General features: G+C 47.6%; 47 protein-coding genes (1 of these 47 running past the window's edge). 4 read left to right on the forward strand and 43 right to left on the reverse strand.

Annotation, left to right across the window (positions count from 1 at the left end):
• Positions 1 to 126: 126 nt before the first annotated feature.
• Both uvrA and uvrB read right to left on the reverse strand, forming a co-directional pair.
• Positions 127 to 2,997 (reverse strand): excinuclease ABC subunit UvrA, encoded by a 2,871-nt coding sequence (gene uvrA / locus ACEN86_RS18030; protein WP_495631867.1) that lies wholly within the window; start codon positions 2,995 to 2,997, stop codon positions 127 to 129.
• 59 nt (positions 2,998 to 3,056) lie between these two features.
• A complete protein-coding gene (uvrB, locus tag ACEN86_RS18035; protein ID WP_495631868.1) occupies positions 3,057 to 5,048 on the reverse strand; it encodes an excinuclease ABC subunit UvrB in 1,992 nt (663 codons plus the stop codon).
• 319 nt (positions 5,049 to 5,367) lie between these two features.
• On the opposite strand from uvrB, the gene ACEN86_RS18040 reads away from it, so the two are divergent.
• Both ACEN86_RS18040 and ACEN86_RS18045 read left to right on the forward strand, forming a co-directional pair.
• Complete coding sequence (locus ACEN86_RS18040; RefSeq protein WP_495631869.1) at positions 5,368 to 6,153, forward strand: flagellar motor protein; 786 nt, start codon at positions 5,368 to 5,370, stop codon at positions 6,151 to 6,153.
• The gene (locus ACEN86_RS18045; RefSeq protein WP_495631870.1) at positions 6,150 to 6,971 is read left to right on the forward strand and encodes a flagellar motor protein MotB; all 822 of its coding nucleotides are present in this window, start codon (positions 6,150 to 6,152) and stop codon (positions 6,969 to 6,971) included. The genes ACEN86_RS18040 and ACEN86_RS18045 overlap by 4 nt, the downstream gene beginning before the upstream one ends.
• 653 nt (positions 6,972 to 7,624) lie before the next feature.
• Here ACEN86_RS18045 and ACEN86_RS18050 read toward each other — a convergent pair.
• The 5 genes from ACEN86_RS18050 to ftsE form a co-directional block, all read right to left on the reverse strand.
• Complete coding sequence (locus tag ACEN86_RS18050; RefSeq protein ID WP_495631871.1) at positions 7,625 to 8,929, reverse strand: PDZ domain-containing protein; 1,305 nt, start codon at positions 8,927 to 8,929, stop codon at positions 7,625 to 7,627.
• A gap of 74 nt (positions 8,930 to 9,003) precedes the next feature.
• Entirely contained in the window at positions 9,004 to 10,476 is a 1,473-nt protein-coding gene (locus ACEN86_RS18055; protein WP_495631872.1) for a S41 family peptidase, read from the reverse strand.
• A 259-nt stretch (positions 10,477 to 10,735) separates the two neighbouring features.
• Positions 10,736 to 12,019 carry a murein hydrolase activator EnvC family protein gene (locus ACEN86_RS18060; protein ID WP_495631873.1) on the reverse strand — a complete coding sequence of 428 codons (1,284 nt, stop codon included), beginning with the start codon at positions 12,017 to 12,019 and terminating at the stop codon, positions 10,736 to 10,738.
• A 58-nt stretch (positions 12,020 to 12,077) separates the two neighbouring features.
• Complete coding sequence (gene ftsX, locus ACEN86_RS18065) at positions 12,078 to 12,992, reverse strand: permease-like cell division protein FtsX (RefSeq protein ID WP_495631874.1); 915 nt, start codon at positions 12,990 to 12,992, stop codon at positions 12,078 to 12,080.
• Positions 12,982 to 13,668 carry a cell division ATP-binding protein FtsE gene (ftsE, locus tag ACEN86_RS18070; protein ID WP_495631875.1) on the reverse strand — a complete coding sequence of 229 codons (687 nt, stop codon included), beginning with the start codon at positions 13,666 to 13,668 and terminating at the stop codon, positions 12,982 to 12,984. The genes ftsX and ftsE overlap by 11 nt, the downstream gene beginning before the upstream one ends.
• Before the next feature lie 542 nt (positions 13,669 to 14,210).
• On the opposite strand from ftsE, the gene ACEN86_RS18075 reads away from it, so the two are divergent.
• Positions 14,211 to 15,662: a VanW family protein gene (locus ACEN86_RS18075; protein ID WP_495631876.1), complete on the forward strand. Its 1,452-nt coding sequence runs from the start codon at positions 14,211 to 14,213 to the stop codon at positions 15,660 to 15,662.
• Positions 15,663 to 15,729: 67 nt separating this feature from the next.
• Here the strand turns inward: ACEN86_RS18075 and ACEN86_RS18080 are convergent, their stop codons facing one another.
• From ACEN86_RS18080 to ACEN86_RS18095, 4 genes are read right to left on the reverse strand one after another with little or no spacing between them, the layout of a single operon-like run.
• On the reverse strand, positions 15,730 to 17,271 hold the full coding sequence (locus ACEN86_RS18080; RefSeq protein ID WP_495631877.1) for an MFS transporter: 1,542 nt from the start codon (positions 17,269 to 17,271) through the stop codon (positions 15,730 to 15,732).
• A 23-nt stretch (positions 17,272 to 17,294) separates the two neighbouring features.
• Positions 17,295 to 18,035, reverse strand: coding sequence for a cytoplasmic protein (locus ACEN86_RS18085; protein ID WP_495631878.1), 741 nt, complete (start codon positions 18,033 to 18,035; stop codon positions 17,295 to 17,297).
• A gap of 34 nt (positions 18,036 to 18,069) precedes the next feature.
• Positions 18,070 to 18,792, reverse strand: coding sequence for a polymer-forming cytoskeletal protein (locus tag ACEN86_RS18090; protein WP_495631879.1), 723 nt, complete (start codon positions 18,790 to 18,792; stop codon positions 18,070 to 18,072).
• A gap of 2 nt (positions 18,793 to 18,794) precedes the next feature.
• Complete coding sequence (locus tag ACEN86_RS18095) at positions 18,795 to 19,430, reverse strand: YhbD family protein (RefSeq protein ID WP_495631880.1); 636 nt, start codon at positions 19,428 to 19,430, stop codon at positions 18,795 to 18,797.
• 379 nt (positions 19,431 to 19,809) lie between these two features.
• Here ACEN86_RS18095 and ACEN86_RS18100 point away from each other — a divergent pair, with 379 nt between their 5' ends.
• Positions 19,810 to 20,706, forward strand: a complete 897-nt coding sequence (locus ACEN86_RS18100) for a stalk domain-containing protein (RefSeq protein ID WP_495631881.1) — start codon at positions 19,810 to 19,812, stop codon at positions 20,704 to 20,706.
• A gap of 175 nt (positions 20,707 to 20,881) precedes the next feature.
• On the opposite strand, the gene ACEN86_RS18105 is transcribed toward ACEN86_RS18100, so the two are convergent.
• The 32 genes from ACEN86_RS18105 to ACEN86_RS18260 form a co-directional block, all read right to left on the reverse strand.
• Entirely contained in the window at positions 20,882 to 22,327 is a 1,446-nt protein-coding gene (locus ACEN86_RS18105) for a methyl-accepting chemotaxis protein (protein ID WP_495631882.1), read from the reverse strand.
• A 148-nt stretch (positions 22,328 to 22,475) separates the two neighbouring features.
• Complete coding sequence (gene argH, locus ACEN86_RS18110; RefSeq protein ID WP_495631883.1) at positions 22,476 to 23,891, reverse strand: argininosuccinate lyase; 1,416 nt, start codon at positions 23,889 to 23,891, stop codon at positions 22,476 to 22,478.
• A gap of 295 nt (positions 23,892 to 24,186) precedes the next feature.
• Complete coding sequence (locus tag ACEN86_RS18115) at positions 24,187 to 25,419, reverse strand: argininosuccinate synthase (protein WP_495631884.1); 1,233 nt, start codon at positions 25,417 to 25,419, stop codon at positions 24,187 to 24,189.
• 66 nt (positions 25,420 to 25,485) lie between these two features.
• Positions 25,486 to 26,442, reverse strand: coding sequence for an ornithine carbamoyltransferase (gene argF, locus ACEN86_RS18120; RefSeq protein ID WP_495631885.1), 957 nt, complete (start codon positions 26,440 to 26,442; stop codon positions 25,486 to 25,488).
• Positions 26,443 to 26,448: 6 nt separating this feature from the next.
• Positions 26,449 to 27,705, reverse strand: coding sequence for an aspartate aminotransferase family protein (locus tag ACEN86_RS18125; protein WP_495631886.1), 1,257 nt, complete (start codon positions 27,703 to 27,705; stop codon positions 26,449 to 26,451).
• Between the two features lie 78 nt (positions 27,706 to 27,783).
• Positions 27,784 to 28,635: an acetylglutamate kinase gene (argB, locus tag ACEN86_RS18130; protein WP_495631887.1), complete on the reverse strand. Its 852-nt coding sequence runs from the start codon at positions 28,633 to 28,635 to the stop codon at positions 27,784 to 27,786.
• A 352-nt stretch (positions 28,636 to 28,987) separates the two neighbouring features.
• On the reverse strand, positions 28,988 to 30,220 hold the full coding sequence (argJ, locus tag ACEN86_RS18135) for a bifunctional glutamate N-acetyltransferase/amino-acid acetyltransferase ArgJ (protein WP_495634345.1): 1,233 nt from the start codon (positions 30,218 to 30,220) through the stop codon (positions 28,988 to 28,990).
• A 13-nt stretch (positions 30,221 to 30,233) separates the two neighbouring features.
• Positions 30,234 to 31,292 carry an N-acetyl-gamma-glutamyl-phosphate reductase gene (gene argC / locus ACEN86_RS18140; protein WP_495634346.1) on the reverse strand — a complete coding sequence of 353 codons (1,059 nt, stop codon included), beginning with the start codon at positions 31,290 to 31,292 and terminating at the stop codon, positions 30,234 to 30,236.
• A gap of 172 nt (positions 31,293 to 31,464) precedes the next feature.
• On the reverse strand, positions 31,465 to 32,583 hold the full coding sequence (locus tag ACEN86_RS18145) for a hypothetical protein (protein WP_495631888.1): 1,119 nt from the start codon (positions 32,581 to 32,583) through the stop codon (positions 31,465 to 31,467).
• A gap of 184 nt (positions 32,584 to 32,767) precedes the next feature.
• Complete coding sequence (locus ACEN86_RS18150; protein WP_495634347.1) at positions 32,768 to 34,462, reverse strand: M3 family oligoendopeptidase; 1,695 nt, start codon at positions 34,460 to 34,462, stop codon at positions 32,768 to 32,770.
• A gap of 185 nt (positions 34,463 to 34,647) precedes the next feature.
• Positions 34,648 to 35,901, reverse strand: a complete 1,254-nt coding sequence (locus tag ACEN86_RS18155; protein ID WP_495631889.1) for an SHOCT domain-containing protein — start codon at positions 35,899 to 35,901, stop codon at positions 34,648 to 34,650.
• Between the two features lie 143 nt (positions 35,902 to 36,044).
• Positions 36,045 to 36,932, reverse strand: a complete 888-nt coding sequence (locus ACEN86_RS18160) for a YitT family protein (protein WP_495631890.1) — start codon at positions 36,930 to 36,932, stop codon at positions 36,045 to 36,047.
• Positions 36,933 to 37,022: 90 nt separating this feature from the next.
• Positions 37,023 to 38,142, reverse strand: a protein-coding gene (gene prfB / locus ACEN86_RS18165; protein WP_495631891.1) for a peptide chain release factor 2 whose coding sequence is annotated in 2 segments (ribosomal slippage) — positions 37,023 to 38,069 and positions 38,071 to 38,142 — 1,119 coding nt in all. Because the reading frame shifts where the segments join, the coding sequence is not laid out codon by codon here.
• A 70-nt stretch (positions 38,143 to 38,212) separates the two neighbouring features.
• Positions 38,213 to 40,720, reverse strand: a complete 2,508-nt coding sequence (gene secA, locus ACEN86_RS18170) for a preprotein translocase subunit SecA (RefSeq protein WP_495631892.1) — start codon at positions 40,718 to 40,720, stop codon at positions 38,213 to 38,215.
• A gap of 210 nt (positions 40,721 to 40,930) precedes the next feature.
• Positions 40,931 to 41,497 carry a ribosome hibernation-promoting factor, HPF/YfiA family gene (hpf, locus tag ACEN86_RS18175; protein ID WP_127198376.1) on the reverse strand — a complete coding sequence of 189 codons (567 nt, stop codon included), beginning with the start codon at positions 41,495 to 41,497 and terminating at the stop codon, positions 40,931 to 40,933.
• Between the two features lie 217 nt (positions 41,498 to 41,714).
• Positions 41,715 to 41,912: a cold shock domain-containing protein gene (locus ACEN86_RS18180; protein ID WP_024631599.1), complete on the reverse strand. Its 198-nt coding sequence runs from the start codon at positions 41,910 to 41,912 to the stop codon at positions 41,715 to 41,717.
• Positions 41,913 to 42,138: 226 nt separating this feature from the next.
• Positions 42,139 to 42,474, reverse strand: a complete 336-nt coding sequence (gene fliT, locus ACEN86_RS18185) for a flagellar protein FliT (RefSeq protein WP_495631893.1) — start codon at positions 42,472 to 42,474, stop codon at positions 42,139 to 42,141.
• Entirely contained in the window at positions 42,467 to 42,859 is a 393-nt protein-coding gene (gene fliS / locus ACEN86_RS18190; RefSeq protein WP_495631894.1) for a flagellar export chaperone FliS, read from the reverse strand. Before fliS ends, fliT begins: the two co-directional genes overlap by 8 nt.
• Before the next feature lie 29 nt (positions 42,860 to 42,888).
• Positions 42,889 to 44,367 carry a flagellar filament capping protein FliD gene (fliD, locus tag ACEN86_RS18195; protein WP_495631895.1) on the reverse strand — a complete coding sequence of 493 codons (1,479 nt, stop codon included), beginning with the start codon at positions 44,365 to 44,367 and terminating at the stop codon, positions 42,889 to 42,891.
• Between the two features lie 16 nt (positions 44,368 to 44,383).
• Positions 44,384 to 44,773: a flagellar protein FlaG gene (locus ACEN86_RS18200; protein ID WP_495631896.1), complete on the reverse strand. Its 390-nt coding sequence runs from the start codon at positions 44,771 to 44,773 to the stop codon at positions 44,384 to 44,386.
• Between the two features lie 349 nt (positions 44,774 to 45,122).
• Positions 45,123 to 45,503 (reverse strand): glycerol-3-phosphate cytidylyltransferase, encoded by a 381-nt coding sequence (gene tagD / locus ACEN86_RS18205; protein ID WP_495631897.1) that lies wholly within the window; start codon positions 45,501 to 45,503, stop codon positions 45,123 to 45,125.
• A 53-nt stretch (positions 45,504 to 45,556) separates the two neighbouring features.
• Positions 45,557 to 49,450, reverse strand: a complete 3,894-nt coding sequence (locus ACEN86_RS18210; protein ID WP_495631898.1) for a CDP-glycerol glycerophosphotransferase family protein — start codon at positions 49,448 to 49,450, stop codon at positions 45,557 to 45,559.
• A gap of 71 nt (positions 49,451 to 49,521) precedes the next feature.
• Positions 49,522 to 51,405, reverse strand: a complete 1,884-nt coding sequence (locus ACEN86_RS18215; protein WP_495631899.1) for a glycosyltransferase — start codon at positions 51,403 to 51,405, stop codon at positions 49,522 to 49,524.
• 195 nt (positions 51,406 to 51,600) lie between these two features.
• Entirely contained in the window at positions 51,601 to 52,416 is an 816-nt protein-coding gene (gene hag, locus ACEN86_RS18220) for a flagellin Hag (protein WP_495631900.1), read from the reverse strand.
• A 173-nt stretch (positions 52,417 to 52,589) separates the two neighbouring features.
• On the reverse strand, positions 52,590 to 52,826 hold the full coding sequence (csrA, locus tag ACEN86_RS18225; RefSeq protein WP_495631901.1) for a carbon storage regulator CsrA: 237 nt from the start codon (positions 52,824 to 52,826) through the stop codon (positions 52,590 to 52,592).
• A gap of 1 nt (position 52,827) precedes the next feature.
• On the reverse strand, positions 52,828 to 53,283 hold the full coding sequence (fliW, locus tag ACEN86_RS18230; RefSeq protein ID WP_495631902.1) for a flagellar assembly protein FliW: 456 nt from the start codon (positions 53,281 to 53,283) through the stop codon (positions 52,828 to 52,830).
• A 98-nt stretch (positions 53,284 to 53,381) separates the two neighbouring features.
• Entirely contained in the window at positions 53,382 to 53,945 is a 564-nt protein-coding gene (locus ACEN86_RS18235; protein WP_495631903.1) for a DUF6470 family protein, read from the reverse strand.
• 18 nt (positions 53,946 to 53,963) lie between these two features.
• Complete coding sequence (flgL, locus tag ACEN86_RS18240; protein WP_495631904.1) at positions 53,964 to 54,887, reverse strand: flagellar hook-associated protein FlgL; 924 nt, start codon at positions 54,885 to 54,887, stop codon at positions 53,964 to 53,966.
• 23 nt (positions 54,888 to 54,910) lie between these two features.
• Complete coding sequence (flgK, locus tag ACEN86_RS18245) at positions 54,911 to 56,470, reverse strand: flagellar hook-associated protein FlgK (RefSeq protein ID WP_495631905.1); 1,560 nt, start codon at positions 56,468 to 56,470, stop codon at positions 54,911 to 54,913.
• A gap of 26 nt (positions 56,471 to 56,496) precedes the next feature.
• A complete protein-coding gene (locus ACEN86_RS18250) occupies positions 56,497 to 56,997 on the reverse strand; it encodes a flagellar protein FlgN (RefSeq protein WP_495631906.1) in 501 nt (166 codons plus the stop codon).
• Positions 56,998 to 57,108: 111 nt separating this feature from the next.
• Entirely contained in the window at positions 57,109 to 57,387 is a 279-nt protein-coding gene (flgM, locus tag ACEN86_RS18255; protein WP_495631907.1) for a flagellar biosynthesis anti-sigma factor FlgM, read from the reverse strand.
• A 173-nt stretch (positions 57,388 to 57,560) separates the two neighbouring features.
• Positions 57,561 to 57,671, reverse strand: the end of a protein-coding gene (locus ACEN86_RS18260) for a TIGR03826 family flagellar region protein (protein WP_495631908.1). 303 nt of this gene lie beyond the right edge of the window; 111 of the gene's 414 nt are visible here — the last part of the coding sequence; its start codon lies beyond the right edge, outside the window — the gene reads right to left on this strand; its stop codon occupies positions 57,561 to 57,563.

Raw genomic sequence — 57,671 nt, forward strand, 5'->3', positions numbered from 1 at the left:
CCTCGTGTGACCTTACTGTAACAAGTTCACATGTTGGATATGCAACTCCGTCAAGGGAGCCTATTCAATTATTCACTCCTACTTACGACGAGCAATGAAGTCACAAATTCCGACCTCGTAAGAGGCTTACACTGTAGAAGCAGCCTGCTCCCGCAGTTCCGCACTCCGCTTCGTATCTCTCTCGAGCACAGGCTTTAGATACTTGCCTGTATACGACTCTTTAACTTTAACAACCTCTTCAGGCGTACCGGTAGCAATAATCGTTCCGCCCCCGCTTCCGCCCTCTGGACCCAGGTCGATCAGATAATCCGCGGTCTTAATTACATCCAGATTGTGCTCGATAACCAGTACTGTCTCTCCCGAATCTACCAGACGGTGAAGCACTTTAAGCAGGCGATCTATATCATCCACATGCAGTCCGGTAGTAGGTTCATCAAGAATATACATCGTCTTGCCTGTACTGCGGCGGTACAGCTCAGAGGCCAGCTTCACCCGCTGTGCCTCGCCACCAGACAAGGTCGTGGCGGGCTGGCCCATAGTTACATAGCCGAGTCCTACATCCAGAATCGTCTGAAGCTTACGATGAATCTTCGGAATGTTCTGGAAGAACTCGGTCGCATCCTCCACGGTCATCTCCAGGACATCGGCGATGCTCTTGTCCTTATACTTCACTTCCAGGGTCTCCCGGTTATACCGCTTGCCTTTGCAAATCTCACAAGGAACGTAGACGTCGGGCAGGAAGTGCATCTCAATCTTGATAATTCCGTCCCCGCGGCAGGCTTCACAGCGGCCGCCCTTAATATTAAAGCTGAAGCGTCCCTTCTTGTAGCCGCGGATCTTGGCCTCATTCGTCTGGGAGAACAGATCACGAATGTCATCAAAGACGCCTGTATAAGTCGCCGGATTAGAACGGGGTGTACGTCCAATTGGAGATTGGTCAATATCAACGACTTTCTCCACATGTTCCAGGCCTTTCATCTCACGGTATTGCCCCGGGCGAACCTTCGCCCGATTCAAGTCACGTGCGAGTGTCTTATAGAGAATCTCGTTAACGAGTGTCGACTTGCCTGATCCGGAGACCCCCGTGACAGCAGAGAATACCCCAATCGGAATTTTCACATTCAGATTCTTGAGATTGTTCTCCTTCGCGCCCCGGATCTCGATCCATCTTCCGTCTGGCTTGCGACGCTCCGCACTCACAGGAATGAATCTGCGTCCACTCAAATACTGTCCCGTCAAGGAGTTCGGATCTTCCATGACCTCCTTCGGGGTACCTTGAGACACAACATTCCCCCCGTGAATCCCCGCGCCTGGGCCAATATCGATAATATAATCGGAAGCGAGCATCGTATCTTCATCATGCTCAACCACGATCAGCGTATTTCCAAGGTCGCGCATATGCTTCAAGGTCTCAATCAGACGGTCGTTATCCCGCTGATGCAGACCGATACTAGGCTCATCCAGAATATAGAGAACTCCCATAAGACTGGAACCAATCTGGGTTGCCAGACGAATACGCTGAGCTTCCCCACCGGATAACGTCCCTGCTGCACGGCTCATGGTCAGATAATCCAGACCTACGTTCACCAAGAAGCCGAGTCGGCTGTTAATTTCCTTCAAAATCATATTGGCAATCGTCTGTTCCTTCTCGCTCAGCTTCAGATCTTTGAAGAAATTCATGGCTTCCCCAATCGACAAGGAGGTGACATAAGCCATATTCTGGCCTTCTACGGTCACGGCTAGACTCTCTTTCTTCAAGCGCTGTCCTTTGCAGGAACCGCACGGCTTCGCACCCATGAATCCCTCGATGAATTCACGAATTCCGTCAGATGCCGTCTCCCGGTATCGGCGTTCCAGATTCGGCACAATGCCTTCAAAGGTAACGTAGGCCTCCTTGCTCTGGCCAAAGTCATTCTGATAGCGGAATTTGATCCGCTGTGAACCCGTACCATAGAGCAGCTTGTCCATCTGGTCCTTAGTAAGCTCTGACACCGGAACATCCTGCGGGATATGGTAATGCTCCGCAACAGATTTCAAATACTGGGGATAGTAGTTAGACGTGCTGCCAGCCCATGCTTCAAATGCTCCATCCTCGATACTTTTACGGGTATCTGGAACCAGCAGATCCGGGTCAATGACCATCTTGGCTCCCAGACCATCACACTCTGGGCAGGCTCCGAACGGGCTGTTGAATGAGAACATCCGCGGCGCGAGCTCCTCGATGCTGAATCCGCAGATCGGGCAGGCAAAATTGGAACTAAAGCGCAGCTCCTCCTGGCCGATAATATCCACCAGCAGCTGACCACCTGACATCTTCAGGGCGGTCTCAATGGAATCCGCGAGCCGTGACTTCACATCCTCCTTCACCACAATCCGGTCCACAACCACTTCAATCGTATGCTTCTTTTTCTTCTCAAGCTCAATGCTCTCAGACAAATCGCGAAGCTCGCCATTGACCCGTACGCGAACAAATCCCTGCTTGCTGATCTCCGCGAACAAGCTCTTGTGCTCTCCTTTTCGACCTGAGATCACGGGGGCCAGAATTTGCAGGCGGGTCTTCTCCGGATACTGCATAATTCGGTCTACCATCTGCTCAACAGTCTGGGAGGTAATCTCTACCCCATGTTCCGGGCAGTGCGGATGCCCAATCCGGGCGAATAGAAGCCGCAAGTAATCATAAATCTCGGTTACCGTACCTACGGTGGAACGAGGGTTGCGGCTTGTCGTCTTCTGGTCGATGGAGATGGCCGGTGACAAGCCCTCGATGGAGTCGACATCCGGCTTCTCCATTTGACCCAGGAATTGTCTCGCATAGGCTGACAAGGATTCCACATAACGGCGCTGGCCTTCAGCATAAATGGTATCGAAGGCAAGTGAGGATTTCCCCGATCCGCTAAGTCCAGTAAGAACAACGAAGCGGTCACGCGGAATCGTAATATCTATATTCTTCAAATTGTGCGCTCTTGCACCTTTAATGACAATGTTCTCTATAGCCATCGTATCATCTCCTTGGAGTTCTTCCCCTTTGGATAGAACCTGTTCCGCTTAATCTGTTATTACTCTGCTTTCAGTTCCAATATCGCATCACGGAGCTCCGCCGCTCTCTCGAACTGCAGATTCTTGGCTGCTTCCTTCATCTCAGCTTCCAGGCGGCCAATATAAGCTTGGCGATCTTTCTTCGACATCTTCTGAGCTCCATCTGCCAGATAGTCCGCTTTGCCTTCAGCCACCTTGGTTGCCTCAATAATTTCACGAATCTTCTTCTTGATCGTCTGCGGAGTAATGCCATGCTTCTCATTATACGCGATCTGAATAGCACGGCGTCGCTCCGTCTCCTTGATCGCTTTGTCCATGGAATCCGTAATCTTGTCTCCATACATCAGTACGCGACCTTCAGAGTTACGCGCAGCACGCCCAATAGTCTGGATCAGGGAACGCTCAGAGCGGAGGAACCCTTCCTTATCCGCATCCAGTATAGCTACGAGTGAGACCTCCGGCAGGTCAAGACCTTCCCGAAGCAGGTTAATCCCGATCAGAACGTGGAAGGTCCCCAGGCGCAGATCCCTCAGAATCTGCATCCGCTCCAGCGTCTTGATGTCGGAGTGGAGATATCTGACCTTAATGCCAATCTCCTTGAGGTAGTCTGTCAGATCCTCCGACATCTTCTTGGTCAGCGTGGTCACAAGGACGCGCTCGTCCTTGGCAATCCGGTCACGAATCTCTCCGATCAAGTCATCGATCTGGCCCTTCGTCGGGCGCACCTCTATAACAGGGTCAAGAAGACCTGTCGGACGGATAATCTGCTGCACCATCGTATCGGTATGCTCAATCTCATAAGGCCCCGGCGTTGCAGATACGTAGATGATTTCCTTGATCTTCTCTTCGAACTCCTCGAATTTGAGCGGGCGGTTATCCAGTGCAGACGGAAGGCGGAACCCGTGATCCACCAGCACGTTCTTACGCGCCTGGTCTCCGTTGTACATGGCCCGGATCTGCGGCAGCGTCACGTGGGACTCATCAATCACAACCAACATATCATCCGGAAAATAATCCAGCAGCGTATAAGGCGTTGCTCCGCGCTCCCGGAATGTCAGCGGTCCGGAGTAATTCTCAATTCCGGAGCAGAAGCCGACTTCCTTCATCATTTCGATATCGTAGCGAGTCCGCTGTTCCAGCCTCTGAGCTTCCAGCAGCTTGCCTTCCTCGCGGAACTTAGCAAGCTGCTCTTCCAGCTCGCGTTCAATATTAACCAGGGCCACACGCATGGTCTCTTCCTGGGTTACGAAGTGAGAAGCCGGGAAGATGGCAATATGATCGCGTTCCCCGATCAGCTCACCTGTCAGAACATCAATTTCGGTAATCCGTTCAATTTCATCTCCGAAAAACTCCACCCTGACCGCCTGCTCTCCCTTGGAAGCAGGGAAAATCTCAATGACATCTCCGCGAACCCGGAAAGTCCCCCGGACGAAGTTAATATCATTACGCTGATATTGGATGTCGACGAGTCTTGCCAGAATCTTATTCCTCGGCTTCTCCATTCCTACACGCAAGGAAAGCAGCAGGTTCCTGTACTCGACCGGCGACCCGAGACCGTAGATACACGATACACTGGCCACAATGATCACATCCCGGCGTTCAAACAGAGAACTCGTCGCCGAGTGACGAAGCTTATCTATTTCTTCATTAATGCTCGAATCTTTCTCAATGTAGGTGTCGGAAGAAGGGATGTAGGCTTCAGGCTGATAGTAGTCATAGTAACTCACAAAGTAATCTACGGAGTTGTTAGGGAAAAACTCCTTAAATTCACTTGCCAGCTGGGCGGCGAGTGTCTTGTTATGGGCAATGACCAGCGTTGGACGGCCTAGCTTAGCTATCGTATTGGCAATCGTGAACGTCTTCCCTGTTCCTGTAGCTCCCAGCAGAGTCTGGTGCTTCTTGCCTTCTCGGATGCCTTCCACCAGCTCGCCGATCGCAGCAGGCTGGTCTCCTTGAGGCGTATAATCGGAGATCAGCTCGAATTTTTGATTACTGACGACAATATCACTCATTGTCCAACATCACCCTTATCGTCTAAAATAGTATTCTGTACCCATTTATACTTACAAACGTTATGCTAAGTTCATATATAGCCTTCGATTCATGTCGATATCTATAGAAAAGAGGCGTACTCGCCTCCTAATTTATATAACCCTTATCAATATGGAATGAACTAAAGATTCATTTCTATAGTTCATTCCATCTAAGATGTCTAATAAAACCACGGAAATCCTTTGTATTCCATGAATAAGAATGCCTGTTCCCATAATATTATACCTTTTTCATGAAATGGTTGCAATGGAGAGTCCGAACAAGGAGTGAATGAACCACATGGATGTAACTACAGTTGTCGGGATCATAGTTGGATTGATTGCCATTGTCGGCGGGTTTATCTGGGAAGGTGGACAATTCACGGGTCTCATGCAGATCACCGCCGCTTTAATTGTGTTCGGAGGGACTCTTGCAGCCGTATTGATCAGCTTCCCTGCCTCCAAGCTGAAGACGATACCCTATGGACTAGCCCTGGCCTTCAGGTCCCGGAGACAGGACCACGAGCAGATCACTGAAGACATCGTATCCATGGCCGTCACCGCTCGCCGATCCGGCGTACTTGCCCTAGAGCGGCAAGCTGCCCAGCACGAGGATCCTTTTCTCAGAGAAGGTATACAGCTCGTGGTTGACGGAACGGACCAGCATCTGATCAAGCAGATTATGGAATTTGAGATTGACGCCACGGAGAACCGCTACAACGGTTACGCTAAAATATTCGAGACCGCGGGCGGCTATGCTCCGACCATGGGAATTATCGGTACCGTAATGGGCCTCATCCACGTGCTGGGAAGTCTGACGGAGCCGACGATGCTCGGCCCGTCTATTGCGCTCGCTTTTACCGCGACGCTGTATGGGGTGGCAAGTGCCAACCTTATTTTTCTTCCCATTGCTACCAAAATCAAAACCCGGGGCGAAGATGAAATCCTTCGTATGGAGATGCTGCTGCACGGTATTCTGGCAGTTCAGAACGGAGACCACCACCTGCTGGTCCGCAAAAAACTGGAATCCTTCGCCTACAAGAAGCCCGAACGTGCTGAAGTGCTGCCTGAGGAGGCCTCAGAATGAGACAGCGGCTGAACCGGCAAAAACGCCAGGAAGGCGGCGACTCCAAGGACCGCTGGATGATCACCTACGCCGATTTGATCACTCTGCTACTTATTTTCTTCATCATTATGTATGCCATGAGCCGGCTTGATGTCGAGAAATATGCCATTGTTACCGAATCGCTGCAGCTCACGTTCAAAAGCGGTGACTCTCTGCTTGAGAAGGGCTCCGGAATTACAGGCTCGGCTGACAAGTACCGTTCCAAGAACCCCGCCCCCACCGCTCCCGGAACGGATAAAAGCACGGCCAATAAAGACGCAAGCTCCGGTAGCACCAAGCCGCTTACCGACAGGGAGCAGGCCTTCCGTAAGCAGGAGGAGCAGCTGCAGAGTCTGATGAAGGTGATCCAGGAGTATATCAAGAGCAATAACCTGGAGGATCAGATCTTCGTCGCCGATTTGGCAAAAGGCATTACGATTACGCTCAGCGACCGCTTCCTGTTCGATGTAGGGAAGGCGGAGCTAAAGGCCGGTTCTTCCCAGACCCTGGACAAGCTGGCCAGCCTGTTCCGCAAGCTGGATACGGTGATTAGTATTGAAGGACACACGGATAATCAGCCGATTGGCCGGGGTTCACGCTACAAGGACAACTGGGAGCTGTCCGGTGCGCGGGCACTGTCGGTGCTCCGGTATTTCATTGATACGGCCAAGCTGAATGCAGCCGAATTCCAGTATGCCGGCTATGCCGATACGCGCCCCTCTGGGGACAATGCAACCGGAGCGGGCAGACAGAAGAACCGGCGCGTGGAGATTACGGTGCTTAGACAGCTGCAAAAGTAAGAGGGGAAAGGCCGCAGAGCATGATTGCTTCTGCGGTCTTTTTGGGCTGAGTGAGGAGTGTTGCAGAGCCGGCTGCGCTGCTGCTCAGGTGGGGGCAGGTGTATGTCATTCCAATGAGCTATTGGGCCTACGATCGCTGTTATCCCCGGATTTCCTCATTTTGCTTAACCCTGTTCAGGGTTGAAATCCGTGGATAAAGGCGAACGCTTCGCTTCTTCAGCTCCAATATCTCCTCTCCATGCCTTGACCTGCCCTCCCTGAGTAGGAGCTCTGCTTGGAGAAGTCTCTTCCTTCTCCGCTGGGCACCCCAAGGCCGTAGAAAGATTATGCTCTGCGGCCTTGGGGTGGGTAGAAAAAGAAAAAGAACATGCAGATTAGCATGTTCTTTCTCTTAAGATTTAGTTGACCTCAAGGTGAATTGAACTTTCCCCTTGAGGCTTAACTACTAGATATCAAAGGAGCTTGCTCCGCTCTTGAGGGTCGGCCACTTGCCATCAAAAGGGCCTTTCAGCGCCCTTTTAGGCTTAACTGCTTGCCCTTTAAGGAGCCCTTCAGCTCCCTCTTAAGGCTAAAACCTTTCCACTAAGGGCGTTCAACGCTGCTCCTTGAGGCTTAACCACTAACAAGCAAGCCCACTCTAAGCGGACGGCTTGCTACCTGTCCAAAGTGCCGCCTCCGGCTGCCTTAGAGCTTTCCTTGCGCTCTCCCGCGCCGCGGCGTGGTGACAGCAGCTCAAGCAGGGAAAGCGGCTTGAGCCTTAAGGCCACCGGCGCATCATCGTCCGGTGCAAGGATGACTCCCAGCTGGTGATGATCTCCCGCGTAGATGGCCCGCTGGAGGAACTTGCTCTCCCCTTGCTGGTTAAGCACCTCAAGCTTGCAGAAGGCCGGGTTCATCCGCAGCCCGGAGTGCAGCTGCTCCTTCGTATTCACCGGTGTGCCGTTCACTTTAAATATAACTTCTCCTGCCTGGATCCCAAGCTCTTCAGCGGGGCTTCCAGGAAGCACAGCAAGCACCTTCAGTCCTCGCTGTGGATGGACAAAGAACGGGCTGCGGTTCTGCTCCTCAAAGCGGCTGTACCACACGAGTAGCTCATGAAGCACGAATGCAGCAAGCGCAGCCACCACGGTCAGTGGACTCCACCAGCCTGCCAGCATCGCCAGCCCAAGCATCACGATGCTGTAGACGAGCAAGCGGCCCGAGGTCAGGCGGGCTTTATTCTTCGGCAGCGTACTGACCGTCATCTCGCTGAAGCCGATGACGACCGGCAGGGCAATCAGACTGAAGCCGCTCTGCCATGCATCTCCGCCGAAGAACGGCGTCCACGGCAGCAGGCTGCCTGTCGTCTGGGCCGGAATAAGCAGGAACAGCGGTACGGGCCAGAAGCTCTTCATCTGGTAACCACCCACCACTTTTCCCCGCTTGCCCTCATAGAACAGCGGCCCGGCAAAGGCAGCTCCCTGCCATCTAACCAGCATCGCCTCAGCGAGATGAAGCAGCGCAACAAGTGCAAGTAAAGACGGGATATTTAGTTCGCGGATCGCAGTAAGAACATTTTGTCCGAAGCCATCCAAATTGAAATCCGGGAACCAGCTCAAAATGAACTGAATTACACCAAGCAGGCCGACCGAATAGGCAAAGCATAGGTAACGTACGCGGAAGAGCAGCAGTACAATAGAAACGACCCATATAAGAAGCACGCCGTTAAAGGTAAGCGTCGTTCCCAGAAATGCGGATACCAGCGATACCATGATCCCGGCCAGCAGTCCGCCGAGCAGAGTGATCCACGTCTGACGCCCCCAACTGTGAAGACGAACATGGAACAGCTTACGTTCTAGATGAACCTGTCTCCTGTATTGAAGCATGATCAAAATAATCGAAATATAATAGAACGGCTGCGCCAGGAACTGCACCAGGGCATCCGACAGCCTCCATAACCATTCAAGCACGATTTCCAAGTAATCTTCACTCCTCTGCTTCATGCTAGATGTAGGGATTAATTCAGAAAAAAAGAAGGCTGAAATCAGCCTCCTTATTTATTCGACGAAGGAGAGGCAATCTCCTTCCGGATTTCGGTGAGTGCCTGCCCAAGCTGCACATCGTTCTTCGGATCACGGATGTGAGCGATCAGGCTTTTCTCCAAGGCATCCGCCGTCTTGGCATCAATCTCGCCGTTCACTGGAAGCTTGCTGCTCTTCTGGAAGCTCTTGACCGCTGTCTCCGTCTTGGCATCAAAGTAGCCGTCTTTGCGACCCGGAGCGTATCCAAGGCCGTCCAGCATCACTTGTGCGCTCTTAATGTCTTCATTGTTCATATCAAATTTGAGCGTCTTCTCCTTGTTGATCGGGGCTACGGAGAAGTAGGCCGGCTGGGACACGGCAATGTCAGGCTTGATGCCTTTCTTATGAATCCATTCCCCGTTTGGCGTAAGCCATTTGGCGATCGTGATCTTCAGAAGGCTGCCATCTCCAAGCTCCTTGTTGAAGCTGGTCTGTACCGTTCCTTTTCCGTAAGTGGTGTCCCCGACCAGCTTGGCGCCAGCCGATTCCTTCAGCGCACCTGCCAGAATCTCGGAAGCACTCGCGCTCCCCTTGTTCGTAAGCACAACTATCGGGTAACTCTTCGCCGTACCTTTGGACACAGTCTGATCCCGCTGCTTCTGCTTGTTCTCCACCTGAACAATCACCTTGTCCTTGCCAACCAGGCGCTGTGCCATATCGACAACGACATTCAATAACCCACCCGGATTATTACGAACGTCAATGACAAGTCCCTTCATCCCTTGGCTCTCCAGGGAACCTAGTTCTTTCTCGAAACGCTTGCCTGTATTCGCGGAGAACTCCGTGATCTCGATATAACCAACGTGGTCTTTCTCCATACGAGCATGAACGGTCTCCATAGCAATGTCGTCACGCTTAATCGCGAACTCCAGCTGGGCTGCTGATCCAGCACGCTTGACTTTCACTTTGGCTACGGATCCTTTCGGCCCGCGGATCTTGCTGACCGCTTCATTCAAGCTGAGTCCTTCAAATGATTCGCCATTGACCGACAACAGAATGTCCTTGGCATGGATCCCCGCTTTCTCGGCAGGCGAGCCTTTGATGGGAGATACCACCACGACATTCCCATTCTCCATGGATACCTCAGCTCCAATTCCCGAGAAGGAACCCTGGATCTGAGAAGTGAACTCCTCTGCGGTCTCTTTGCCCATATAAGAAGAGAACGGGTCATTAAGCGCACTCATCATCCCGTTAATGGCTCCGTCGACGAGCTTGCTCTGATCCACATCCTGCACGTAATTCTTCTTGACCAGATTGAGCGCAGTCTCAATTTTACTCAGATCATCCTTGCTCTCAGACTGACCACCAACCGAGGCAAATATCCCACTAACCGGTGAACCACTGCTGCTGACAAAGCCCCAATTCCCTGTTAATGTCATCGTGAGCACACTGCTTACAAGCACGGCTACCACAACAAACAGAGCAACTGTACGTCCTTTATACACGGTTCATTCACCGCCCTTTCCTTATCCGGCTGACTAGATGGAATGAACTAATAACTGCATGATCGATTTCTTAGCGCTCCAAGTAGTTGCCGGAATCCAAACGTTCATTTCTTTAGTTCGTTCCATCTAGGTGCAGGCCTTTGATATCCATCATAGTATATGTTTAGCTTGTACGGAATATTTATCTAGAAAAAAGCAGAAACGGACCTGCATCCCTGAGGAACTAAGGTACCGTTTCTTGAGTTAAACTCATTTCCGCTTATAGATATGGCATCGGATCTACCGGAGTACCATTGACACGGACTTCAAAATGAAGGTGAGGACCTGTCGATGCACCGGTATTCCCGGACTCCGCAATGACTTCGCCGCGCTTCACGTTGTCGCCCTTTTGCACATTGATCTTGCTAAGATGACCGTATAAGGTCCATATATTATTTCCGTGATCAATAATGACGCAGTTACCATAACCGTTCCACCACTCAGCCACGATTACGTTCCCGCTGTCTGCTGCATGTACATCTGTTCCCTCGGAGACAGCAAAGTCAGTTCCCGTATGAAGCTTCTTCACACCCGTGATCGGGTGAATCCGATAACCGTAAGGAGACGAGATGCGGGCACCCGTTACAGGAAGTCCCATGGAGCCGCCATTTCCTTTGAATCCTTCACTGCTTCCAGATGAACTTGAACTGCTGGAATTGGTGTGGGAACTGCTGCTGGAGCTTGCGACCTTCACGGTCTTGCTCTTCTTCTTCTGGTTGTATGCATAGATTTGAGCGGCTCTCAGCTTATTCTTCTCCTGTCCCAGCTGCGCTCTCTTGGAAGCAATCTGTACCAGCATTTGATCCTGCTTTGCACTGATATCATCGGACTCTTCAATATCGGATTGATAGTTCGCGATTAGCTTCTGCTTCTCTTTCTCTTTGACTGCCAGCAGCACTTTGCGCGATTCAGCTTGATTGTACAGGTCCTTCGCCTTGGCATAGGCTGTCTTCAAGTTCGCCTGCTCCTCTAGAATCAGTTCCTTATCTCTCTTGTGGTCATCGAGAATAGTCTGATCCTGCTGGGCGATCGCTTGGAGTGAATCCGCACGGTCCAGAAAGTCCGTGAAGCTTGTGGAAGAGAGCAGAACATCCAGATAGGAGACAGCTCCGTCCGTATACATGAGACGAACCCGGGAATCCAGCAGCTTCTCACGCTCATCGATCCGCTTCTGGGTCTGGTCAATCTTCTCCGCAGTTACACGAAGCTGATCTTCAGTCTGATCGATCTCACTAGTGATGCCGGCAAGCTCGTTACTTACCGTATCAATCTGCTCCATCACCTGCTGAAGGAAATTGGTAGCTTTATTCTTGTAATGCATTGCTTCCTGCTTATCTTCTTCTGCTTGCTGCTGCTGATTCTTCGCAGCCTTGGCCTGCTGCTGCAGCAATCTCAGCTCATGATCGATCTGATCGATCGTTCTTTTCTTGGCATACCCTTCAGTAGGCTGGAAGACAACAACGGCCAGAGCCATAACGACGACGACAGATAACCATTTTTTCAATTCTATTTTCCCCGTCCTTCTTTGAAAATCTATAGTATGGAATGCTCAATCCATATCGCTACACTTTTAAGAATTTGCGGATGGATACGGTACTTCCCCAAATGCCGATAACCAGTCCAAGTCCAACAATTAATCCGGCCAGCGGAAGTCCGATGGACTGAATGGAGATTAGATGAATCGGGATCGTAATATCCTGACTCACGGATTGTACCAGTTGATGATATCCGGCATACAGCACGGCTACAGTAACGAGTGATCCAATCAAGCCGATGAGTGCCCCCTCCACAAAGAAAGGCCACCGAATGAAATAATTCGTTGCTCCTACGAGCTTCATAATGCCAATCTCCCGGCGGCGGGCCAGGATTGTAACCCGAATCGTATTGGAGATCAGGAACATGGCCATAATGCCGAGTCCAATGACGAAGACAAATCCAATATTACGGATGGCGCGAGTTACCTTAAAGAGCTTCTCAATCGTCCCCTTACCGTAATTCACTTTATAAATGGGGGGCGCCTTGTACTTATTGTTTAAGGCACTGATCTTGCTAGCTACAAAAGGAACCGTCGACGGCTCGATCACTTCCACCTTCAGAGTATCAGGAATCGGATTGGTTGCTTCCGTATACCCTTCCAGAAGATCCTTGCCGTTCTCCCCCAGCTTCTGCTTGAAATCCTTCAAGCCTTGGGATCTGGATACGAAGGTCACCCTGCTGACTTCAGGCATGTTGCCGATCTCGGTCTGAACTTCCTGAATCGCCTTCTGATCCACCTTGGAATTCAGGAAAGCACTGATCTGAACCTGACTGTCAGCTTCATCAGCGAATTGATTGACATTCAGCACCAGCAGAATAAATACGCCGAGTATAAAAAGAGACACAATAATTGATGTAATTGACGCGACCGACATCCAACCGTTACGGAATACGTTCTTCGTACCTTCCCGTAAATGCCGCAAGAAGGTTCTAAAAGTCATATCCGTATTCTCCTCTCAGCTGGTCGCGGACGATGTTCCCCTGCTCGATGGCTATAACCCGCTTGCGCATCGTGTTCACGATGTCCTTGTTGTGCGTCGCCATGACAATCGTGGTTCCGCGGAAGTTGATCTCATCCAACAGCTGCATAATCCCCCATGAGGTCTCCGGGTCAAGGTTCCCGGTAGGCTCGTCCGCAATGATTACGGACGGATTGTTCACGATTGCCCGTGCAATTGCGACACGCTGCTGCTCCCCGCCCGATAGCTGGGACGGTTCCCGGTTCGCCTTGCTCTTCAGCCCGACCAGATCAAGCACCTCAAGCGTCCGCTTCTTGATGATCTTCTTAGGCGCTTCAATTACTTCAAGCGCAAAGGCAACATTCTCATATGCGGTCAGCTTGGGCAGCAATCTGAAATCTTGGAATATTACGCCGATATTCCGGCGGACATAAGGAATCTTGCGCGGCTTCAGCTTGCCGATGTTGAATCCATTCACTGAAATTTGGCCTTTAGTAGGCACTTCTTCTCTATAAATAAGCTTCATAAAAGTAGACTTCCCTGCACCTGAGGGACCGACGAGATACACAAACTCATTGCGGTCAATCTTTACCGAAACGCCTTGAAGGGCGTGTGTTCCGTTCGCATAAGTCTTCCATACATCCTGCATTTCTATCACAGCATCACTTCCTAAATAATTATGTCTCTACAAATAATCGATAGGCTATCTATATGAACGAGAAAAGGTAGGTTTCAAGATAATACAACTTCGACACGTTCCAGCCAAATCCTTTAAAAGATGAGTAATTTCATCAGTCCGTTAACCATTGTAACAAATTTGTTACCATTTGAGTACCCGCAAGTTTTCCATTCTTTTGACATATACATAGCTTGAGTCGTTTGTTCACAGGAATGTAACGGTGCCCAGCAAGCAGCCATTTCAGGCCTCAGGCCCACTATATGACGGTGTTAGAGTATGTTTTCATTACTTGGGGTGCGGCCCGTAACTACGGGGAATGCTTGGACTTTCGGTCGCTGGCCGCCTCCAGACTTCTTGATTTATACCACAGTCGGTTGAAACCCGGAGACAAGCATTTGCTTCCGATGTGGTTTTCTTTCAGACAATCGTCTTAGACAGCCTCTACTAATATATCGGATGTCATGCGGCTTAAGGTTAAGCTTAAGCGTCCTGTCCCACAACAATCATAAAGGGTGATACGAATGAAAAAGCTTCATGTTCTTTTGATTTTCCTGATTTCACTCCTGCTGATTGCAGCCGTGACCTATGGCCTTCTCCAGCTGTATGCGGCGAAGAATACCGTTCCAACCGGAGTGAGGGTGGGAGAGATAGAGATCGGAGGTTTAACCTTCCAAGCAGCTGAAAGGAAACTCAGTGAGGAAATATCCCGTCTGGAGCGTACACCCATTCTGTTCTCGGTTCCTGAGTCCGGGGACATTCCTAAGCTCGAAGTCGTGTCCGACTGGAAACGGGCAGGAGTTCACTATACAGCCGAGGACTGGTCAGATGCCGTGCAGCAGCTTACCGAGGGTTCCGTATGGAGCCGCGCATCAGCCAGATGGCATCTGGCCAAGCGGTGGAATCTAACGGTTCATTGGGATAAAAGCAGTCTCCGAAGGACGTTCAGTCCTTCCTGGGAGGCCAAGCAGTTCGGGGAAGCGATCAACGCGCAGCGGATCATCGGACCCGGTGACCGCATCAGCTATGTGCCGGGGCGTCCGGTTACACGAATTGACTGGGCAGTGTTCGAGAAGACATTTAAGCAGTCTATTCCCGTATCTGTGATGGATATAACGGGGAAGAGATCACCCGCCCTCATTCCGGTCGCTCTAACCGAACAAAGCCCTGCCGTAACTTTGGACACGCTGAGGAACCAGGGAATTCAGCGCAAAATATCCGAATTCGCTACTGGGCTTGCATCCAGTAAGGCAGGCAGGCTACACAACATAGATGCTGCTGCCCGGGTGATCGACGGCATGCTGCTTGCACCCGGTGAGGTCTTCGATTATGCCAAAGTGATTGATCAGGCCGAAGCAAAATATGGCTTTCAGCCTGCGCCGGTAATTGTACAAGGCCGGCTTGTCCCCGGGATTGGAGGCGGAATTTGCCAAGTCTCCAGCACGCTGTATAATGCCGCCATCCATGCTGGACTTGGCATCGTAGAGCGGCGCAATCACTCTGTTCCAGTCAGCTATCTGCCTAAGGGACAGGATGCGACTTTTGCCAAAGGATACATTAATTTTCGGTTCAAGAATACAACTTCCCACTATATTCTAATTAAGGCCGCCCTGAACATGGACAATCTGAGCATCAAGCTATTCGGAGATATTCCCGGCAATATTAGCTACAGGCTGGACTCCCGGACTGTGAAGGTCCTGCCCATCCCGCAGAAGTTCGTCAAGAACAATACGCTTGCGCTGGGCGAACAACAAGTAATAACGCAGGGCAGGATCGGCTATATTGTCGAGACTTACGTTAATAAATATGTTAATGGAGAGAGAGCCGAGACTCGCAAAATATCGCGGGATACCTACAGTCCTCAGCCGACTGTCATTGCGATCAATATGCCTGCGGAAAGCCGAGTTCCTTCAGAGCCCAAAGGGGCCAAAGCCCCTCTGATCGAAGATGGCGTAAAGGGACCGATATTCCCCTAGTCCATGACAAAAAGGACCCTGCGCAAGACCAAGGTCTGTGCGTAGAGTCCTTTCTCAACATTTCGTGTTAATGTCCCGCCTGGTATTCTCCTTCAAGCTCAGCATGCGGGTCCATCTTATCGCGTCCCATGAAGAATGCTGCCAGCAAAGCCAAAGCCGCCGGAATGACAGCCCATACGAAGGTCTGCACGATGGAAGACGACATGGCCGAGGAGATATTTTCCAGAATTTGCGGAGGAATCAATTTACGCGTTTCTGGAGACAACAGCGCATGCGGATCCTTCAGATCCAGCTCTTTTGGAATTTCGCCCGCTGCTCCACCCGCTGCGCCCATCGACTCGGCAAGCTTTTTCGTGAACATATGGCTCTGGATAATACCAAATACCGTGATGCCCAGCGTCATCCCAAGAGAACGCAGGAAGTTCAGCGTCGAGCTCGCGGAGCCGCGTTCCTGCGGTTTCACAGAGTGAATGGCTGCGTTACTGAGAACGGAGAACGAAGCCCCGATTCCAAGTCCCACAAGAATCATGAAGAAGCGCAGGGTCCACAGGGTAGTCGACTCATTCAAGGTCGTAAGAAGCCCTAGCCCAACAATTAGCAAAGCCAGAGTTGGAATCATGATCGTGCGGTATTTGAGCTTCGTCATCAGGAATCCGCCCATCGTAGCCGTCACTACGGACCCTAGCATCATGGGCAGGAGTACAAGACCGGAGTTCGTCGGTTTCCCGCCGAGTACCCCTTGTATGAAGATCGGGATATACACCGAGGCGGTGATAAAAGCTGCGCCGCTCAGAATACCGATGACGTTACTTGACCAGTAAATCTGGCTTTTGAACATTTTAAAGGAGATAATCGGCTCTTTCGCCTTGCTCTCTGCAATCAGAAACAGGATAGTAAGGACCGCGAAGCCTGCGAACAAGCCAAGAATCTGCCACGAATCCCAAGCATACTTCTTCCCGCCCAGTTCAAGAGCGAACATCAGACAGATGACAGCAGCGATCAGGGTAATCGCTCCGGCCCAGTCGATCGTCTGCTTGGCATGCTGGCGTGACTCGTGGTAGAAGAAAGCGATGAACACAAAGGCAATCAAGCCGAGCGGCAGGTTAATGTAGAAGATCCATTCCCACTGCGCATACTCGGTCAAGTAAGCTCCCAGCAGCGGCCCGAAGATACTGGAAAGGCCGAACACGGCTCCAAACAGCCCCCCAAGCTTACCTCTGGACTCTACCGGTACAGCATCGAACATAATGGTGAAGGCGATCGGAACCAAGGCTCCGCCCCCAATCCCTTGAATAGCGCGGTAAATACTCAGTTCAACGATAGACGTTGCCGTTCCGCACAGCACGGAGCCGAGCATGAACACGATAATTCCGAAGATAAAAAATCTTTTTCTTCCGTACATATCCGACAGCTTGCCAAAGATCGGCATTCCCGCCATCTCTGCAACCATGTAAGCCGACGTCACCCAGACGAATTTGTCTAGTCCGCCCAGCTTGCCAACGATGTCCCCCATAGCTGTAGCCACGATGGTGTTGTCCATCGACGCCATCAGAATACCGAGCAGCAGTCCGGCAATAACCAGGCCCATATTTTTCTTTTTCACTTCCATTAGGTTCTAACTTCTCCTTTTCCCTATCCTATTTGGTTGTACTGCTCTATCTTGGAGGTTGGGTCCTGATGAAATGAATCTATATATTCAACCAGGCCTATCCTGCAGCCCGGACCGATTGTAACCTTGCTTCCCCGTACAAAATCAGCTTCGGTATTCTCAAGCTCTATAACATCGCCCTCTATGGAATCAACAATAAGCCGTTTCAATCCGCCTGAATTGAACATGCCAAGAACGGCCCAAACACCGCCAGAACGCATAATCCGAATGTGTCCCCCGCCGATTTCCTTAATACGGCTTTCACCGAACAGCTTCATCTCCACAGTCTCCGCATTCAGCATTCCATCCATATGCAGCGAGCCATGGAGCTTGAATCTTTCCGCCTGACAGCCACCTCTAACGGTATTATAACCGGACAATTCAATTTGTTCACCGTTTATTTGGCCTTCAACCCGGGTTTCTCCACTAATCTTGGCTGCTTGTGCATACAGGTCACCGCCCACATGAAGCATGCCTACGGCACTGAGCTTCTCTCCTGTAAGAGGCCCCTTCACAATTAGTTCGCCGGTAAGCTTCAGGGATTGCGTCTTCACCTTTCCATAGACCACCGCATTCCCTGTACACTTGAAGCTCAGTGCATCAATATCTCCATTCAGCTCTCCGTCACCTGTAATGCTCAGCTTCCCGACTATTCCCCCGGCAGATCCGCCGGTGCCTACAATCTTCACATCCGGCCTTTCTTGCAACGTATTCCTCGCTTCCATAACTTATCGCTCCTTTGTGCCGAAGTGTCTCTTCTTATATATGCTTGGCTCTTGCCACATCTGACTTGGGATTAGCCTCATAGGTGTCTTTGTATTCAACATAATCAATCTCGCACCCGGGCCCAATTCGCACCCTGCTGCCGCGCACAATGCGGGCTTTCGTATTCTCAAGGTCAATATCATCGCCCTCAATTACGTCCGCCGTAAGCCTGGAAGCGAGCTTTCCCGAGAACAATTCAAGCAGCTTGGGAGCTGTGCCGCGCTTACGTATCACGATGTGTTCACCGCCGATTTCCCGGGCTTTACATTTCCCGATCATCTCAAGTCTAATCGTACCTGCATTCAAGAGTCCTTCGACCTGAAGATTCCCCCATACCTCAAGAATCTCACACTGCAGGTCCTCCTTAAGCTTCAGCGTGCCGTATATTTCAGCGTGCTCCCCTCTCGCCCCTGCACCGCACTTGAGCATCCCATTGATCATCAGCTTGTCGAAGCGAACCTCTTCTTCTATATTTAGCATCCCGTCGGTACGTAAATCTCCGCTGTGTACAGGCCCGGTAATCTTCCCGGTTCCGTTAACGGTAATTCGGCCAGCTGTAAGAGGGGCATTCAGTCTGACTTGGCCATTGCAAATGAGTTCCTCACAATGTACTTCCCCGTTGATTGTTCCGATCCCATCGATCTGAACCCGTTTGTATCGGCCTCCCGCCGCTTTGCCTACACCATTTAGCTTCATATCCCGTATAGATTGTTCCACAGCTATTCCCCGCCTTCTCCAATTTTCAGCTTAAGTTCTTCCGTAACCTGGGCCATGGATAACCGGACAACTTCCTTCACACCCCGGTCAAAATAAATCTCGCTATTCTTGGACAACAGTATGAACGCTGCCACCCCCATCTTGCGAATCAGCAGCAGTTCACAGTCCCGCCCCGCAAAGGCCGGGTAGTGCTCCGTAAGAGTCTGAACGAGCAGCCTCCCTTCTTCCAGTGAGATATCGCCGCTCTGCAGCAGCCTCTCCAGCACAAATACAGAGAGAATCTTCTCGAACATAAAGGAACCTTCATGTCCCGATGCCTTCAGATACACGTCCAGCGCAATGTTAGTAACAATGTTACGTTCCAAAAGCTGTTCAGCTGTCAGAGAGATCTCTTTCAGGCTGGGTGAGAAGACGTCGGCCAGCTCATCCAGTGATAATCCATCTTTCATATTAAGGATTTTGTCAATCCGGGAGAGGATTTTATCTTTAGGAAAAAAGGTCTCCTGTCCCGTAAAAGAAGACTTTCGGATAAACCATTCTTCCGGTATCAAACTTTTTCTTTTCCAGCGGTACAGCTGCCCGTAGGAGATTCCTGTAAGGTCCAGCAGTTCTTTTTTGGAGATCAGTTCATCATTCATTATTAAGATACCTCCTTCTTGCACGGTCAGTGTAACATAACATTGTTACGTTATGCAATAGTGTATTCGTAAATTAGTGTATCTATCCAAATGAAAAAGCGGCAACTCAGAACATCCTGTTCTAGGTTACCGCTCTCTATAAAAAAACGTCGTTGTGCTTGTTCGTAGGGTTTTACCTCTTAGATGAGTTGTTATAGCTCGTAATTCTCAAATGAAACGTCTACCAATCTATCATCATAGACTATTGACCCATAGTTGCTTGGTATGTATTATTATGGTAATTGCATACTTAATATGTCTGAAGAACCAGATATATAGAACTTATATCCTTACCGGGTTGAACTTTAGTATGCATAAATACATAGAAGAGGTGCTCATATTGAAAAAGAAACTATCTACAAAAATCCTATTAAGCACAACGGTGCTCTCCATGGCTATTGCTGTAGGAGCCGTTGCTTATGCAGACTCTACAATTAAGAAAATCACGGCGTATCAAAATTCAGCTCTTAAAGTAAAGGTAGACGGACAAGCAATCGATCTTTCCAGTGATGAAGGAACCATGTACCCTATTGAGTACAATGGACATAGCTACGTATCTGCAAAGGCTCTAGCAGAAGGTTTAGGAGCGACGGTTAAATGGAACAATAGTACACAAACTGTAGAAGTTACCTCGAATAGCTCTACCCCATCCAATACTGGAATTCCTGACAAGGACAACTCCTCAAATAGTTCACCATCCTCCACTTCTGCTAATACAGGTTCAGGCAGCAACTCTGGAAGCAGTTCTGATAGCGGCAGCGAAGCATCTGGCGGCTTTGTTACTAAACTGTCAACAGACTTTGATAAGGATACTGTTGCGTCCCAAAATAAAGGCCAGGCCCTTTCGTTCTTCAAAGCCTATGCCTATGCAGTTAAAACAGGAGAATTCGGCCGACTGGATAAATTCATTGACTCTTCTATTTCTACTGCTCCAGCCTCTAAGGATAGCTTCTGGAAGGGCCCAAGTGGCACAAAAGAGGACCTTCACGAAATTATTAAGAATACCAGACAAAAAAATAAACAATCTATTATTAATGAGTGGTCTGATAAAATTCAGAATATGTCTACCTCTGATGTAAAAATCGTATATGCCACAAAACTCAGCAATATTGCAAGCTTCCAATATAGTGTCCATCCTGAAGGTTTTGATGCATTTTCGGAAATAGACGCAGACTTTGAATTTGTGGTTCCATACGTAAGCACTGGTTACTGGTTAACCGAGATCAACGTATACTAATGGGTCACATCCAGGCTCCTTCACTATTGAAGGAGCTTTTTTAGCAGATTGTTTTAATATATGCTATTGTCATTGATCTTGGTAACTTTTAACTGTAAAAAAGCGGCAACCCAGAACATCCTGTTCTGGGTTGCCGCTCCTGCTTCAGCTATGAATTTCTACCTGCCGCTTCCGGTTATTTGATTACCTCTTCGAGCTTGTTCATCATTTCATCTAATTGTTTGACCCAGTCTACAATGTCCACGACATGCTGCTGCTGAGCATGCGAGCTTGCCAGCACCTCTTCAACTGATGCAGCAGACTCTTCAGTAAATGCAGCTACCGTGGTCACCTCTTGCAGCACCGTTTGAGAAGACTGCTGTAGTCTAGCATTCATGTCGCGAATTTGTTCTGCCTGCTGGAGCACTTCGGCCGTATTGGCATGGATCCCGTCAAACAATTGTTCTACGCTACGTGCCGACTCTCTTCCTTCTGTAACTACCGTGAGGCCGTCACCGACCAGGCTTGATGCCTGGGCAATTCGGCTCTGTATGGCTGCCAGGATACCGGCAATTTCGGTCGAGGCTTCCTGTGCATGCTGGGCCAGCTTGCGGATCTCGGTGGCCACCACCGAGAACCCTTGTCCGTGCTCGCCTGCCCGGGCCGCTTCAATGGAAGCATTGAGAGAGAGGAGATTCGTCTGATTGGCGATTTCGCCGATCATTTCTACAATACTTCCAATCTTCTGATTCTCCTGATTGACCTCTTCCATGACACCCGAGGTATCCGAGACAATATGATTGATTTGATTGATTTTGCTGGCTAGATCCTTCATTTGCCCCTGACCCTGGGTTGTAAATTCAGCGGTAACTCTAGATTTGTCACTCAGATGAATAGATGCCTCTGTAGCGGCGCCTACGTTCTGATTCACCTGCTCCATCGCCTCAGAAATATCCGAGACACTGGCGGACTGCGTCGCAATTCCGCTGGCGATCTCGTTGAAAGCAAGAACAACCTGACCTGATATTTCCCCTGTGTCTGCGGCATTCTTTTGCAGGTTCGTAATCGATGCCCCCAGCACATGGACAGAGTCCTTCACTTCTACCAGCACCTCCTCCGTTCTTTCCTTGGCGGCTGCCGATTCGGCTGCGCTGGCCTCCTGCTGCCGGTTCATTTTCGCACCGATAAGACTCTGAGCGATCAACGCACCCAGGATGACGATGAGATAAGCATTCATATAGAAGACGCTCTCACCCTTAAAGGTTTCTTTCGTCAGCACGAAGTATGTCGTCATTCCCATGGCCACCAGGCCGTTCAGGAGAAGAGGACGATAGTTGTGATAGATCGAGATGATCGCAAATGAGAAGAAGATCAGAAAATACCCGCTAAATGCCTCGCTCTCCTCAATAAAGAAAAAGGTGATCAGGCTAAGCCCTATAGACACCAGGTACATCACATAGCGGACAGCAATCTTTCTCCATACCAGAAGCACACATAGAATACAGATCGGTAATCCGCATATAGCCAGCGTCAGCCTAAGATGGTTAGAAGAAGACACCCCGATCCCGAGTAACAGCGAGATCCAGAGGAGCCATACCATCAGTTTATTTCGCTCATGCAGTGCCAGCAATTTGTCGGACATTAAGGTTCACATACTCCCTACATTTTTTTAATTTATATATCGGCATATCCCAATGAAATTATTAAGTGACTGACTGTATCGCCTATGAAAATAAAAAAGGACCCCCGCTGAACCCGAAGGTCCGGCGAGAATCCTCTATAACCGCGTTCTATTTGCTCTTCTCTATATATTCAGTCACCCATTGCTCGGTAGTCTTTAGCTTCTCCTGAGCTCTGGCAATCGCTTCAGCAACCTGGCTGGATGCCGTTCCCCCGTATACATTACGCGCGTTAACTACCGTCTCCGGCTGAAGGACACCGTAGATGCTGTCATCGAACAGCGGAGAGAAGGTCTTGAACTCATCGAGGGTCAAATCCAGCAGATACTTGTTGTTCTGAATGCAGTAGAGGACCGTCTTGCCAATTACCTCGTGAGCCTGACGGAATGGCAGTCCTTTGCCGACAAGGAAGTCCGCGATATCCGTCGCATTCGAGAAGTCCTGGTTCACAGCTTCACGCATCCGCTGCTTGTTCACCTTCATCGTAGCAATCATGCCTGCGAACAACTGCAGAGCGCCTTCAAGGGTAGCTACGGTATCGAACATGCCTTCCTTATCTTCCTGCATGTCTTTGTTGTAAGCCAGTGGAAGGGACTTCAGCACGGTGAGCAGGCCAACCAGGTTGCCGTATACCCGGCCGGTCTTCCCACGCACAAGCTCGGCCACATCCGGATTCTTCTTCTGCGGCATGATGCTGCTGCCGGTGCAATAGGCATCGTCCAGCTCTACAAAGCGGAATTCCGTGCTGCTCCATAGAACCAGCTCTTCACACAACCGGGACAAGTGCATCATTAGAATAGAGGAATTCGACAGGAATTCCAGAATGAAGTCCCGGTCACTGACTGCATCCAGACTGTTCTCATATACTGCGTCAAAATGGAGCTGCTCAGCTACGTAATGACGGTCAATCGGGAATGTCGTTCCTGCCAGGGCGCCTGCACCCAGAGGAAGTACATTTACCCGCTTATAGCTGTCCTGGAAACGCTCAATATCACGTTGGAACATGGAGACATAAGCCATCAAGTGATGAGCGAACAGAATCGGCTGCGCCCGCTGCAGATGGGTATAGCCCGGCACAATTGTATCCAAATTGGCTTCGGCCTGACCAATCAGCGCTTCCTGCACAGCATGGAGTAGTCCTGTAACTTCCACTACGCGCTTGCGCAGATACAAGTGCATATCTGTGGCCACCTGATCGTTACGGCTGCGGCCTGTATGCAGCTTCCCGCCTACTGAACCAATCTCCTCGATCAGATTCTTCTCGATATTCATATGAATATCTTCATCTCCAACGGAGAACTCAATTTCTCCGCGGCGAATCTTGTTCAGAACGAGATGAAGGCCTTCCTTGATCCGGTCTACATCATCAGACGGCAGGATGCCGCATTTCCCCAGCATGCTTACATGCGCCAGACTTCCTTGAACATCTTCCTCGGCCAATGCTTTATCAAAACCGATTGAAGCCGTATACTCCTCTACCAAACGGTTCGTCTGCTTTGTAAAACGGCCTCCCCACAGCTTGCTCACTAAATCCACTCCTTCTATCGATGCAGACCGCGGGCCGCTCCCGGTGAAGAGAACGGCCTCGTGGTTATGCTGTATTTATAATCTATATAGGACGCATTTATAACATTCATATTGAACGGTCGTAACTACAGGGAATGCTTGGACTTTCGGCCGCTGTTGTCTCCAAATTTCTTGCTTATAACGCATTGTAAGGTTGAAATTTGGAGACAAAGGCGGTCGCTTTCGCTCCTACAGTTCCAAGCTTCCCCTCCGTCACGCCTCCCTATATGTCATTTTCTAAGTTCGTTTTATACACTTACTTATTCTGTTCAACGCCGGAGCTTACTTTAAGCCGCAGGGCATTCAAGCGGATGAATCCGGTAGCGTCCCCTTGATCATAGGCTTGCGTCGGATCAGCTTCCATGGTAGCGATATCCGGATTATACAAGCTGACCGGGCTCTTCACGCCCGCACCGATCACATTGCCTTTGTACAGCTTCAGACGTACAGTTCCCGACACGTTCTTCTGGCTTTCGTTAACCAGCGCTTGCAGGGCAAGACGTTCAGGAGCGAACCAGAAGCCATTGTATACGAGCGTGCTATAACGTGTAATCAGGCTGTCGCGAAGGTTCATGACTTCGCGGTCCATCGTAAGGGACTCCATCTTCCGGTGTGCTGTGAAAAGAATCGTTCCGCCCGGTGTCTCGTACACGCCGCGGCTCTTCATGCCGACAAAGCGGTTCTCGACCATGTCCACACGGCCGATGCCGTGCTTGCCGCCAAGCTCATTGAGGGTCTCCATCACGCCCAGCGGGCTGAGCTTCTGGCCATTCACGGCAACCACGTTGCCTTGAACGAACTCAAGCTCTACATATTCCGCTTCATTCGGCGCATCTTCCGGGGATACACTCAGCAGATACATGTCCTTGCTGTCCTCTGCGCTTGCATCGAACCAAGGATCCTCCAGCACTCCGCTCTCATAGCTGATGTGCAGCAGGTTACGGTCGGTCGAATAAGGCTTGGCTGCCGAAGCCGTTACTGGAATGCCATGCTCTTCCGCATAAGCAATCATCTCTGCGCGGCCCGGGAAGCGGTCGCGGAACTCACTTAGGCGCCAAGGCGCGATTACATTAATCTCTGGAGCGAGGGCCGCTGCCGCAAGCTCAAAGCGCACTTGGTCGTTGCCTTTGCCTGTTGCCCCGTGGGCAATAGCTGTTGCGCCTTCCGCACGGGCGATATCGACCATACGCTTCGCAATCAGCGGGCGGGCGATACTTGTACCGAGCAGGTATTGGCCTTCATATTGGGCACCAGCCTGGAACATCGGGTAGATGAAATCCTGGGCGAACTCATCGCGCAGATCATCGATGTACACTTTGGAGGCGCCGGTAGCCAGCGCTTTTGCCTCCAGCCCGTCCAATTCGTCCTTCTGACCAATATCCGCCGTGAACGCGATAATCTCGGCATCATAGGTCTCTTTCAGCCACTTTAGAATGACCGACGTATCCAGTCCGCCGGAGTACGCCAGTACGATTTTTTCTTTTGCCATGATATTTGGTATCCTCCCTTAATAACCCAACTGCATATTATCTAGTCCTAAGTCTATCACAAAAGCTTATCCGATGAGAGCCGCCATCAGCGCTTTCTGCGCATGAAGCCGATTCTCGGCCTGATCAAATATAATGGAATGCTGCCCGTCAATGACATCTTCGCTGACCTCTTCCCCGCGGTGAGCAGGCAGACAGTGCAGGAACAAATAGTCCGGCTTCGCATGCTTGGCAAGGTCGGCATTCACCTGGTAGTTCTGGAACGCAGCCTCCCGGGCTTTCTGCTCCTCTTCAAATCCCATGCTGGCCCATACGTCGGTGTAAATTACATCTGCATCCTTCACCGCTTCTTCCGGACTGCGAAGCACTTCGATCTTGGCTCCGGTAGACTCTGCGATCTCCTGGGCCTGAGCGAGCACCTGCTGGTCCGGCTCATAGCCTTCAGGACTTGCAATGGAGACATGAACTCCCAGCTTCGCGCCGCCGATCATCAAGGAATGAGCCATGTTATTGCCGTCGCCGACATAAGCAAGCTTCAATCCTTTGAGAGTTCCCTTATGCTCAAGCACGGTCTGGAAATCCGCCAGCACCTGGCATGGATGGGCCAGATCGCTCAGACCGTTAATGACAGGCACCGTCGCGTGCCGGGCCAGATCCACCACGTTGTTGTGGCCGAATGTACGAATCATGATCCCATCCAGATAACGGGACATGACCTTGGCCGTATCGCTGATCGTCTCGCCGCGTCCAAGCTGGATATCGTTCTTGCTCAGGAAGAGGGCGTGACCGCCCAGCTGATATGTACCCACCTCGAAAGAGACCCGGGTTCTGGTTGAGGATTTCTCAAAAATAAGTCCGACCGTCTTCCCCTTCAGCGGCTGGTATTCTTCCCCATTCTTATGCTTCTTCTTGATCTCAATAGCGAGATCAAGAAGATATTGGATTTCCTCTGTACTGAAATCTGTCAGTTCAACGCAGTCCCGGCCCTTAAGGTCAAATGCGGCATTGGCTTCAGTTAGACTCATCTCCATCTACTCCTTCTTGGCCTGGTGGCGCTGGATAATTCCATCGATAATGTCCACAGCCTGGTCGATTTCTTCATGCGTTACTAGCAAACTTGGCAGCAGCCGAATCACATTTGGCCCGGCCGTGATGAATAGGATGCCATTCTTTTGTCCTTCCACAACAAGCTCAGCGACAGGTCCGCCGCATTCAATTCCGACTATAAGGCCTTTGCCCCGGATATCCTGTACAAATGAATGACCAGCAAGCTTCTCCTGTAGCTTGTTCTGTAAATACTCCCCCATCTCCGCGGCTCTCTGCGGCACATGGTCTTCCTTCATAGCTTCTACCGTTGCCACAATCGCTGTCGATGCAATCAGATTCCCTCCGAACGTGGAAGCATGACTGCCGGCCGAGAACGCCTCACGCAAATAGCCTTTGGCCAGCATAGCACCAGCAGCGACTCCGCTCGCTACCCCTTTGGCCAATGTGAAAATATCCGGTTCCACGTCGTAGTGCTGGTGACCGAACCATTTACCTGTGCGGCCCATTCCGGTCTGAACCTCATCCACAATGAGCAGAATGCCATGTTCCTTGCACAGCGCCGCTACTTCGTTCAAAAACTCCGGCTTCACAAGATGAATGCCGCCTTCGGCCTGAACCATTTCGAGCATGATGCCTGCTGTATTAGGCCCAATCGCAGCCTTAAGCGCCTCAATATCATGAAGCTCCACGGTCTTAAATCCCTCAGGAAGCGGAAGGAAGCCTTCCTTCACCTTATCCTGTCCGGTTGCTGTAAGCGTTGCGAGTGTACGCCCGTGGAACGATTGCTTGAACGTAATAATCTCATAGCGCTGTTCGCCCTTGATCTTCTGGTGGTAACGGCGGGCCAGCTTGATTGCCGCCTCGTTGGCCTCGGCGCCGCTGTTGCAGAAGAAGGCGAGGTCAGCACAGCTTATTTCGGTCAGCAGACGAGCCGCTGTCTCCTGCTGCGGGATTTCGAAGAGATTAGATACATGCCATAGCTGATCCAGCTGATCCTTGATCTTATTCTTGACCTTCTCAGGCGCATGGCCTAGATTGGTGACCGCAATACCGCTGAAAAAATCCAAATAACGGTTACCCTGATCGTCCCAGAGCCAGCTCCCCTGTCCTTTTACCAAAGAGATCGGGAACCGAACCCCGTAATTCGGAAACAGCGCGCTTACCGACTCGGCGCGATTGTTCTTGGCCTCTTGTTCCTTGTTATCAGCGTGCCCCAGTTCCTGCAAATTGGATTCTGCCATCGCTTTCGTTACCTCCTTAAAATTGTATGATTCATAAAAGTACCCGCTTTAACTCCGACAAATCCCTGCCGCTGCTTGCTAGGAACGGCTGGTCTTCATTCGGACAATCCGGGTCCCGATGGCTTCTCCCGACAGCACGCGGCTGAGCACATTCGGCTCGCTGCCGTTCACAATAACAACCTCTTTTACCTGGCCATGAATACAGGCCACTGCAGCACGAACCTTCGGAATCATTCCGCCGTAAATCTCGCCAGTCAGAATCATATCTTCAATCTGCTGTACCGTTACGGTTGGAAGAACCCGCTTCTCTCCGTTCACGGTACTCATAATTCCTGGCACATCCGTCACAACTATCATTTGCTGGACTCCCAGCTTGGAGGCTACGGCCCCCGCCGCCGTGTCCGCATTTATATTATACCGCTGTCCATTCTCACCCACACCCACAGGAGCAATGATCGGCATATATCCGAGGGACGTCACACCTTCAATGATGGAAGCCTTCACTTCGGTCACATCTCCGACCAGGCCGACTTCAGCGCTTGCGGCTACAGGTTTGGCTTGAATCAGGAAGCCATCTACCCCGGACAGTCCCAGCGCCTGCCCACCGAGTGTCTGAATCCGGCGGACAATCTGCTTGTTAATGCTGCCTGACAGCACCATCTCGACGACATCCAGCACCTCTTCGGACGTATAACGCAGCCCGCCGACAAATTTGGTCTCAATGCCAAGCTTCGCGAGATTCTCCGAGATTGCAGGGCCTCCGCCGTGAACAATCACGGGCTGAATTCCTTTTTGCTGAAGTGCGATTAGATCCTCAAAAAAAGAATCTGGCAGCTCGTTCAACGTACTGCCTCCGCATTTCATGACGAATGTCTTGTAGGCCTGTTCTCCGGCCAACTCCTTCTGCTCACCTTGCAATGCTGAATTCATGATCCTGCTCCCTTCTCCTTTGGGTGATTCTGGTTCTATATCGAAATACTAGTACGTACGTTGTTGAGCCGCTGCGATGACGGATCGTTCTTACGATCGCTGTTGAGCCGCTGCGCTGTCGGATCATTCTTACGATCGCTGTTGAACCGCTGCGCTGCCGGATCATTCTTACGATCGCTGTTGTCCACCGATTTCCTGATTAGGCCGCTAGGCGGGTGAAATCCGTGGACAAAGGCGAACGCTTCGCTTCTTCAGAACGATTCCGGCCTCTCCGCTGAGTGCGGCGCTTAACTTCCCTGTAGTTACAAACGTCCAAATGTAAGTTTTAAACGCACCTTATATATTGATGACCTTAAGTCCGATAAGCGGCGTTGATCCGCACATAGTCATAAGTCAAGTCACAGCCCCATGCGGTGGCTGATCCCTCGCCATTCTTCAAATCTACTACAATGCGAACCGTGTCGCCTTTAAGATAGGCCAGCGCCTCGTCTTCGTCAAATGCGACGGGCTTCGATCCGGTCAGCACCGCAATCTCTCCTAGATGGATATCGACCGTCTCGGGATTCACCGGCTCGCCTGCGCGTCCAAGCGCTGCAATAATACGGCCCCAGTTGGCGTCCGCTCCGAATACAGCGGATTTCACCAGGCTGGACCCTACGATCGTCTTCGCGATAGCCCGCGCGGATAAGTCACTTACCGCCCCGCTAACCTCTACCTCGACAAGACGAGTCGCGCCCTCGCCATCACGGGCAATCGCCTGGGCCAGAACCTGGCATACATGCCTGAATGCGGCGGCAAAACCATCCCAATCCGGGTGCTTCTCCGTCAGTTCCTTGTTGCCGGCAAGCCCGCTGGCCATAGCCAGCAGCATGTCATTCGTACTGGTATCTCCGTCAACGGTAATCATATTGAAGGTCAAATCGGTTGTATCCTTGATCAGGGACTGAAGCGCATCCGGGTGGATCGCTGCATCGGTAGTAACGAATCCAAGCATGGTTGCCATGTTCGGATGGATCATTCCTGATCCCTTCGCCGCTCCAGCGATTTTCACTTCACGGTCATCAATGACCAAAGAGACACAGACTTCCTTTTTGACCAAATCTGTAGTCAGGATCGCTTGGCAGAACTGCTCGGCCCCGTCCTCATCCGTAGACATAACTGCAGGAAGTCCGGATATCCCGCTGCTGACCCGGTCCATCTTCATTAATTCTCCGATCACGCCGGTCGAAGCCACCGCGACATCCGAAGGGGATACGCCCAGCACCTTAGCAGTCTCTTCGCGCATCGCATAAGCATCCGCTTCACCCTGCTTGCCTGTGCAGGCATTCGCATTCCCGCTGTTCACCACCACCGCTCGAAGTGTGCGGCTGGCTGAGAGGCTATCCTGGGTCACCTTGATCGGCGCAGCCTGAAATACATTCGTGGTGTAGACGGCTGCGGCAACCGTCGGTACTTCACATAGAATCGCAGCCAGGTCATTGCGTGTTGTTTTCTTCAGACCGCAGTGCAGTCCACCCGCTTTGAACCCTTTCGGTGCCGTTACAGAACCGCCCTCAACCACTTTAAACAAACTTGCTACTCCCATCATGTCCTCCGTTCTATGGATATACCGGGGCGTTCTTCAGCCCGAGGGTTTCGTCCCAGCCCATCATCAAGTTCAAATTCTGGATCGCCTGACCGGCGGCCCCTTTTACCACATTATCAATTACAGAGACAATCGTCACTCTATTCGTACGCGCATCCACCGCAAAGCCGATATCACAATAATTCGATCCGAAGACTTCCTTCGTCGCCGGCCATTGCCCTGCAGGGCGAATGCGTACGAACCGGCGCCCTTCATAGAACTGCTTATATAACTCTACTAATTCTTCATTAGTATGAGAACCCGTTAATGTCGCATACATCGTACTCATAATCCCGCGTGTCATCGGTGCCAGGTGAGTTGTGAAGGTGACCGTCACTGGTGATCCATGAATATCGGTCAATACCTGCTCAATTTCAGGTATATGTTGATGTTTGTTGACTTTGTAGGCTTTAAAATTCTCATTGATCTCCGCATAGTGGGTCATCAGACTTGTGCCTCTGCCCGCTCCGGACACCCCGGATTTCGCGTCGATAATCAGGGTCGCCGGATCAATCCAGCCTGCCTTCACCGCAGGAATCAGCCCCAGCAGCGTTGCCGTCGGATAACATCCCGGATTGGAGATCAGCTGCTCGTCCTTAACCTTCTCCCCGTACACTTCACTAAGTCCGTATACAGCCTTCTGCAGCAGGTCATGGTCGGGTGCGTCATGCTTATACCACTCTTCATACACAGCACCGTCTTTAATCCGGAAATCACCGGACAGGTCAATGACCTTCAGGCCGGCTTCAACCAGCTGAGGCACCAGCTTACCGCTGACTCCCGAAGGCGTAGCCGTGAAGACCACGTCCGCCTTGGCTGCAATCTCCTGCACATCAACCCCATCGAGGTTCTGCACAACGAGATTGATTAAATGAGGAAACCCATCCGTAATCGGCGCCCCGCTGCTCGATGCCGAAATAACCGATACGATCTCAACCTTTGGATGCTCCAATAAAAAACGAATCAGCTCCACCCCGCCATACCCGGTGGAACCGACGATAGCCACTTTTACGAAATCCCCGCTCACTTGAATCCCCACTTTCTCCATCTCACTTATTTATATTTATGCATATCCGAATTGAATTTATGTATTATTATACAGACGCATTCATTTAAACACAACTATTATCTGGCCTATAGACTATTTTATATGCAAAAAGACGCCAATCGGCGCCTTCGAGTGCTGCTATAATTCCCATGGTTATTTATTGAGCTGCAGAAGTGGTAGTCCCGGCCTTCATTTTATGGCCGTCTCCACCGCGGCTCCCCTTGAAATCACCCTTCTCAGGCTGAGTGCTGTTCACTTCCTTGGTTACCAGCTCGGTAAGGCCTGACTTGAGCTTGTCGTACTCGGCTTGTGTGATTGCACCGCTGGCCAGTCTCTCATCCAGCTTGGCTGTACGGTCCTTAACTAGAAGATCGATGACTTGCTGCGCAGTTACATTGTGCGCCGTTGCTACGGCTGCCAGAGTCTTGCCGGATTGTAATTCAGTACGGAGTGCATCCTCCGTAATGCCCAGCAGCTTGGCCACCTCGTCAAAGTTACCAAAGTGCCCGCCTCCGTGTCCTCTTCCCTCACCGAATGCAGGGAACTCGCCGTTCACGAGCTGGGTAGCTTTTTCGGTCAGAGCTGCCTTCTCGGAATCATATTTAGCCTGTGTAATCTTTCCTGCATCCAGCTCGCTCTTCAGATGGCTGGCCAAGCTCGCTGCTTCCAGATCGATTACCGCCTGTACCGTTACGTTATGTTCCCCTGCAATCGCCGCCAAGGTCTTGCCAGCTTTCAACTGGGTGCTCAGTTGATCTGTAGTCATGCCGAACAGCTTCGCAAGCTCCTCGTCGTTCTTCATGAATCCGAGTGGTCCATGTCCATGGCCTCTGAGCCCTTCTCCCAGCTTGGAGTCAAGCAGCTTGTCTGCAAAGGCGGAGGCGTCTATCGTTTTCCCGTTCTTGTCTGCCGCGCTAGCAGCCGTATCCGCTTTGCGTTCCGCTTCAATCCAGCTTACCAGCTTGGCCTTCAGATCCGCGCGGGCAATCCCCTGAGCGCTTGCAATTTCAGCAAGAGTCTGAGTCTTCTGCTTCTCTTTGAATGTGGCCTCATCCAGCTTCAAATAAGTGAGCAGCTGAGATTCAATTTGACCAAATCCCAGATGTCTGCCTACCCGATCCTGATCTGATTTATGGGTCACCCCTGCTGCTGAGGAAGTTTTGCCGGCCGCCGCCGCACTTGTATGCTGTACCGCCAGAACTCCTCCTCCAAGAGTTAAAGAAAGGGCCAATACACCGGCTGCTAGAGTTTTGGTTGATTTCTTTGACGATTTCATTGAATTACCACCTTTCAATTAAATAGGTTTAGGTTGCCTTACAAATGCATCTTATCCCACCTAACTGAATCCATGCTGAATGGTAGCTTAACGCAAGCTAAATGTTTCCTTTTACAAGAAAAGCCCGCCTCACCCGAAATTGCTTCCGGACAAGACAGGCCTTACATAAATTATATATTAATCATTACAGCTTCTTATCATCCACCTGGCCCAGCCAGTGCTCAATCTCATTAATTACGGAAGCTACACTTCCCTGCTCAAATGGTGATATCAGACCCGCCACCTTCACAAGCTCCGTGAACGAACGGCTCCCGCCCTGACGGCAGAGTTCAAGATAAGCGGTCCAGGCCGCTGTAGGGTCCTCCTGTGACTTTTTCCAGAACTGGAATGCACAGAGCTGCGCCAAAGTGTAATCAATATAATAGAACGGCGAGCTGAAGATATGTCCCTGCTTCTGCCAGAAGCCGCCTTGTTCCAGATAGGCATTGCCCGCATAGTCACAGTGAGGCAGGTATTTCTTCTCAATCTCCCGCCAAGCCAGCTTGCGCTCCTGAGGAGTGGCATCCGGATTCCCATAGACGTAATGCTGGAACTCATCTACAGCGACCCCATAAGGGATGAAGAGCAGACCTGAGGACAGGTGATTGAATTTGTACTTCTCGGTATCTTCCTTGAAGAACAGCTCCATCCATGGCCACGTAAGGAACTCCATGCTCATGGAATGAATCTCTGCCGCTTCCAGTGTCGGGAAGCTGTATTCAGGCACTTTGTACTGACGGCTCTGGAATACCTGGAAAGCATGACCCACCTCATGCGTCAGTACATCGATATCATCGGACGTACCATTAAAGTTCGAGAAAATGAACGGGGCTTCATATTCGCTAAGATAAGTGCAGTAACCGCCGCCCTGCTTGCCTTTCTTGGCAACAAGGTCCATCAGCCCATTTTCCTGCATAAAAGTAAAGAATTCATCCGTCTCTGGAGACAGCTCTGCATACATCTTGGCCCCATTCTGAACAATCCAGTCGGGATCTCCCTTAGGCTTCGCATTTCCGGAAGCAAAGCTGAATTCTTCATCATAATAGGTAAGCCGGTCTACACCGATTCTGGCCTGTTGACGTTCCTTCAGCCTCTGAGTAGCAGGAACTATGAACTCCCTTACCTGGTCTCTGAAGCTCGCAACCATCTCAGCATTATAGTCGGTGCGGTTAAGCCGGTCATAAGCCAGCTGAATGAAATTCTCATAACCAAGGGTTCCCGCGATCCGGGTCCGCACCTTGACTAATTCATCATAGATCCGGTCAAGCTCATCTTCATGCTCGCTCATAAAAGCATAGCGCGCTTCGGCCGCTCGCTGTCTTAGACCGCGGTCTGTAGATAATTCGAACGGACGCAGCTGCGGCAGGGTTCTCTCTTCCCCTTCAAAAGGAATCTTGGCAGACGCGATAAGCTGACCATACTGGGTAACCAGTTTATTCTCCTGCTGGAGATCCTGAATAATTTCAGGCTTGAATGTCTTCAGAGACACATCCATCAGACTGAACAGCTGATGTCCCCACTTTTCTTCGAGCTGAGCCCGGAATTTAGACTGCACAACAGCTTTATAGTAGTCGGTCACATATTCTTGATACAGCGGTCCGACTTCATCCATAAAATCCTGTTCAGCCTTGTAAAATTCATCGGTAGTATCAATCGAATGACGTATACTCACAATTGTACCGAGGGTTTCAAATTGGCTGCGCAGCTCGTTAATTTTCTCAAAAACAAGATCCTGCTCCTCAAAGCTCGCAGCCTCGTTAAATTGCTTCAATAAATCCTTGAACTGACTCTCGACATTCTGGATGTCGGGTCTTGAATACGGGTATTCATTGAATTTCATCATTAATCACCCTTTGGTCAATTATTTACAGAACCTATTATACAGGGTAATTTTGGGATAACAAACATCTATATTACACACAGTTAAAATACTCGCATTGGGAGCAAGGTCGGAACTACCGGAATGTTTGGACTTTCGGCCAAGCAAAAAGAGACGCACACGGCGTCTCCTTGTTCGGTACAGATTTATTTATTCTTCCCTGGGCTCATCATCGACTGGGACTCATTAAAGTTCCAACCATGACCCTTGCTGCCGGACTCCGGCTTCGTTCCTTTAGGAGAAGGAACCCGGTTCACCTGTGCGGTAACGAAATCGATCAAGCTTTTCTTATACTTGTCGTACTGTTCCTTTGTGATCTCGCCCGCTGCCAGCTTCTTATCCAGCTTCGCCACGCGGTCTTTGACCAGCAGATCAACCACCTGCTGTGCAGTTTTGCTATTAGCTTCAGCTATAGCAGCGAGACTCTTCCCGGACTTCATCGCTGTGCGCAGTTCAGATTCTGTAACTCCCAGCAGCTTAGCCAGGTCCCCAAACTTGCCTGATTCCTCTACATCTTCCATTCCCTGAACAACTCCCGGGAACTTGGTGGTCAGCAGCTGCGCAGCTGCTTCAGCCTTCGCTGCCTTCTGCGCATCGTACTCCTCCTGAGTAATTTCACCGGCTGCCAGCTTGGCATCCAGGTCTTTAACATCAGCAGCAATCAGCAGATCAATAACCGCCTGAGTTTCAACCTTATATTCACCAGCGATTTCGGTAAGCGTCTTGCCTGCCTTCAGTTCATCATCGAGCTGGGTGGTAGTTATGTTAAATAGCTTGGCAATCTCAGCCGTATTCTGAAGTCCTGTAAGCGGAGCCTCTTGGGTGCTGTCAACCTTGCCTTCCGTTGTGAATGATAGGAGCTTATCGGCCGTTTTGGCAGCTTCGAGCTTCAGGGCCTGCTCTTTCTTTTGATCGAGCTTCTTCTGCTGTTCCTGCTCCTGCTTGAACTTTTGTTCCAGCTTTTGTTTCGCTTTCGGACTTAATTTCTTGTTCTTCAGCTGCTTGGCAAGCTCCTGTTGCTTCTTCTTATCAGCCTGCTTCTGCTTTTCCTTTTCCTTAGCCGATTGGGCATTCTTCTCAGCGGTAATCCAGCTTATGATCTTGGCCTTAAGATCCTCTTTGGAGATTCCCTGTTCGGCAGCTATTTCTGCCAAAGTCTGAGTCTGCAGCTTTTCTTTAAGAGACGCCGCATCCAGCTTTAGGAGAGTAAGAAGCTGTTTTTCGAATCTGCCCAACCCTTCAAGCTTGTCTCCCTGCTGCTCAGTGGTCTTCTGTTCTTGCACCGTACTTGTTCCCGCTGCTGCGTTTGCATGTCCCGTGGCCAGAATCCCCCCGCCCAGCGCCAGAGAGAATGCCATAACTCCGGCAGCTACTGTTTTTGCTGATTTGCTCTTTTTCATAATGAAGACCACCTCTCATGATGTGCTTGGTTGGTTACTTCTCCCAACACTATCAGTATAACTGAGATCAAGCGAGAGGGGACTACTTTTTTTCGATATTAATCGACAAAATTTTCTCCTTGTCGGAATGAACTCTCTTTTTGCTATGCTTGCCTCTTGAACCCTTCTCCCAGCACCTCATGCGCATTCGTGATAATCACAAATGCGGTGGGTTCAAGCTGCTGAACCAGCGTCTTCAGACGGGTAACTTCGCTTTGTCCAACCACAACCATCAGCACGGGCCGATCATCGCCGGTGTATCCGCCCCTTGCGCTAAGCTTTGTCAGTCCCCGATCCAGGTGAACCAGCACGGCATCCGCAATTTCATCCGTTTTCTCGGCGATAATATAAGCCACCTTCGTATAATTCAACCCTAGCTCGACCGCATCAATAATTTTACCGGTAATATAGAGGCCGATGAGCGCATATAGGGCCTTTTCGGGAGACAGTACAATTCCTGCCAGTACGATAACGAGCCCATCCATCATCACAACGCAAGTAGACAAGCTAAGCCCGCTGAATTTCTGGATAATCTGAGCCAGAGTAGACAGACCGCCTGTAGATCCCCGCCCACGGAACACAATCCCAAGCCCCAGACCCACCCCAATCCCTCCGTAGAGAGAGGAGAGCAGCGGGTCGGTCGTTGGTACGATCCAATCCTTCGTCAAATAGACGAATAACGGCAGCACTACTGTACCCAGAAGGGAGCGGATCGCATAATTGCGGCCAAGCAGCAGGAAGCCTGCGGCGAACAAAGGAATATTCAGCGCCCACTGGACATACGCCGGCTCGATGCCGAACAGGGAGTTCGCTACAATGGAAAGTCCGGATACTCCCCCCGATGCGATGTGACTTGGCAATAAGAACATATTGAAAGCCAGTGCGGTTATAAAAGATCCTATTATAATCATCAAACTATCCAGCACATGTCGGGCTGGACCCGTTATCGGGAATACTTCATTTATTCTGCGTTTACGGCCTTTTGGGGGCATGATTCCGTTCTCCTTCACTACGTCAAAGTGTTAATGGCCAAAAAAATTCCCGCACAAGTTAGCTTGTGCAGGAATCGTATATTTATTGGCTTAAGCTTGGTCTGCCTCAGTCTTGATTTGGCTTCGCAGATATCCATCGATGAAGGCATCCAGCTCGCCATCCATGACTGCCCCGGTATTCCCTGTCTCTATGGAAGTCCGGTGATCCTTAACCATGCTGTAAGGATGGAAGACATAGGAGCGAATCTGACTGCCCCAGGCAATATCAGACTGCTCTCCGCGGATTTCATCCAGCTGCTTCTGCTGCTCTTCGAGCTTACGCTCATACAGCTTGGAACGAAGCATTGTCATTGCCCGCTCCCGGTTCTTGATCTGGGAGCGTTCATTCTGACAGGTTACTACCACGCCAGTCGGGATATGGGTAATCCGCACAGCGGAATCCGTAGTATTAATGTGCTGACCGCCTGCACCGCTGGCCCGGTAGGTGTCAATCTTCAGATCCTCCGTGCGGATCTCCACATCGACATCTTCCGTAATTTCGGGCACGACATCACAGGACACAAAGGAGGTATGGCGGCGGCCCGAGGAGTCGAACGGGGAGATCCGGACCAGCCGGTGAACCCCTTTCTCTGTCTTCAGATAACCGTAGGCATTATACCCTTTGATCAGCAGCGTCACACTCTTAATTCCGGCTTCATCTCCCGGAAGATAATCGAGCACCTCTACCTTGAAGCCCCGCTTCTCCGCCCATCTGGTATACATCCGGAGCAGCATTTGTCCCCAGTCTTGGGACTCGGTACCCCCTGCACCCGGATGCAGCTCGAGGATCGCATTGAGCTTGTCATAAGGCTGATTCAGCAGAAGCTGCAGCTCGAACTCCTCGAGACGCTTCAGCAGGGATTCAACGGACTCGGCAATCTCGGTAAGAAGCGCCGCGTCCCCTTCTTCTTCTGCAAGCTCGATCATGAGAACAATGTCATCATTCTCCGATTGAAGCTTCTCGTACTGGTCGACCGATGACTTGACGGCGTTCATGTCTGCAATCACTTTTTGGGCAGATTCGTTGTCATCCCAAAAATCAGGCGCAGCCATCTTTTCCTCAAAGTTCGCAATCATTTCCTGCTTGAGATCTAAGTCAAAGAGACCCCCTAAGGTTGGATAATTTCTTGGCTATTTCACGCAGATCCTGCTTAATACTTGGATCGATCATGCTGCTTCGTCACCTCTTCTACTTGTTATATAGGCTGATCTTACTTCATCCTATATATGAACAGCTGCACTTAGTCGTTCTGTCCATGGCAGTGCTTGTATTTCTTGCCGCTGCCGCATGGGCAATCATCGTTGCGTCCGATCTGCTCGCCGCGTTGAACCGGGCGCTTCTCAGCAGGTTCGCCGTTCGTGGAAATCTGGTTCTCATCCACAACCGTCTGACGCTCCTGATTGGTCTCGATTTGTGCTTTCATAATATATGTTGCGACTTCCTCTTGGATACTCGCCGTCATCTCGTTGAACATCTCAAAGCCTTCGAACTGATACTCACGAAGCGGATCCGTACCGCCGTAAGCACGGAGGTGGATACCCTGACGCAGCTGATCCATGGCATCGATGTGGTCCATCCATTTGCTATCAACGGCACGAAGCACGATAACCTTCTCGAACTCACGGATCATTTCGACGCCGATATGCTCTTCGCGGGCATTGTATTTCTCAACAACCTTGTTAAAGATATACTCGATGATCTCATCAGCTTCCTTGCCCCACAGCTCATCCTTGGTCAATTGGCCTTCATCAAGCAGCTTGCTGTTGATGTACTCAGCTACTTCCTCCAGCTCCCAGTTCTCAGGAATATCGTCACTGCAGTGCGCCATCACGATACGCTCGATTACCGGCTTAATCATCTCAAGCACAATTTCCTTAATGTTCTCGGATTCGAGAATCTCGCGGCGCTGCTTGTAGATAATCTCCCGCTGCTGATTCATCACGTCATCATATTGAAGAACGACTTTACGAACGTCAAAGTTATTGCCCTCTACCCGTTTCTGAGCGGACTCAATAGCACGGGTTATCATCTTGCTCTCGATCGGTGAATCCTCGTCAAAGCCAAGGCGGTCCATCATAGCCAGCACGTTGTCAGCACCGAACCGCTTCATCAGCTCATCGCCAAGGGATAGATAGAACTGGGTTGAACCTGGGTCACCCTGACGTCCGGCACGACCGCGAAGCTGATTATCAATCCGGCGGGATTCATGGCGCTCGGTACCAATAATATGCAGACCCCCGATTTCGGATACGCCGTCACCCAGGATTATGTCGGTACCGCGTCCGGCCATATTGGTTGCAATCGTAACAGAACCCGGTTCACCGGCGCGGGAAATGATCTCTGCTTCTTCCGCATGATACTTCGCGTTGAGCACCTTGTGCGGAACGCCTTTGCGCTTCAGCATTTCATGAAGAAGCTCGGAGTTCTCAATAGACACCGTACCTACAAGAACCGGCTGATTGGTGGCATGACGCTTCACAATCTCTTCCACTACAGCCTTGAACTTGCCTGCTTCACTCTTGTACACGATATCCGGGTTGTCCACACGGCGATTCGGCCGGTTCGTAGGAACCTGAAGCACCTCAAGACCATAAATCTTCTTGAATTCTTCTTCCTCGGTCTTCGCCGTACCGGTCATACCGCCAAGCTTGCGGTACATACGGAAGTAGTTCTGGAACGTAATCGTCGCCAGTGTCATGCTCTCGTTCTGTACCTCGATGCCTTCCTTGGCTTCAATCGCCTGGTGAAGACCATCGCTATAACGGCGGCCAGCCATCAGACGGCCTGTGAATTCGTCAACGATCACGACTTCATCTTCCGTTACCACATAATCCACATCACGGCGCATAATCGCATTGGCTTTGAGCGCTTGTACAATGTGGTGGTTAAGCGTTACATGAGCGTGGTCATACAGATTCTCAATCCCGAAGGCTTTCTCGGCCTTCGCCACACCTTTCTCGGTAAGAGATACGGCCTTAACTTTAATATCCACATTAAAGTCTTCTTCTGCTTCCAGACGCTTCACAAAGCGATCGGCTGCATAGTACAGCTCGGTCGATTTCTGGGCTTGTCCCGAAATAATCAGCGGCGTACGCGCCTCATCGACTAGGATGGAATCTACTTCGTCAATAATGCAGAAATAGAGCGGACGCTGAACCATCTGCTCTTTGTAGAGAACCATATTGTCACGCAAATAGTCGAACCCGAATTCATTGTTCGTTCCGTACGTAATATCACAAGCATAAGCTGCCTGCTTCTCTTCATGCTCCATGCCATTCAGGTTGACCCCTACGGTCATGCCGAGGAAGTTATAGATTTGGCCCATTTCCGCGCTGTCACGCTGTGCCAAATAATCATTCACGGTTACAACGTGAACGCCCTTGCCAAGAAGTGCATTCAAATAAACCGGCAGGGTTCCGACCAATGTTTTCCCTTCCCCGGTTTTCATTTCTGCAATACGGCCTTCATGAAGCGCTATACCGCCAACGAGCTGCACATCGTAATGACGCTTGCCCAGCACGCGCTTGGAAGCTTCCCGTACGGTTGCAAAAGCTTCAGGCAGAATATCATCGATATCCTCGCCTTTCTCAAGTCTCTCTCTAAATTCTACCGTTTTATGTTGAAGCTGCTCGTCCGAGAGCTCCACAAATTTAGGTTCCAATGTATTAATTATGTCGACCGTCTTCATGAGACGTTTGACATCACGTTCATTCGTGTCGCCAAATATCTTTTTCACTAGTCCTAGCATGGTTTTCCCCTTTCACGCATAAACAGATGATTTGCCTAAATTGTAACAGTTTGTCAAGGTTGCCGCAACTTAAGCAGGAGTGCTTTCCCGCGGCAAATTCCCCCATATATGAATAAAGAGCCTTACCCGCGAGGCGGATGAGGCTCGGTCTCTTACGTATTAGCTGGATAAAATAAATTCAGATGATTCCTAATTCAATAGATCATTTAATCAAGCGTGTTCAATAAGTCCGTATTTCCCATCGGTACGTTTATACACTACATTGATCTCACGGGTATCCACATTGGAGAATACAAAGAAATCATGCCCAACCATATTCATTTGAAGTATGGCTTCCTCCACGTCCATTGGCTTAAATGTAAAGCGCTTGGTACGGACCACTTCGAGATCATCATCGGTTAGCGCATCTTCTTCCTCGCTCGCAAGCATAGGTCCATCCACAGGCTCCTCGACGAACAACGTCTTCAGACTGCCTTCTTGGCGGAATTTGCGGTTCACCTTGGTCTTGTGCTTACGAATCTGGCGTTCGAGCTTGTCCACTACCTCATCAATGGATGAGTACATGTCATCGCTCTTATCCTCTGCCCGGAGCACTACACCGGTTAGTGGAATGGTTACTTCCACTGTGTGCAATCCCCGGATGACATTAAGGGTTACATGTCCTTCTGAGGTGGGAGGTGCATCAAAGTACTTCTCAAGCCGGCTGAGTTTCTTGTCCACGTAATCATACAAGGCGTCAGTCACTTCAATCTGTTGTCCTCGAATACTGTAATTCATAGGGCACTCCTCCTTTGCCTCTATATTATACCATATGTAAAGCCCAAGTTAAAATGTTAACTCTGCAAAATAGGCCAAAAATCGAACTCATTTGTGACGGCGTGTGTAACATTTGGAAAGATCAAAAAAAGACCCTGGAAGTTCCAGAGTCTGTTGCTAGCGAATTCAATTGTTAACCATCGTTACCAGGTATATAGGTCGGCTAGAGCCGGGATGATTATAGCTTGATTACGTTAGCGGCTTGAGGTCCGCGTGCGCCTTCGACGATATCGAATTCTACGGATTGTCCTTCTTCAAGCGTCTTGAAGCCTTCGGATTGGATTGCGGAGAAGTGAACGAATACGTCGCCTCCGTCTTCAGTTTCGATGAAACCGTAACCCTTCTCAGCGTTAAACCATTTAACTTTACCTTGCATGCACTAACATTCCCTTCTTAGTCAAATGAAAGTGTGAAGATTTCTTCACATTTGGAATATAACATCCTTACTTTCCCATTGTCAATTGGAAATGAAAAGGTTTTTCTGTAAATTAAATGTGATATTTTGTCTAATTTCATCAGATTTTCTCAGGGGTAGTTTCGACAAAAAACGAGCCGGGTACAGGGTACCGGGCTCGTTTGAACTTTTGCTAGTATGGCATTATTTACTTTCTGCGATCCATAAGAATGCTATCCGGTGTATAGGAAGCTTCGTAAGCATTCCGCTGGGTTCTTACCTGCCCCCGGTGCTGCAGCCAATCTGCAGCTTCGTTCTTCAAAGTATCCATTCGCAACAATATAACGGAGTCTGCCCGTAATATTCCTTCTATTTGCTCAAGCTGTTGGTGATTAAAAGAGGTTGACTGCTTTAATCTGTTCAACTCATCTATGATTTGCTGACGTCTGCTAACAAAGTCTTCGAGCTCTTCATACGAGGTGAATTGAAGCCGTGTTACTATTTGCTCTGTTATGTCACTAAGCTCTGTGATCAAATTATCCATGCTGCAGCTCTTGACTGCCAGCAGTCATTTTAACGGCCTGAGCAAAGGTATCTCTAAGCTCGGTTAAATATCCTAGTGCTTCTTCTGCAGGCTTAACACTCTTCTTGACATTAGCCTGAATTAGCAAATAGTTCGTATACTCATACAATGACGCAAGCCCTTGAGATACTTCGTAAGAGCGATCCAAAGTTACTATTAATTCACTAATAATGGTTTGAGCTTTACCCAGGTTAAGGTTGGCCTTTGAATTATCCTGATTTTGCAATCCATCCATTCCGGACCGGATAAACCGGATAGCTCCATCAAATAACATTAAAAGCAATTGGCCTGGTGTAGACGTTTGGACAGATGACTGACGATATTTTTCATAAGGAGATGTTATCATTTGCCTTCACCCTTTACTTTTTAAAGATTTTAGCTTGAGGACTGATTTCCAAAGAGACTCGAGGATTGGGACTGAAGCTTACTCATGGCTGACTCCATTGCGCTAAACTGTTTGTAATAACGGGTCTCAATGTCACTCAATCTACTCTGAAGATTTGAAATGCGGCTGTTATAATCTTTAAGTTGATTCCCCATGCTACTTTGTGTTTTATAAATAGCATTGACATCGGTACTAAATTTAGAAGTACCCGCTTTAGAGACCAACAAGTCCAATGAACCATCATATTTTTTACTAAGTTCCTTATAAACACCAGTATCCGATGAACCACTTGTTCCTTGAAAAATACTTAATACTTTATCCGGATTATTCTGGAGTGCACTCTTTAACTTGTCTTCATCAATCTTCAAGATACCGTTCTCACTATAGCTTCCAGTTGTTATGCCGATAGAGCTAAGGTCACCGAGATGCTTCGTAATTACTTCACGCATGGAAGCAATCGTGGAGCTGAGAATGCTATCATTCTTCAGGAGCCCACTCTTTGCCTTCTTTTCCCATTCTGTGATCTCACTATCCTTCATTCCCTTACGCTGATCATCGGTAAGCGGCGGAAAATCTCTATATTTTGCTTCATCGATCTTTGAATTGAATGTCGTAATCAGATCATTATAATTATCAACAAAGGACTTAATCGTTGCCAGGGCACCAGTAGGATCCGATTGCGTAGTTATTATAGCTGGGTCACCTGAATTTGTTCCAGTGAAGTTAAGCGCCACACCATTTACAGTTAGAGAATTAGTATCCAGTGCATAGATCTTAGTCGCACCATCAGAGGAAATCTTGACCTCCCCCTTAGCAGGCGGAACATGATTGGATAGTTTAATAACATCAAGCAGGGTGGATGTCGTCGGATCAATTGCAATATCCTTTCCGAAATCCTTTGCAGTGATACTGAATCTCCCACTCACCTCATCATAGGAAGCGGCAACGTTGGCACCAGATGAGTTTATTTTCCCCAGCACCGCAGATATCGTGTCTGATCCCTTAATATCAATTCCTTCGCTGCCAACTAATTTCAGTACATAACTCTTGTTGGGGTCACTGCCATCCAAACTCGCGATGGTTGTCGTTAAGCTAGCGGACTTTCCATCAGAACCAACTAGAGTCTCAGTGGAACCCGACTGATATACTGCCTTTTGAGGAAGACTTGTCACTTCAACCTTCATTGACACATTAGAAGCAGAAGCAGTTGCAGTTGCCTTTACAGCATTAGTATTACCTGTAATCGTTGCGGCCTGAGTATTCATGGCAGATTGTTTATTGAAATTACTCATTTTCGTCTTCGCATCGATCAGTTTGATATTCATATCTCTGTAGCTGTCCCGCGTCCACTGAAGTAACGTCTTCTGTTGATTCAGCTTATCAAGCGGAGCACGCTGAGACGTCATCAAGCTTTTGACCATACTATCTATATCCATTCCTGAAAACCCGTTAATACGCATTGTTGTCATATACTGCCCTCCCCACTTACACTTTTTGGTCTACCATAATTCCGGCGATCTCCATCATTTTTGCAACCAAGTCCAAGGTCTTCTCGGGCGGTATCTCCCTGATTAATTCTCCGGTATCCTTGTTCAGAACTTTCACCATGATCTGATGTGTCTTCTCATGTACGCTCATTTCCAGTGTTGTGGAAGGACCCTGTAGCGCTTTAACCGCTCTGTCTATGGCGCGAATGAGTTGCTCATCCCCCATCGGTATTTGAACGCCTTGTTTTTCGAGCTTTGAAAGCTCTATTCCATTCTTAACCGCTTGTATAAGTTGATTATCCTGATTAGAAGCAGCTTCGCTAAGTTGACTTAAATTGTTTGTATTGCTGCTCACCGCATTTGTCGAAAGAGAAATTTGTAGATTCATCTTACAACCTCCGATGGCATTATTTATTATATTTATCGGATTAAAACAGGCTGGATTGAAGAGGATTACAGAAATTGATCTGATATCTTACAGTTTCTACAAGCGGGCACTACGGATGCAGACTAAAATAGCTAAGAAAAACCGTACATTTAATTAAAGCGTGCTGGTAAAATCCGTTGACATATACGTCAGCTATCACAAATGATGGAGGAAACATGGTGAGTCGAGGATGGCTATTTCAAGCCATCGACCGAAAATAAAAAGCAGGATTCCCTAATAACAAAGAGATCCTGCTTTATTAGTCTTAATTTTCATACAAAAGTTTTACTTATGAAACAGCCCTTTTTAATCATTTTTTTATAAATTCTTTAATCTGACTTGATGAGATATCGGGAGTACGAGGGAGATAGATAACCTCACAATCCAAATGGTCGAATTTCCCCTTCCAATCATCACCGATAACAAAAACATCTATTTGATATTTAATAATATCGAAGGGTTTTTGCTCCCAGTTATCTTCCGGAATTATCAAATCTATATACTTAATAGATTCAAGCATTTCTCTTCGTTCTTCATATGAAAGATAGGATTTTTTCCCTTTTAATTCATTAAATGAATCAGTCGATAGGCCTACAGTTAAGTGATCGCCAAGAGCTCTGGCACGTTGAAATAACAACATGTGACCATAGTGAAGAAGATCAAATGTCCCATAGGTAATAATCCTTTTCAATTCCAGCACCTACTTTCTGAATTCATTAAACACCTTCTTATATTACGAGGAAATCATCCCTTTGAACTTAACACCTCTATTTTCTTTTGAAGCTCACCTTGTAAATATTGATCATTACATTTCTCAAGTGCCTTTTCATAAAATATTATTGCATCTGGTGTTTGATTGAGCTGTTCATAAATGATAGCTAAACTATATAAAACATCAAAATAATGCGGATCAAGAGAGTATGCTCTAAGCAAGTAATTTAGAGCTTGCTCAAAATCACCCCTGTTATAATAAGAAGTTGCCGCAATTGTATTCAACTCACTATTAATTTCAACCAGATCTTTATGAAAACTCAATAAGCCATCAAAAGATTCTAACTCGCCCTCTTCTAAAAAACTAATTAAATTTGCCTTGATTTGCTCTACTTCATGAGTTGCTCCCCAATCTAGGACAAGCTTCCTTTCTGTGTCGATATTTAATTCCTCTTCGATAAGATCCCAGACACGGTCGGCCGATTTGAAATCTTTATGAGTATGAACAATACTTTTAATGAAATCTCTTTCTGTAACAAAATATTCACTGTCCGATAAGGACTTTGTAAGTTCATCTTGTAGCCGATCCTGACTATATACTTTTGGTCCCGGTGTCCAAGCTTCATAAGGCTCCAGCAAAAAACCTCTATTCTCCCTATAAATATCCAGATCAGTAGGCGTAAACAATATCGGCCGATCTAACAATAAATAGTCAAAATATATTGAGGAATAGTCTGTAATAAGAAGATCAATGCTACCCAGTAACTCATAAAAATCCAGCCCACTAGAAGTAATATCAGCTTCTGTGAGTAATTTTACTCTAGGGCTGTTTATATTTCTAATCTGTTCCTTAACCATGGCTTCTTCAACCCAATGTAACTTCACAATTAAATAGATTTGATGTTCTTCTAGATAATCTTCAAATTCTATTTGATTAAATTGCTCGAATCCAAAAAGATTTCCCCAATTACGATTGCCTTCATTTTTATCTGGATTAAATTGAGAAGAACGGAATGTCGGACTATACATTATCAGCTTCTGGCCATCCATGTTCTTTTCGAAGAATCGGGAGAACCATTCTCTATTATCACGATCTAATAAATCATTTCTTGGTGCTCCAGTAATTCGATATTTCGAAGCATCCAATCCGATGCAAGCATTAAATAATGTATTAAACGTTCCTGAATATGATGAAATATAGTCAACGTTCTTCCACCAAGCTTTTATTTGATCTCCTGATCTTAAGTCCCCTGGATCCATGTTTGCCATTGCTTTAAGCGGGAAGCCATGCCACAACTCTATATTAATTTGTCTATGACTGAATGGGTAATTAGCTTGTGTAGTTACTACAACATCACTTTCTTTTACATACGTATCATAATGTTCATAATTCTGTTCTTGATATAACCTGACCTCATATTTATCTGTAATATAGGATGGTATTTGTTTTGCTAAACTAGTTGAGTTGCAACCTGAATTTGTTGTGCTGATCAAAGATATCTTAGGCTTTGAACAACTTTCTAAAAGCGTTGCCATTCTATTTATATATTTTTTATCCTCTTTCTCTACATGTCTAGAATATTGCTTTAAAGCTTTGATCTTATTTCCCATACGTTCCAAAAGTTCTGCAAAAAGTAATCCTGCTCTTTTATCAGGCATAGTCTTTTCTACTAATTGGAGGAACCCAAAAGCCTCTTCAAATTGCCCTTGTCCAATAAGAAGACGTGCTTTCAATGTATTTAAGAACATACTATGCGAAGCTGATAATGATCTTTCAAGCTGATTTATAAGCTTGGCTGCAAGATCCCACTCAGCTTTATCAATCCATTCCGTTATTTGGCCTTCTATTTCATCCTTTTGCACTTCTGATATAGAGCCGTCAACTTCATATCCCAAAATATTGTATTCTGTTATCAAGTATTCACAAATAGGAGAACCCTCATTCAGCTTAGAAACCTCAATGATTTCATCCCTATTAACATTCTCTTCAAGCACGTGTTTAGAATACAAGTCGTACATTTTCTTAACTGGACTATCTTGAATCAGCAGAGATTGATTATAGTATTGCGGGATGTCGTTTATTAGTAGATAAGCCAAAGCGTATATATACTCATAATCCATTTGATTAAGCCGATAAATAAATTCCTGTTTCAGTTCTTCTCTAACATACGTTAAATAAGGTGCAACTTCTGTTAATGCAGACAAGTTATTATTTACAATTAACGATCTTATATATTGTCTTTCAGTATATTTTGTAATCTGAGTAGTATATGCTTCCTTAGCCCCTAATTCAAAATCACGGCTATTTTTTACATTTTGATAAACTCCGTACATTGTTTTAAAGACAGCTGAAAAATAACTTGTAGAAAGTTGGTAAAGCTGTTCTCCTATTTGTTCTAGTTCATCTTCGTATTGTTTAGAACCAGTTTTTCCAGTAGCTAAACTGCAAAGCAAAGCCGCTCTGGAATTCCAACTATTATCAACTATAAAATTACTAATCACATTGTTATTTATGTCTATCTGTAGAGCATTATTTATAGCCTTATTAAAATCATCAGAGTTGTCAGCTAGAATAGTATACGGTTTATCGATCCCACAATCAGGGATGTATGTTGTGATTACTGGCAAACCACTTGCTATATATTCATAATGTTTGATGGGATCACAATTTATAATGATGTCACTTGACGACTTGAATGGTATTATCCCAACTTGCATATGTGACAAATATTGTTTTAATTCACTATGTTTTTTAGGACCTGTAAAATATAAATTTGGTAGGGAATTTTCAAGAATGTTTTTACCAAATCCTATAATTACAAAGGACTTATCGGGGTTAGCTTTTACTACATCATAGAACAATTCTGAATCAAACCATTCGTACAACGCCCCCATATAAACAATTCTTGGTTCGGGAATATGTGAGATATCTTCAGGGATCTCATTTTTTTCAATGATAAAGTCGGCTTCATTAACAGCATTCTTCGAGATAAACACATTATTTCTTTTTTCAATTGCCGCTCGTTGTAAATATAAAGAGGTGGAGGTCGTAGTAATAGCATCTGCTGATTCCATAAGCATGTGTTCCCATATCACATCACTTTTATGACCCCAAAAAGCATAGTCCAAATCGGAATGATCATCTACACAATCATATATATGATAGAAGTCACCACTTACAGCATCTATAACACTGACTTGATAAGGCATATAGGTAATAATAACCGGCTTATGATGTAAAGTTACACTTAGTAACTTCTGGACTATATCTACGTAATTATTTACCAGTTCTCCATTTTTGGTAATCGATATGGGCGTCAAAATGTTGACTCCACTCTCAATCCTCATGTTAGCCCAGGAGTATTCTGTCAGATCCTTAACTGTAAGCCTTTCTTCGCCTTGGCTCACTTCTGCATTAACACTAGGTTCAATATAAAGTACTTCATTTCCAAATTTGGATAAAGACTTAGAAATATGATGCATTCTTTGCTGTATATCCCCCCATCCGCAGGAGGACATTACAATAAAGGTTCGCCGGGTACCCTTAGCGGCAGTTTCAAAAATCTGATTTAGTGCAGATCCATTTTGTTTACAGTATATTTCAGATAATTCTTGTTTTAATTGAAGATTCTCCGAATAGCGATAAGCAAGTCCATAATATAAGGCCGCATCACTAAGATAGCCCTCATACTCCATTACAACTGCGTAATTGAACAACACATCAGAGTTTTCTCTGTCAATCTCTAATGCCTTCTCTAAACAATTACGAGCAGTCTTATATTCTTGCAACTTCAGACAAAGTACCCCTCTAACATTCCAGAAATCAGCACTATTCATATACTCCTGTTCATATTGTCTGCAAAGATTATATGCCTCTTGGATGTCACCATTATTTATAAAATGAGCTATCTGTTCAATAATATTCACTGTTATACCTCCGTTGTTGTTCTAGAGAATATTGAATGTGCTGATTTCTTACAAAGAAAAGGGGGTTTGACCTAGTTTGTGACCCATAAGGATAGTGGAAATCGCTCCCTAATTATATCTTTAGTATTACGCGCACTCTCTATATCACCGAGTTTCATATACATTTCATAACACCGTTCATAAGATCCGTAATCTGTAGAGACATTTAATAGTCTTGTGTAAAACAACTTGGCATCCTCAAGATAATTATTACTATAGCAAATATCACCAAGCAGCTTAATAACTCTTACGTCGTTAGGATACACCTCAAAAAGTTTCACCAGTAAATCGATAGCTACCTCGCTGAACCCAAAGGAAGCTATATGTCCACAGACTCTAACTTTCAAATCCAAAGAGCCTTTCCATGTGTAATCTAAAATACGTTGGAACACTTCGTATTCCTGAAGTTCAATTAACTGTGCAATCAGTTTTTCAAGAACTTTTTCTGTGAAAGTATTCAATTGATTCTCTTGGAATTCTTCCGCCTGTACGATTCGACTAAGAACTTTGCTCTCCTTGTTGCTCAAATTCAGTAACAATTTAGTCTTGGCAAAAAGCTCATTATCTTGCAGTAGTACGGAAAGTAGTAAAATATCTTCGCCATTCTGTTCGGATATATTCTCTATACTCAACCACTGGCTTCTAGCTATCTGATATTCCCGAGCGTACTGGGTACCTACTGCTAACACATTGTCTTCAACCTTAATTTTGAATTCGGTCAAGTACTTATTTAGCAGTGGATGTCTTAGTAAATATAATATCTCGAGCAACAGAGTCAACTCTTTAATTGTGGAGGTACGATAGATCAATTCAATATTCTGGAAAACGTCTTCTGTTGGAATATTAGCTTTGGTAACGATTTGAAAATACTTGTTAATCGCTGCACCAAATGTTTTATTTATTTTAAGGGCTTCAATAATATGCTCATAACTCTTGGAAAGCTGAAACTTCGATTCATAAATCTCTGCCAATCTATAATGAGCCATATAACTTCCATTGCCCTCTGTCACAGTTGTTCCCTGATCACCTAACTCCAAACATTTAGTAAACGAGTTTATTGCATCCTTGGTATAACCAGCTTCCAGAAAGATAGATCCTTGTAAGTAGTGTAGATCTGTGGCTTCCGGATATAGACAAACCGCATCTCTCAGTACCTCAAGTGCTTCGTCGTATTTCTTCAGTTCATTTAAGCAATAACATAAAGTACTAATCAGATCAGGCACTATAACTAATTGCTTACTTAAAGGATAGGCTCTTTTCAGATACTCAATAGCCTTCTCATGCTCACCAATGGACATATAAGTCCTTCCCATATTAAACAGGTTATATGCTGTTGGATTCTCTTTCACTTCCTGCAGCATTAAGGGGAGGTTTCTCTGATTCTTAGCTCGATGGCTCATCATATCATCGGTATACCCTGTATGATGAATTACAAACTTACAAAATCCATTAGTGAAGTCAACCCCCTCATCCATATTGTTCAAATGCTCATGAAGGCGATTTCGGTATTTAAGGCCCTTACGGTTAGCAAACAACCGAATTGCAGTATGATTAATAGCCCTACCATGCGAAAGAATATTATGAATTTTGACAAAATAATAATCATAACCTTGACTCAATTCATCCTGGAAGTCTACAGAAGAGGTCCCTTCTATATATTCATCCGCATCTAGCACTAAAATATAGTCCGAGGTAGCATACTTTAATGATTCATTTCTAGCCGCTGCAAAGTCGTTGCACCATTCAAACGGGAAAATATCATTTGTATACTCTCGAGCGATTTGAATGGTAGAATCAGTTGAACCGGTATCTATTATCACAATTTGACTTACTTTATCCTTTACGCTTTCCAGACATCTACGCAAATAATCTTCTTCATTCTTCACAATCATACATAAAGAGATAGTCTTATTCATAGCTAAGTATCCTCTCGCAGAAACAAATATCGTTGTATATTATATCGGCCAAATCTCAATAACTGATTAGTATTTAGACGAATATACAAAAATAGGTATATGTAGTTAGGGCTATTAATATCTATTAATTAAACTTTAAAACTTAATACAACAAAAAAAAGACTGCCGAAAAATTCGGCAGTCTTTTTAAGAAAATTAACGAAGCAATTGAAGAACACCTTGTGGCTGTTGGTTAGCTTGAGCCAACATAGCTTGAGCAGCTTGAGCAAGGATATTGTTCTTAGTTTGGTTCATCATTTCCTTAGCCATGTCTACGTCACGAATACGGGATTCAGCTGCAGACAGGTTCTCGGAAGAAGTGTTCAGGTTGTTGATAGTGTGTTCCAGACGGTTCTGGTTAGCACCCAGTTTAGCACGTTCTGCAGATACTTTCTTGATTGCGTTGTCAAGAAGAGAAAGTGCTGCATTTGCACCAGTTTGAGTTCCGATTGCAACAGAACTGATACCAAGAGAAGCAGCTCCCATATTGGCAATAGACAATTTGATTGCTTGGCTAGTGTTAGCACCGATTTGGAATACAGCATTACTGATACCGGTTCCGTTCAACAATTTCTTAGTGTTGAACTCAGTATCGGTAGAAATACGAGTAACTTCTGTAGTCAACTCTGTCACTTCTTTTTGAAGCTCATCACGATCATCATTTGTGTTAGTGTCGTTGGCAGATTGCACAGCCAGCTCACGAATACGTTGAAGAATGCTATGAGTTTCATTCAGTGCGCCTTCTGCTGTTTGAATCAAAGAAATACCATCTTGAGCATTTTTAGAAGCCATGTCCAAACCGCGGATCTGTCCACGCATTTTCTCGGAAATTGCGAGGCCTGCTGCGTCATCACCAGCACGGTTGATGCGAAGACCAGATGAAAGCTTCTCAATGGATTTATTTGTGTTAGCAGTGTTTGAAGACAGTTGACGGTACGTATTCATTGCGGCAATATTGTGGTTAATAATCACGATAAATTTCCTCCCTGAAATTAAATGTCCCACGTCCATGTGGTTTTTTGTTTTAGGCTATCTTTCGAAGGTCGGCCGCCCTTCTCTAGTAGCTTGTAATATATATATCGACGGAATTCTCGATCTTTTAATAGCAAATCTTGTTTTTTTTATTTTTTTTTATAATCCGAAAATTACTCCTTCGGTCCTTGAAACAACCCCTTTAAAGCTTGGAGGTCCTGTTGGTCATTCATCGCAGATTCACGATTCGCCTCCTTAATCGAAAGGAATACCTCGCTGCGAAATATATCCACGTGCTTAGGTGCGTTAATTCCAATACGTACCGTGTCTCCTTCGACCCCCAGTACTACAATCTCAATATTATCCTGGATAACAATCGACTCGCCCTTTTTACGTGATAGAACCAGCATCTCACTCACCATCCTTCTGGCTTGTTGATTTCTCTCTATCAGACGAGACATTAAGCAAGTGTCTCGTCTGATAATTCGTATTGTGCAGTACAATTTGCTTACCTACCCGCTTATCAGGATTCAAAACCAGTGGAGCAAGAAGATTGATCGTGGAGAGCTCAATTTGTTTATTCAAGGTCAATACACACCATACATTAACATTCGATTCAATATGCAGCTCCTCTTGTTCATTATCCGGCAGCTCAAATTCATAAGAGGGATAAAACAAAAACGGATTAACGATAACAAAAGCCAGCGTAGGTTCCTCCAACGATTGAAGGTAAAAGAATGGATCATCACCTTGATCAATCAATGCAAATTGCTTACATTGCTCGAAACCGGGAACCCCCTTCTCGAATCGATATATACTTTCTTCCTTTACTTCAAGCTTTCCCCATGTAGACGTCTCAATAATCACGAGTTAATCCTCCTTTATGAGTCATTGAATATGACATTCATGTTATACAAAAAGGTTATAGACGACGAAAATCTACTCATCTATAACCTTATCTTATTTTATACAGCAGCATCAATTTCGGGTGGAATAAATTCCACTGAAGGATACTGACGCATATATATATTCAACTTTCCACGAGTATACTCAATCTCTGGCTTGTGAATGTCTACTTGAATATCTACCCCACCCTTATGAAACTCAATAGTAGGCGGGGTTGTCTCAATTCGAATATCGACATTATCTGTCGAAGCAGGTCCACGGAACTCCGGAAAAGGATTCGGCTGCCAATCCTCTCCATACACGTCTGCAATCGTATTACCCGGCTTAAAGAATTGGGCAATGCGGTTACCTTGCTCCACACGGTTTGCAATTCCCTGCAAATATATTTGCTCAATTCCAGAATATATACGCTGATTCATCTCTAGAAGGTTTCCGCCATGGTATGCCGCTTCAGCCCTGGAACTGTCAATATGAATTTGTGGACGATATTGGTGAATCTCCCACTCTCCATGCTGGACCTGCATTCTAACATCTGCCTTTGGCTGACGTATTGAATAGGTGCCTGGATCTGAGTCAATGCCTATCAAGCCTGGAGTTTGTCTAATCTGCAAAATAGGCTGCATTGATCACTCCCCCCATCTCTATCTTAGAAAGTCGACTAAAGTAGGCTGGATGATTTTTGACCCTGCCGACAAAGAGGCATTGTAGATATTTTCTTGAACCTTAGATTTCATAATTAATTCTGCGTAATCAGCATCTTCAGTTTTTGATTGAAGATCAGTCAAATTTGTATTTAAGTCACCCAATCTGTTTTGCATTAGCTCAATTCGGTTTGTTTTTGCACCGAGTTCAGCACGTGCGGTGAGAATTGTCTCCATGCGGTTATCAATTTTATCCAACTGTTTTGATGCCGTAAGTGTATCCCCGGCGTTCAAAGCAGCTGACAAGCTATCCATAATATTAAAAATATTTGTAGGATCTGATCCAGTACCGAATATATCAGTACCTGTCATATTTATCGGCAGTTGCACACTATCACCTACGGTATAATTTATTAATCCAGTATCCGTAGTTAGTGTACTCAAACTAGTGGTATCAGAGGTGCCATCCGCATTCTTGGGGAAATCATATGGCATACGATTGTACGCCTCGCCATTAAAAATATATTTCCCGTTTAACTTACTGTTTGCAATATCAATCAGCTGCTCTTTCAGCTGACCGACTTCTTTATTGATGCTGTCGAGAGCAGACTGCGGGTTCGTCCCCGTAGCTGCTTGAACGGTTAATTCGCGCAACCGCTGAATCACACTTCCAGTCTGATCTAACACAGTATCATTGAAATCCAACCACGACAAGGCGCTGTCTACATTTTTGGTGTACTGGTCATTGGATGCCAGCTCTCCGCGGTAACGAAGAGAGTAAGTAATTCCAACTGGATCGTCGGAAGGCTTATTCAGCTTGCGTCCAGTAGCCAGCTGGTTCTGCGTATTGTTCATAGCCTGAGCATTGCGGTTCAGGTTGAGCATCAGCTGGGAGTTCATCATATTTGAAGTGATTCTTAACACAGTAGCTAACCTCCTTTACCTAATTATCTGCCTACAGTTCCTGTTGAGTTAATGAGCTTATCGAGCAATTGGTCAAAAGTTGTCATGAAGCGTGCAGCCGCACTATAGGCGTGCTGGAACTTGATCAGGTTAGACATCTCTTCATCCAGAGACACACCGCTTACGGATTGTCGCTGGCCTTCAACCTGTTGAACCAGGATGCTGGAATTCTCTACCTGACGCTGGGCTTCCTGGGACTGTACACCAAGCTGACCTACCGCTGAGTTATAAAGCCCATCAATTGTTGTTGTGCGTGAACCATCTGCAGCGGTAAAGTTAGTCTGCTTCAGATTAGCCATCAAAAGAGCGAGCGTATTATTCCCTCTGATCACTGCTTCAGATGTTCCTGTTCCCTCCGTACGCATAGAAGTGGCAATCAAATTCTCATTCGTTGCAATTTTGGTATTGAGGCTGATATTCGCTGCCGTAATGTCCCCGCCACCCTTCGCTTCGAAGAACGGAAGGCCTCCGTTGGTTGTACCATCCAGCGTGTAGCCAAGCTGGTGAAGTCCATTTAGACCTTTTACCGTGACTACGGTATCTTGGGTTACATTACGTCCTGTTACCCCATCGACAGTTACGCCTTCTGGTAGCACAGTCCCTTTTGGAAGGGTGATCTTGATGTCTCCATTGGCAAGAGTGTTCGCCAGGTTATCGAGCTGCTTCTGATAGTCTTTGACATAGTTCTCGCGTGATGCGATCATGCCGTATACTTCGCCGCCGTTCAAGTTGCCGGAAGCATAAGCTGCTTCGAGAAACGCCCCTTTGTCATCCGGACCTGTTCCATCCACGTCGACTTGGACTTCGCTGCCTTCAACCAAGTTCTGTCCGCCCATAGAAATCGTATAGCCTTGATCCGTCTCCTGAACGTTAATGTTGATAATCTGGGACAGCTTATCGGTTAGTAAATCCCGTTGATCCCGAAGGTCATTGGCCTGGTCGCCAAGGCCCTCAATACGGGTAATAGAATCGTTAAGGTTTGCAATCGAGGTCAGATAGTTCTGAACTTCGCTGGCCTTAACCCCCACGTTAGTTGTCAAATCCTGACTTAATTTGCTGAGTTGGCCGCTCATATAGTTCATAGCATCTGTCAACGCTGACGCATTCTCCTTGACGACTTTGCGTGCTGCAGCGCTTTCCGGGTCTTTACTGAGGTTGGACCAAGAGCTCCAGAAATTATTAAGCACTTTGCTGATCCCGGTATCCGAAGGTTCATTGAAGATACCCTCTAGCTTATCCAGCGTATCCGCTTTGATATTCCAGCTGCCGCTTGCGTTGTTCTCGCTGCGATACTGGCTGTCCAGGAAGCCCTGTCTGATTCGCTCAATCGCCTGATACTCTACCCCTGTACCTAGCTGTCCTGGAGTATTGGAACGGTTAAGTCCATAAGCTTCTATGGAAAGAGAAGGCTTCATCTTCACCGTCTGACGGGAATAGCCTTCTGTATTCGCATTTGAAATGTTGTGTCCTGTTGTATTTAATGCCGCTGTCTGAGTGAACAGACTTCGCTTAGCAGTTTCTATGGAATGAAATGTGGATGTCATGACCTTACTTCCTCCTCAATTGAGCCTTAGGCGCGTGTATCAAAAAGTCCGGGGCGGCCGCGGCCGCCGCTCTTATCAGCCGGATGCTGGTATGTCGCTGCCTGCTCAGGTTCACCGACCAGTAGATCTAGTGAATAATCGAGAAAAGTAAGCGACTGCTCAATCAGCTTCTGATTCAAATCGTTCAATTCCTTGAGTCTGTACAGCGTATTGGAAAGCTTCTTCTGCATGAAGAGCAGCGCCTTCTTCTCTTCCGGGTCAAATACAAGCCTCGAAAGCTCCGTAATCGTCAGATTCAGCTGTGACTTGACGCCTCTCTCCTGCAGGAACGCATAGCATGCAGTGATGCGGGCATCCTCAAGCTTCTCGATCTGCTTAACGATACGGGACTCCTGATTCAAAATAGCAATCAAGTCTTCCACGTTGTTCTTCATGATGGCGTCCCGCTTCTTCTCCGCCCACTCCAGCATCACCAGGTGGGCTTCTTCAAGCTGATCCAGTGAGTCAATTAATGCCTGTACTGCCATGGTATCCTCCTATACGTATGAACTAAAGAAATGAACACACGACTCTCTTCGTATTCACTTATGAACCATCAAGACGCTGCAGTCTTTAGTTCATTCCGTCTAGCTGCTGTTCTATGACTTGAAATACGGTGCGAGCTTCTCGGCAAGCTTGCCTGCGTCTACCTGATAGGTTCCGGCAGCCACTTGGGCTTTCAAATCCTGAATGCGCTGAATGCGGGCAGGATCTGAGGTTTTCTCATTAGCCTGGGCTTGCAGAAGCTGCTGTGCTGCATTAGAAATAGATACTTCATCTTTGCGTTTGGTCTTCTTGTCAGTCAGCTGCCGCTGATTATCTAGTTGGCGTTGATACGAATTTATCGACCCAATTCGTCCGGTCTCGTTAATTTTCATAACCTACACCTTCCTCTCAAAAATAAAAATACCGATAATCTCTACTAAGTTTATCGGCATCAAATGAAACATTTTTTATAGTTCCAGGGAATGAACTTTCTCAGGCAAGCGCTATTCATAAGGTCACAGCCTACAAAAATAAATTAGTTCAAACCGTACAAAGGAACTTTTATCTAGTCCTTACGAAGCCGATCTAACGTCTTGTATGCTGTGCTAGTCTGGTTCTGTTCTGATTCTCTCGCCTGCGCTTCTTCCCTTGCTGCCGCCGTGAGATCACGGGTCAA

It is taken from the genome of Paenibacillus sp. Paensp111 (genome assembly GCF_059492195.1).

Coding starts and splice junctions, on each gene's coding strand:
- ACEN86_RS18215 (WP_495631899.1), bottom strand. CDS start 51,405: ATGAATAAGACTATCTCTTTATGTATGATTGTGAAGAATGAAGAAGAT.
- argF (WP_495631885.1), bottom strand. CDS start 26,442: ATGAGTCTAACTGAAGCCAATGCCGCATTTGACCTTAAGGGCCGGGAC.
- ACEN86_RS18045 (WP_495631870.1), top strand. CDS start 6,150: ATGAGACAGCGGCTGAACCGGCAAAAACGCCAGGAAGGCGGCGACTCC.
- fliT (WP_495631893.1), bottom strand. CDS start 42,474: ATGGATAATTTGATCACAGAGCTTAGTGACATAACAGAGCAAATAGTA.
- uvrB (WP_495631868.1), bottom strand. CDS start 5,048: ATGAGTGATATTGTCGTCAGTAATCAAAAATTCGAGCTGATCTCCGAT.
- ACEN86_RS18180 (WP_024631599.1), bottom strand. CDS start 41,912: ATGCAAGGTAAAGTTAAATGGTTTAACGCTGAGAAGGGTTACGGTTTC.
- uvrA (WP_495631867.1), bottom strand. CDS start 2,997: ATGGCTATAGAGAACATTGTCATTAAAGGTGCAAGAGCGCACAATTTG.
- ACEN86_RS18125 (WP_495631886.1), bottom strand. CDS start 27,705: ATGGCAGAATCCAATTTGCAGGAACTGGGGCACGCTGATAACAAGGAA.
- argJ (WP_495634345.1), bottom strand. CDS start 30,220: ATGGGAGTAGCAAGTTTGTTTAAAGTGGTTGAGGGCGGTTCTGTAACG.
- ACEN86_RS18085 (WP_495631878.1), bottom strand. CDS start 18,035: ATGGAAGCGAGGAATACGTTGCAAGAAAGGCCGGATGTGAAGATTGTA.
- ACEN86_RS18155 (WP_495631889.1), bottom strand. CDS start 35,901: ATGAAAAAGAGCAAATCAGCAAAAACAGTAGCTGCCGGAGTTATGGCA.
- hpf (WP_127198376.1), bottom strand. CDS start 41,497: ATGAATTACAGTATTCGAGGACAACAGATTGAAGTGACTGACGCCTTG.
- flgM (WP_495631907.1), bottom strand. CDS start 57,387: ATGAAAATTAACGAGACCGGACGAATTGGGTCGATAAATTCGTATCAA.
- argB (WP_495631887.1), bottom strand. CDS start 28,635: ATGAATTCAGCATTGCAAGGTGAGCAGAAGGAGTTGGCCGGAGAACAG.
- ACEN86_RS18105 (WP_495631882.1), bottom strand. CDS start 22,327: ATGTCCGACAAATTGCTGGCACTGCATGAGCGAAATAAACTGATGGTA.
- fliD (WP_495631895.1), bottom strand. CDS start 44,367: ATGACAACAATGCGTATTAACGGGTTTTCAGGAATGGATATAGATAGT.
- ACEN86_RS18075 (WP_495631876.1), top strand. CDS start 14,211: ATGAAAAAGCTTCATGTTCTTTTGATTTTCCTGATTTCACTCCTGCTG.
- flgK (WP_495631905.1), bottom strand. CDS start 56,470: ATGACATCCACATTTCATTCCATAGAAACTGCTAAGCGAAGTCTGTTC.
- ACEN86_RS18040 (WP_495631869.1), top strand. CDS start 5,368: ATGGATGTAACTACAGTTGTCGGGATCATAGTTGGATTGATTGCCATT.
- ACEN86_RS18115 (WP_495631884.1), bottom strand. CDS start 25,419: ATGGCAAAAGAAAAAATCGTACTGGCGTACTCCGGCGGACTGGATACG.
- csrA (WP_495631901.1), bottom strand. CDS start 52,826: ATGCTGGTTCTATCACGTAAAAAGGGCGAGTCGATTGTTATCCAGGAT.
- fliS (WP_495631894.1), bottom strand. CDS start 42,859: ATGATAACATCTCCTTATGAAAAATATCGTCAGTCATCTGTCCAAACG.
- secA (WP_495631892.1), bottom strand. CDS start 40,720: ATGCTAGGACTAGTGAAAAAGATATTTGGCGACACGAATGAACGTGAT.
- ACEN86_RS18250 (WP_495631906.1), bottom strand. CDS start 56,997: ATGGCAGTACAGGCATTAATTGACTCACTGGATCAGCTTGAAGAAGCC.
- ACEN86_RS18235 (WP_495631903.1), bottom strand. CDS start 53,945: ATGCAGCCTATTTTGCAGATTAGACAAACTCCAGGCTTGATAGGCATT.
- ACEN86_RS18160 (WP_495631890.1), bottom strand. CDS start 36,932: ATGCCCCCAAAAGGCCGTAAACGCAGAATAAATGAAGTATTCCCGATA.
- ACEN86_RS18200 (WP_495631896.1), bottom strand. CDS start 44,773: ATGAATCTACAAATTTCTCTTTCGACAAATGCGGTGAGCAGCAATACA.
- ftsX (WP_495631874.1), bottom strand. CDS start 12,992: ATGACTTTTAGAACCTTCTTGCGGCATTTACGGGAAGGTACGAAGAAC.
- ACEN86_RS18145 (WP_495631888.1), bottom strand. CDS start 32,583: ATGAAATCGTCAAAGAAATCAACCAAAACTCTAGCAGCCGGTGTATTG.
- ACEN86_RS18095 (WP_495631880.1), bottom strand. CDS start 19,430: ATGAATGATGAACTGATCTCCAAAAAAGAACTGCTGGACCTTACAGGA.
- ACEN86_RS18150 (WP_495634347.1), bottom strand. CDS start 34,462: ATGAAATTCAATGAATACCCGTATTCAAGACCCGACATCCAGAATGTC.
- ACEN86_RS18080 (WP_495631877.1), bottom strand. CDS start 17,271: ATGGAAGTGAAAAAGAAAAATATGGGCCTGGTTATTGCCGGACTGCTG.